Origin of the sequence: Microlunatus flavus, from assembly GCF_900110855.1 — a bacterium.
GTDB classification, from domain to species: domain Bacteria; phylum Actinomycetota; class Actinomycetes; order Propionibacteriales; family Propionibacteriaceae; genus Microlunatus; species Microlunatus flavus.
In genome coordinates this window covers 1-57,086 of record NZ_FOFA01000010.1, presented here as the reverse complement: position 1 = coordinate 57,086, position 57,086 = coordinate 1, and the positions used below count along the sequence as shown (strand labels likewise).

Below are 57,086 nucleotides of genomic sequence, written 5' to 3'. Positions count from 1 at the left end.
GCGCGGCGGGCGTGCTCGTCGGGTTCGGCGGGGGAGCGGCGGACACCACGCGCTCGGTCCTCGGCGTCGCGGTGCCCATGGCGTCGGCCACCTCCGACGTCGCGGCGGCGCGCCGCGACTACCTCGACGAGTCCGGCGGCCGCTACGTCCACGTCATCGCCGACGGCTCGGTCGGCCGGTCCGGCGACATCGCCAAGGCCATCGCCTGCGGCGCGGACGCGGTCATGGTCGGCTCGCCGCTGGCCAAGGCCGTGGAGGCTCCGGGTCGCGGGTTCCACTGGGGACCGGAGGCGTGGCACGCGACCCTGCCGCGCGGCGAGCGGGCGCACTACGGCACCGTCGGCACGCTCGAGGAGATCGTGCTGGGCCCCTCGACCGTCTCCGACGGCACCATGAACCTCGTCGGCGGGCTCCGCAAGGCCATGGCCACGACCGGCTACTCCGACGTCAAGGAGTTCCAGCGGGTCGAGGTCGTGCTGGGCTGACCCGCCCCACCCGGGCCTCCGAGGCGTCGGAGAACGTTCGCGGCCAATTCGCCGGACACTCCTCCACGACCCGTACTTATCACCTAGGTTTCGTCGCCAGTGCCCCTACGACGACCGATGGAGAGCTCCGTGTCCCGAGCAGCACGAGGGTGGGTGGCCGGACTCGCCGCGCTGGCCGTCGGCGTGACCGTGGTGACGGTCCCGACCTCCACGCAGGCCGCGCCCCCGCCGGCCCGCCCCGCGAAGGTCGACCGGTCCCTCGGCGGGGGCCTCGGGCAGCTCCTCGCGCAGCAGCAGGGCTCGACGCAGGGACGGGCTCAGCGCCGGGCCGCCGGCGCTCGCGCCGACCAGGCCGGGCTCGCCATCCGCGACGCGGACGGGCGGGTGCTCGTCGACCTCACGCCGCAGGCCGGGACCGACCGGGCGGCGTTCCGCCGTGCCGCGGAGCGGGCCGGGCTCGACGTGCGCGCGACCGACCCCGACCGCGGGACGCTGGAGGGCTTCGTGGCCCTCGACGCGGTGCCGGCGCTCAAGGCCCTGCCCGGGCGCGGGTCCCTGTCGGCGGCGGTCAGGCCGGCGACCCGCGTCGGCAGCGCGACCTCCCAGGGCGTCGCGCTGCAGCGCGTGAGCCAGGTGAACAAGCGCGGGCTGGACGGCGCCGGCGTGACCATCGGCGCCCTCTCGGACTCCTACGACGAGGCGACCGGGACCGCCGACGGCGCCCTGCTGGCGGTCCACGCCGCGCAGGACGTCGCGAGCGGCGACCTGCCCGGGCCCGGCAACCCGGCCAACCCCACGCCGGTCGCCGTCCTCGAGGACTACCGCCCGGGCGCCACCGACGAGGGACGGGCCATGCTCCAGATCGCCCACGACGTCGCCCCCGCCGCCAGGCTGTGCTTCGCCACCGCGTCCACCGGTCCCCTCGGGTTCGCGCAGAACATCCGTCGCCTGGCCGACCCGGCCGACGCCTGCGGCGCCGACGTGATCGTCGACGACGTCACCTACTTCGACGAGCCGATGTTCTCCGACGGGCCGATCTCCGACGCCATCGACGACGTCGCCGCCGCGGGTGTGCACTACTTCACCTCCGCCGGCAACGAGGGCGTCGACCAGGCCTGGGCGTCCAAGGTCAAGCTCGTCTCGACCGAGAAGGCCCTCGCCACCAGCAACATCAAGCTCGACGGCGTCGACCCCGCGCTCTACAGCGGCGGCTTCCAGGACCTGCGCAACGGCGCCGGCGTCGACGTGGCCCAGACCGTCGCGATCGGCGCCGGCGGCGGCCTGCTGAACCTGCAGTGGGACGACCCCGTCGACCTCGACGGCCCGACGCTCGGCGACCCCTACCTCACCGACGAGGGCATCATCACCGCGGAGGACCCTACGGAGACGTTCTCGTTCACCGCGACGCCCGACCAGCTCGGCACGCCCGTGCAGATCCGCACCGACGGGATCCCCAGCGGCAACACCGATCTCGTCCTGTCGGTGACGGCACCGGACGGCACCGACCTCGGCACGGTCGACACCGGCTCCTCGCCCGAGGTGCTCGGGACCGTGCTGGACCAGGCGGGGACGTACACGGTCACGGTGAGCGGCTTCGCCGACGAGACCGGCGACTTCACCGTCGACGTCCGGCCGGTCCTGGCCCCCTCGGCCGTCACGACCGACTTCAACGTCCTGCTCTTCGACGCCGACGGCACCTTCCTCACCGAGATCGCCGACGACAACGCGCTCACCGGCCGCCCGCAGGAGCTCGCGAACCTCGCCGGCGCCCCCGAGGTGCAGCTGGTGGTGGCCCGGGCGGGCACGGGGAAGCCGGGCGCGACGCGCCTGCGCACCGTCCTGTACGGCGCGGTCGGCTTCGCCGAGCACTCCGATCCGCTGGCCCCCGCCACCTACGGCCACGCCGCAGCCCGCGGAGCGACCGGCGTCGCGGCGTACGACCCGTTCCGGCCGTTCCTGCCCGAGGGCTTCACCTCGCCCGGCGGCTCGCTGCGCGTCCTGTTCGACTCCGCGGGCCGTCGGCTCCCGAAGTCCCAGCAGACCCGCCGCACGCCCCAGGTGGCCAGCGCCGACGGCGGCAACACGACGTTCTTCTACGCCGACTCCGCGCTCGACCCCGACGACCAGCCGAACTTCTTCGGCACCAGCGCCGCCGCGCCGCACGCCGCCGGGATCGCCGCGCTGGCCGTGCAGCGGGCCCGCTCGCGCGACCGGTCGCTGAGCCCGGCGAAGCTGCGCTCGCAGCTCGAGGACTCCACCTTCGCCCACGACCTGGACCCGACGCTCGCCAAGGGCAAGGTCGACGGCGTCACCCTCACCGCGGAGGGCGCGCAGTCGGGGGAGAGCGAGCTGCTCCCGGGCTCGATGACCGACCCCGACTTCTTCACCCTGCGCAACGGCAGCGGCAAGACGGTGCGCTCGGTGACGCTCGACGGGCGCACCGCCAGCCCGACCGCGCCGGGCGAGGCGGGCTCGTCCACCTCCGCCGGGATCGTCTTCGACCCCCGCCCGTACGACCCGGGGCAGCCGCGGCGCGAGGTCGGCTTCCCCTTCACGGTGGGCGGCACGGACGGCGGCCTCGACGCGTCGGGCGTGAGCGCCTCGTACTCCCGCCCGAACGGCACCGGGCAGTTCGGCCGGATGACGCTCACCTTCGCCAAGGGGCTGAAGAAGGGCCAGACGCTGCGGTTCGGCGTCGACCGCGACCTCGCGGTGTCGGGCTACGGCGGTTCCAACGAGGGCAACGGCGCCGACGAGCTCGGCGGCGGCGTGCTCCTGCCCTCGGGCAAGACGCGCTCCTCCGGGCTCTCGCTCACGGTGCGGCGCACCAGCGGGAGGTCGACGACCGGCCAGCTGCGCAACAAGCTCGGCTCGGGCTGGAGCCCGGTCGACGGCTACGGGCTGGTCGACGCCGAGGAGGCGGTCCTCGGGCGCTGAGCCGCACGTCGACGGTTCGACCCGCGAGCGGGCGCGGGGGTGCCGACCGCCGTCCTCACTAGGATGACGGCCATGGCTGCTGCTCCTCTCGGGGTCGAACCGGACGTCGCGGACGAGCTGGCCCGCCTGCGGCACAGCATCGACAACATGGACGCGGCCCTGGTCCACCTGCTCGCCGAACGGTTCGCCGTCACGCAGCAGGTCGGGGTCCTCAAGGCCGCCCACGGGCTGCCGCCGGCCGACCCCGCGCGCGAGGCGCAGCAGATCGCGCGGCTGCGGGCCCTCGCGGTCGACGCCCGCCTCGACCCGGAGTTCGCGGAGAAGGTCCTGGCCTTCATCGTCGCCGAGGTCGTCCGCCACCACGAAGCGGTGCTGCGGGACACGACCGTCTGATGGTCCGTCGGTGCACCGGGGCGGTCGTCCCGCACCCTCCTAGACTGGCCAGTCGCCCGACCGAAGGACGCCCATGACGAGCACCGAGACCCTCGAGCCGACCCCGCTGCAGCAGGCCGGGGACCACGACCTGGTCGTGGTGATCGACTTCGGCGCGCAGTACGCGCAGCTGATCGCCCGGCGGGTGCGCGAGGCGCGCGTGTTCTCCGAGATCATGCCGCACACCGCGACCGTCGAGCAGGTGATGGCGAAGCGGCCGAAGGCGATCATCCTGTCCGGCGGCCCGCAGTCGGTGTACGCGCCCGGCGCCCCGCAGGTCGACGCCGGGCTGTTCGAGGCGGGCGTGCCGGCGTTCGGCATCTGCTACGGCTTCCAGGCCATGGCCTCCGCGCTCGGCGGGGACGTCGCGCGGACCGGGCTGAGCGAGTTCGGCCGGACCAAGGCCCGCGTCGACGTGCCCGGCACCCTGCTGCAGGGCCTGCCCGACGAGCTCGCCGTCTGGATGAGCCACGGCGACTCGGTCGAGGCCGCGCCGCCCGGGTTCGCGGCGCTGGCCGGCACCGCGGGAGCGCCGATCGCCGCCTTCGAGGACACCGACCGCGGCCTGGCCGGGGTGCAGTGGCACCCCGAGGTGCTGCACACCCAGGCCGGGCAGAAGGTGCTCGAGCACTTCCTCTTCGACCTCGCCGGCTGCCGCCCCGACTGGACGCCGGCGAGCATCGTCGACGACGCGGTCAGTGCGATCCGCGACCAGGTCGGCGACAAGCAGGTCGTCTGCGGGCTCTCCGGCGGCGTCGACTCCGCCGTCGCCGCCGCGCTCGTGCAGCGCGCGGTCGGCGACCAGCTCACCTGCGTGTTCGTCGACCACGGGCTGCTGCGCGCGGGCGAGGCCGAGCAGGTCGAGCGCGACTACGTCGAGGCGACCGGGGTCGACCTCGTCGTCGTCGACGTCGCCGAGCAGTTCCTCGACGCGCTCGCCGGGGTCACCGACCCCGAGACCAAGCGCAAGATCATCGGGCGCGAGTTCATCCGGACGTTCGAGGTGGCCGCCCGCGGGGTCGTCGAGCGGGCCGCGGCGCAGGGCGGGGACGGGGGAGAGGTCGAGTTCCTCGTGCAGGGGACGCTCTACCCCGACGTCGTCGAGTCCGGCGGCGGCGAGGGTGCGGCCAACATCAAGAGCCACCACAACGTGGGTGGCCTGCCCGACGACCTGCAGTTCGCCCTCGTCGAGCCGCTGCGGACGCTGTTCAAGGACGAGGTGCGTGCGGTCGGTCTCGAGCTCGGGCTGCCGCCGGAGATCGTGTGGCGCCAGCCGTTCCCGGGTCCCGGCCTCGGCATCCGCATCATCGGCGAGGTCACCCGCGACCGCCTGGAGATCCTGCGGGCCGCGGACGCCGTCGCCCGCGCCGAGCTGACCGCCGCCGGCCTCGACCGCGACGTGTGGCAGTTCCCGGTCGTGCTGCTCGCCGACGTCCGTTCCGTGGGCGTCCAGGGCGACGGTCGCACGTACGGCCACCCCGTCGTCCTGCGCCCGGTCAGCAGCGAGGACGCGATGACCGCGGACTGGAGCCGGCTGCCGTACGAGGTCCTCGAGACCATCAGCACCCGCATCACCAACGAGGTCCGCGAGGTCAACCGCGTGGTCCTCGACATCACCAGCAAGCCGCCGGGCACGATCGAGTGGGAGTAGGAGGTTCGCTGCGCCCCTCGTAGGGCGCAGGACGGCAGCGACGCTCCCTGAGCCCGTCGAAGGGCCCGGAACGGGTCGGCGTTGCTCGAGCCGGAGGACGCCGACCTCTTCGAGGCCCTTCGACAGGCTCAGGGAGCGTTCCTCGGAGCCTTCGACAGGCTCAGGGAGCGTTCCTCAGAGCCTGGTCAGGCGGTCGTGGCCGCCTCTGCGTACCCCGCGTCAGCACGGCGGGCGCGGACGAGCAGCAGGGTGCCGAGGCCCATGAGGAGGCCGGCGAGCAGCAGCGCGTACGGGCCGCCGAGCCAGCGGATGACCGCGGCCGCCGCGAGCGCGCCGAGGCCCATGGTGACGACGGCGCCCACCCGGCGGAACCACGCCGCCCCGGCCCCGCCGGCGAGCCGGCTGTCGGCGGCCAGGTTGACCATCGTCATCGTGACGACGACGGTGGAGAGGTCGCGGATCGCCGTGTGCCGCACGGCCGCGGCCTGGGCGCCGAGCAGCAGCGCCAGCAGGCCGGTGATCACGATCATCACGGTCGTGCCGAGCCGTCCGACCCCGAGCCACACCCCGGCCAGCGCGAACATCCCCACCACGACCACGAGCTGCACGACCAGCGAGGAGCGGGGGAGCCGTACGGGTCCGCCCGCGTCACGCCGGGTCAGCCGCGACCCGAGCGCGGCGCCCAGCAGGAACGTCAGCAGCGCGACCAGGTTGTTGACGACCGGGATGTCGTCGACGCCGGTGAGGCCGAAGCCGACGAACAGGACGTTCCCGGTCATGTTGCCCGTGAACACCCGGTCCAGCGCCAGGTAGCTGACGCCGTCCACCGCCCCCGTCGCCGCCGTCAGCACGAGCAGCGCGAGCCCGTACTCGCGCTCCGCCCAGGTCTGTGCGCTCGCCGCCATGCCCGTCCACCCGCCTCGAGTCCTGCGTCCGGCGCCGGACGTTACCGGTCGGCGGGCGCTCCGCGGAGGTCGCTCGCCGCCGCGGACGATTCCCAAGGAAACCGTGAGAGCCCTTCCCCTGGCTGGGTATGACGTGGTTGGTTTCGTTGAACGATCGCCCCCACGTCGACCCGAGGAGCCCGCCCTGCCGAGCCACCGAGGCACCTCCGCGACCCCGCGCCGACGGCGCCGCGCACCCCTGCTTGCGCTCGTCGCGGCCGTCCTGCTGCTGCCCGGGTGCTACGACGTCCAGCTGTCCGGACCCGCGCCCGAACGACCGGACCAGCCTTCCGACCCCCTGGGCGACCGCGCCGTCCGGGCGGGCGGCGACCTGGTCATGGGCCTGTCGGCCGAGCCGGACAAGCTCGACCCGACGACGTCCTCCTCGCTCTACACGCGCTACGTGATGAACACGATCTGCGAGAAGCTCTACGACATCGACGCCTCGGGAACGGTCGTGCCGCAGCTGGCCAGCGCCCTGCCCACCATCACCGACGGCGGGCGCACCGTGACCATCCCGGTGCGCGACGGCGTGAAGTTCGCCGACGGCACCGACCTCGACGCGGAGGCCGTGCGCACGACGTTCGAGCGGAACCTCACCCTCAAGACCTCCGCCCGCAAGAGCGAGCTCGGCCCGATCAGCTCGGTGGAGGCGAAGGACGCCCGCACCGTGGTCGTGCGGTACGAGACGCCGTTCGCCCCGCTGACCGCGGCGCTCGCCGACCGCGCCGGCATGATCATGTCGCCCAAGGCGCTCGACGCGCTCGGCGACAAGTTCAGCGAGCACCCGACCTGCGTCGGGCCCTTCAGCTTCGTCGCGCGGGTGCCGCAGACCTCGATCACCGTCCGGCGCGACCCGCTCTACTACGCCGCCGACCAGGTGCACCTCGACACCGTGACCTACCGGATCATGGCCGACGCCAACATCCGCGCGGCCAACCTGCGCTCGGGCGACATCCAGGTCGCCGACAGCATCTCCACCCAGGACGTCGACGCCCTGGTCAAGGAGCGCGACGTCGGCGTCCTGCAGACGAGCTCGCTGGGCTACCAGGCGATGACGATCAACCTCGGCAACACCGACGGCGCCGGCGAACCGCCGAAGCAGATCGACACCCCGCTGGCCAGGGACCCGCGCGTGCGCCTGGCGCTGGCCTACGCCGTCGACCGCGACGCGCTCGTCAACTCGGTCTTCAACAACTGGTACTCACCCGCCTGCTCGCCGATCCCGCCGACGTCGCCGTACGCCAGCCCCGCGGGCGAGGCCTGCGTGCCGCACGACCCGGCCAAGGCCCGCGAGCTGCTCCAGCAGGCCGGCGTCCAGATCCCCTTCCCGATCACGGTGAAGACGTCGAACACCGCCGAGTCGCTGCGGTTCGCGGCGGCGCTGCAGGCCGCCCTCGAGCCGGGCGGCTTCGCGCTGCAGATCGAGCCCGTGGAGTACTCCACGCTGCTCGACCAGCAGAGCGCGGGCGACTTCGACGCGATCCTGCTCGGCTGGTCGGGCCGCATCGACCCGCACGGCAACATGAACAGCTTCCTCGTCAGCGGGGGCGGCAACAACTACGCCGGCTACAGCAACCAGACGGTCGACGACACGATGGCCGAGGCCGCCAGGTCGACCGACACCGCGGAGCGCGCCGAGCTCTACGGCAAGGTGATGACCCAGGTCCGCGAGGACAACCCGATCATCTACCTCTACCGGGTGCGCAACCTCGCCGCGTACACGCGCGACACCGGCGGCGTCGAGATCTTCCCCGACGGCGTCGTCCGGCTCAGCCGCGCCGCGTTCCTCCAGGAGGGCTGAACCGTTCCCGCCATGGCGCGCTACCTGCTCAACAAGCTCTGGCAGGCGGCCATCACGCTGCTGCTGTCCGCGCTCGTCGTCTTCGTCGGCGTCCGGCTGCTGCCCGGCGACCCGGCACTGGCGCTGGCCGGCGAGGAGGCCGACCCGGCCACCCTCGCCCAGGTCCGCACCGACCTCGGCCTCGACCAGCCGGTGATCGTGCAGTTCTGGCGCTTCCTCAGCAACCTGGCGCACGGGGACCTCGGCACGTCGATCCGCACCGGGACCCCGGTGACGGACCTCATCGCCGCGACGCTGCCGGTCACGCTGTGGCTCGCCCTGTACGCGACGGTGCTCGCGGTGGTCATCGGTGTCGCCGGCGGTGCCCTGGCGGCGGTCTACCGCGGCCGCTGGCCGGAGTGGGTGGCCAACGGCTTCTCCCTCGCCGGGCTGAGCGTGCCGCACTTCTGGCTCGGCCTGCTCGCGATCCTCTACCTGTCGGTCTCGCTCGGGCTGTTCCCCGCGTCGGGCTACGTGCCCGTCACCGAGAACCCGCTGCGCGCCCTCTACTACCTGACGCTGCCCGCGGTCATCCTCGGCACGGCGCTGGCGGCGGTGGTCATGCGCCAGACGCGCTCGTCGATGCTGGAGACGCTGTCGACCGACTACGTCCGCACCGCGCGGGCCAAGGGGCTGCCCCGGGCGAGGGTGCTGCGCGACTACGCGCTGCGGAACTCGCTGATCGTCGTCGTGACGATCATCGGCCTGCAGCTCGGCGGCCTGATCTCCGGCGCGGTGGTGACCGAGCGCATCTTCGGCCTGCCCGGCTTCGGCAAGCTCACGCTCGACTCGGTGTTCACGCGCGACTACCCGGTGATCCAGGCGGTCGTCATCATCGTCACGGCCGCGTACATCGTGATCAACCTCGCGGTGGACGTCCTCTACTCGGTGATCAACCCACGCATCCGCGTGGGAGGGGAGGCGTAGTGGCGATCCAGGTGGTGCCCGCCGAGGCGCTGGGCGCGTCGAGCACACCGGGCGAGGGTGCGGGCGGTGGCGACGACCTCGGCAGCGGCCGGGGTCGCGCGCTGCGCAGCCTGCTGCGCAACCCGCTCGGGCTGGTGGGCGCCGGGCTGCTGCTCGTCGTCGTGCTCGTCGCGCTCCTCGCCCCGCTCATCGCGCCCTACCCGCCGACGCAGGTGCACTTCGACACCCCGTTCCAGCGGCTGGGGACGAAGGGCTTCTGGCTGGGCACCGACGACCTGGGCCGCGACCTCATGTCGCGCGTCTTCTACGGCACCCGCGCCTCCCTGGAGGTGGGCGTCCTCTCGGTCGCGCTCGCCGTGGTCGTCGGGGTGCCGCTCGGGCTGGTCTCGGGCTGGTGGCGCCTCCTCGACACCTTCGTCTCGCGCCTGACCGACCTGCTGCTGGCGTTCCCCTTCCTGATCCTGGCCGTCGGCCTGGCCGCCGTCCGCGGGCCGAGCCTCACCAACGCCGCGCTCGCGCTGGGCATCGCGCAGGTGCCGACCATGATCAGGGTGGTGCGCGCGGAGACGCTGCGCTGGCGCGGCGCGGACTTCGTGACGTCGGCGCGGGCCATGGACGCCGGCAGCGGCTGGATCCTCGGGCGGCACATCCTGCCCAACGCCGCGTCCGCGGTGATCGTCCAGGCCACGGTGATCATGCCCGTCGCGATCATCGGCGAGGCGACGCTGTCCTTCCTCGGCCTCGGCATCCGCCCGCCCGCGCCCAGCCTGGGCATCATGCTCTCCGACGCGCAGCAGTACATCTTCCGGGCGCCCGCCGCCGCGGTCATCCCCGGCGTGACCATCGCGGTCATCTGCCTGGGCTTCAACTTCTTCGGCGACGCGCTCCGCGACGCCCTCGACCCGACGACCTCGAGCCGATGACGACCAGGAGTTCCCCCGTGTTCCCGAACCCGCCCGCGCCGCTCACCCGCCCCGACCTCCGCGGGTCGTTCGGCATGTGCGCCACCACGCACTGGCTGGCCAGCGCCACCGGCCAGGCCGTCCTCGAGCGTGGCGGCAACGCGTTCGACGCCGCGGTCGCCGCCGGCTTCGTCCTGCACCTGGTCGAGCCGCACCTGAACGGTCCCGGCGGCGACCTCTGCGGCCTCGTGGCGGTGAGCGGCGACGGTGCGGCGAAGGTGCTCGTCGGCCAGGGACCCGCGCCGGCCGCGGCGAGCGTCGCGCGCTACCGCGCCGAGGGCCTCGACCTGGTGCCCGGCGCCGGTGGTCTGGCCGCCGCGGTGCCCGGCGCGGTCGACGCGTGGCTGCTGCTGCTGCGCGACCACGGCACCTTCGAGCTCGCCGACGTCTGGTCCTTCGTCCTCGACTACGCCGAGCACGGCTACCCGTTGGTCGACCGCGTCGCCGCGACCGTCGCCTCCGTGCGCGAGCTCTTCGAGCGGCACTGGACGACCTCGGCCGACTTCTGGCTCGTCGACGGGAAGCCGCGCAGCGGCACGGCGACCAACCCGGCGTACGCGGCCGTGCTCCGCGGCCTGCTCGACGCGGGGGCCGGCGCGGCTACCCGCGAGGAGCGCATCGACGCCGTCCGCGAGGCGTGGGCGACGGGCGTCGTGCCGCAGGCCGCCACCGCCCTGCTCGGGCGTCCGCACCGGCACAGCGACGGCGGCGACCACGCGGCCGTGATCACGCCGGCCGACTTCGCCGTCCACCGGGCGACCTGGGAGCCGGCGACCACGGCGACGTTCCGCGGCTGGACCGTGGCCAAGACCGGGGCCTGGGGCTCGGGGCCTGTGCTGCTCCAGGCCCTGAAGGTCCTCGAGGGCTACGCCGACGAGGAGCTCGACCCGCAGACCGACCTCGGCGCCCACCACCTCGTCGAGGCGCTCAAGCTCGCGCTCGCCGATCGCGACGCCTGGTACGGCGACCCCGACCCGGACGGCCACCAGCCGCCGGTGCCGCTCGAGCTCCTGCTCTCCGACGCGTACGCGGCGGACCGGCGCGCGCTGGTCGGCCAGGAGGCGTCCGCCGAGCCGCAGCCCGGCAGCGTCCCCGGCCGCGAGCCGTACCGCGCGCCGCTGCGCGAGGAGTCGCCCGACCCCGCCGCCGAGGGGGTCGGCGAGCCGACCGTGTCCCGCGCCGGCGAGAGCAGCGGTGTCGTCCGGGGCGACACCTGCCACGTCGACGTCGTCGACCGCTGGGGCAACCTCGTCTCGGTCACCCCGAGCGGCGGGTGGCTGCAGTCGTCGCCGCACGTGCCCGAGCTCGGCTTCTGCCTCGGCACCCGGCTGCAGATGACCTGGCTCGACGAGGAGTCGCCGTCGGCGCTGCGCCCCGGCCGGCGCCCGCGCACCACGCTCAGCCCCACCCTGCTGCTGCGCGACGGGGTGGGCGTCTCCGCGCTGGGCACCCCCGGCGGCGACCAGCAGGACCAGTGGCAGCTGGCCTACCTGCTGCGCGTGCTCGTCGGCGGCTGGTCGCCGCAGCAGGCGATCGACGCGCCGACGCTGCACACGACGGCGATGGCGGGCTCGTTCTGGCCCCGGACCTGGACGCCGCGCGGCGTGGTGGCCGAGGACCGGCTGCCGGCGGCCGTGCTCGAGGGGCTCGCCGCCCGCGGCCACGCGGTGGACGTCGTCGGCGGCTGGACGCTGGGCCGGCTGTCGTCGGTGACCCGCGACCCGACGACGGGCGTCCTCTTCGCGGCGGCGAACCCGCGCGGCGAGCAGGGCTACGCGGTGGGCCGCTGATGAGCGCGCGGGCCGAGGCGACCGGGTCGACGCAGGCCGTCACCCCGGTGCTCGAGGTGCGCGACCTGGAGGTCGCCTACACCACCGAGGGCCACGAGCGCACCGTGCTGCACGGCATCTCGTTCTCGATCGCGCCCGGCGAGCGCCTGGCCGTCGTGGGCGAGTCGGGCTCGGGCAAGTCGACGACCGCGGCCGCGCTGCTCGGTCTGCTGCCCGGCTCGGGCCGGGTCACGGGCGGGTCCATCACCTTCAAGGGCGAGGACATCACCCGGCCGGGCCGGGAGCGGCTGCTCCGGCTCCGCGGCCGCGAGGTCGGGCTCGTCCCGCAGGACCCGATGTCCAACCTCAACCCGGTGCTCCGCGTCGGCCGCCAGATCAGCGAGACGCTCGCGGCGCACGGCGTGGCCACCGGCAAGGCGGCGACGCAGCGGGCCGTCGAGCTCATGGAGGAGGCCGGCATCCCCGACGCCGCCCGCCGTGCGCGGCAGTACCCGCACGAGTTCTCCGGCGGCATGCGCCAGCGGGTGCTCATCGCGATCGGGCTGGCCTGCGCCCCCGAGCTGCTCGTCGCCGACGAGCCCACCTCCGCGCTCGACGTGACCGTCCAGCGCCAGATCCTCGACCACCTGGAGACGCTCCGGGCCGCGCGGAGCACGTCGCTGATGCTCATCACCCACGACCTGGGCCTGGCCGCCGACCGCGCGGACACGGTCGTCGTCATGTCGGCCGGCGAGATCGTCGAGGCCGGACCCACCGAGCAGATCCTCCGACGCCCGCAGCACCCGTACACCCAGCGGCTCGTGGAGGCCGCCCCGTCGGTCTCCAGCGCCCGGGCCCGCGTGTCCGTGCGTCAGGGCGAGGCCCCGGCCGGGGTGCAAGCCAGTGGGGAGCGGGCTTCGGACACGCTGCTCGAGGCGGTCGGGCTGACCAAGCGGTACCGGCTGCGCGGACAGCGGGGCCAGGAGGTCGTCGCGGTCGACGACGTGTCGTTCCGGGTCGGCCGGGGCCGGACCACGGCCGTCGTCGGCGAGTCGGGCTCGGGCAAGACCACGCTCTCCCAGCTCGTCCTCGGGCTGGTGGCGCCGACGGCCGGCGAGGTCCGCATCGAGGGCGAGGTCGTCGAGACCGCCCGCGGGGCCCGGCGCCGGGCGATCCGGCGGGCGATGCAGCCGGTGTTCCAGGACCCGTACGCGTCCCTGGACCCCACGTACTCGATCGAGCACATCGTGGACGAGCCGCTCCGGGTGGCCCGGATCGGCGACCGCGCGTCCCGCCGCCGGCGCGTGGCCGAGCTGCTCGACCAGGTCGCGCTGCCGGGCTCGCTGGCCCAGCGCCGGCCCAACGAGCTGTCCGGCGGCCAGCGGCAGCGCGTGGCGATCGCCCGCGCGCTGGCCCTCGAACCGCGCCTCGTCGTCTGCGACGAGGCGGTGTCGGCGCTGGACGTGCTGGTGCAGGAGCAGACCCTCGACCTGCTGGCCGACCTGCAGGACCGGCTGGGCCTGACCTACCTGTTCATCACCCACGACCTGGCCGTGGTCCGCCAGCTCGCCGACGACGTCCTCGTCATGCAGGGCGGCACCGTGGTCGAGGAGGGCGCGGTGGAGCAGGTGTACGCGGAGCCGCGGACCGCGTACACGCGCGACCTGCTCGACGCGATCCCCGGGGCGGAGTTCTTCGCCGAGCAGGCGCGCTGACCGAGCGCGACGAGAGGTAGGTCGCCGCGCCCCCGAGCCGTCTCGGGCGCGGCAACCCACCGCTCGGGCCGGCGCTGGACGATCAGGACCCGGAACGTTCCGTCAGAAGGTGTCGCCCTCGCGACGAGGCGGGTCCGCCGGGGCCGGAGGCGTGGTCGGCTGCTGCGCCCACGGCGGGCCGCCGGCGCCCCAGACCGGGTCGCTGCCCGGCACCTGGCCGGCCGGACGCGCGGGGGCGACGTCCTCCTCGGGCATGAGGAACAGGGCCACGAGGTAGAGCACCACCGGCACGCCCGTGAAGAGGGTGATGACGACGGTGAGGATGCGGACCAGCGTCGGGTCCATGTTCAGGTACTGCGCGACGCCGCCGCAGACGCCGCCGATGTAGCGGTCGGTGCGGCTGCGGCGCAGCTGCTTGGGCCCGTAGGTGGGCTGGGACATGAGGTTCCTCTCCTAGGAGCGACGGGACAGGGCGAGGCCGACGACGCCGACCACGACGAGCACGAGGGGGACGACGACCTTGACCAGGCCCCAGGTGAGGGGCGCGACGAGCGCGTCACCGAGGACGGCCAGGGCCAGGCAGGCGAAGCAGACGCCCGTGACGAGCGCGACGACGTCGAAGCGGCTCACGAGGCCACCTCGATCGCGCCGGTGTCGACGGCGAGGTCGAGCGTGAGGGTGTGCTGACCGGCGGCCGCGGGCACGAGCACTCTCTCGGCGGACGTCTCGCCGCCGTCAGCGAGCCGCTGACCGTACGCGGTGACGCTCCCGGTGTCGGTGTGGAAGCGCAGGGTCACCCCGGTCCCCGGCGGGGTGCGCACGGTGATGCGGCCGGTGTCGACCCGCGCGCGGTAGGTGGCGTCCGTGGCGAGGGTCAGGTCGCGGAGGTCGACCTCGAGGCTGCCGACGTCGACGCGGTCGCCGCCGGCGGGGAAGGCGGCGGCGGTGCTGTAGCTGACGGGGTGGGCCATCATCCGGCTGGCCTCCTGCGCCGGCCGGGCCAGCGACGGGCCGAGCAGCCCGGACGCGACCACCGAGGCGAGCGCGAGCGCGAGCCCGGCCGGGAGCAGCCCGCGGGCCCGGCCGAAGCGGGTGGCGGCGACCAGTCCGAGGGCCACGACGAGCAGACCGGCGGCGGCGTACACGGCGGCGCTGACGGCGGCGCCGGCCGCGTCGGCGATCCCGAGGCCGAGCCAGGTGAGGCCGAGGGCGACGACGGTGACGAGCCGCAGGCGCCGGGCGGCGAGGCTGGCGCCAGGACGGACGAGGGGGACCGGCGCAGGTTCGGTGTAGAGGCCGACGGGGTCCGGCTCGGCCAGGAACGCCGCACGGGCCGCCGCCTCGGGGTCCGGGGCGACCGTGGGGTAGGGCGGTGCTGCGGGGGCGTAGGGCTGCGGCGCGGGGGCTGCCGCGGGACGGGTGCCGGGGATCGGGTCCCAGGTCGCGGCGCCCGCCTCCCCGGGGGCGGGCGTCCAGACGCCGAGTCGGACCTGGGCCACGCGCTGCTGCCAGGCGGTGGCGGCCTGGGTGAACGGGGTCGGCGGGCCGGAGAACGTGGGCGGGGGAGCGATGGCGTACGGCGGCGGCGGCGTCTGTCCGGCCGGGCCGGCGCCCGGGTCCGTCCACGCCTGCTGACGGGCGCGGCGGGTGCGCGGCCGGCGGAACCCGAACCACCACACCGCCGCGAGGACCAGGGCGGGTGCCACCCCAAAGGGGCTGACCGCGCCGAAGACGGCGAACGACACGATGCAGGCGAGCACGACGAGGGTGATCCACAGCTCGCGGGGCCAGCGGGCGGCGGCGCCGCCGAGCAGGTCGTCGACGGCGGCCCGGTCGGTGCCGGCCACGGGCAGCAGGAGCCAGCCGGCGAGGTAGAGGATGACGCCGATCCCCCCGGTCAGCGCGAGCAGGACGGCGGCCACCCGGACGAGCACGGGGTCGACGCCCCAGCGACCGGCGAGGCCGGCGCAGACGCCGCCGAGCTTGGCGTCGTCGGCGGCGCGCTGGAAGACCCAGGGGGAGGACATGCCTCCATCGTGACGGTCGGGAGGTTCCGAGGGCATCGGGGACGACCCCCGTCCGTCCCGCAGACCCGACCCGGGGACGCCGGGTGCGCGCCCTGCTCCGGGTCGAGGTCCGGGACCGCTCGGGGACGTCCCTGCTGGCTGCGCCTGCGCCGGGGTGGGACCCTGGAGTGGTCATGACCACACTCGAGCCCGGCCGACCCCCGCAGGCCGCCGGTGCCGACGTCGCCCGTCCGGCCCCCGGCCCGGGCGCCCCGGCCCGGCCCGCCGACGCGGGCGGCTCCCCGCGCCTGCCGCTCCCCGCCGCTGCGCCCACCGGCGGCCCCGGCGCCGCGGGCGCCCCCGCCGTCGAACCGCGCCGGCGCGCCGTACGGGTCAGCGAGGGCGCCGTGCTCGGCGGCGTCTGCACCGGGCTCGCGCAGTACTTCGGCTGGCCCGTGCTCGTGGTCCGCATCGTCTTCGTCGGGCTGGCGATCGCCCAGCTGTTCGGTGTGCTGGCGTACGGGGCCCTGTGGCTGCTGATGCCTGCGGCCAGCACCGTCGACGCCCCGGGGCTCGAGGCCGCGACCCGGACGGGCATGCGGACGGACGGCCGGCCACGCCGACGTTCCGTGGACTGGGGCGCCGTCCTGGCGCTCGCCGCGCTGGGCACCGGGCTGCTGTGGCTGGTGCAGACCAGCGGGCTCGGGGTCTCGCAGCGGCTCTTCTGGCCGGTCGCGTTCGCCTGCGTGGGGGCGGCGCTGGTCTGGCGGCAGGCGGACTCGTCGGCGCAGCAGCGCTGGCGCGCCGAGGCCGGCGGCCGGGTCTGGCTGGCGCCCTTCGTGGCGCGCGGCGGCTGGCCCGCGCTGGTGCGGGTGATCGTCGGGCTCGGCCTCGTCGGCGCGTCGTTCGGCCTGGTCGTGGCCCAGTACAACGCGTTCGCGCAGCTGCCGCAGGTCCTGGCCATGACGCTGCTGGCCCTGGCCGGCATCGCCGTCGTCATCGCCCCGTGGCTGCACCGTTCGAGGACGGCGCTCAACGAGGCCCGCGCCGAGAAGGTCCGTGCCGACGCCCGCGCCGACATGGCCGCCCACCTGCACGACTCCGTGCTGCAGACCCTGGCGATGATCCAGAAGCAGTCCGACGACCCGCGCGCGGTCGCGCAGCTCGCCCGCCGCCAGGAGCGGGAGCTGCGCGGCTGGCTCTACGCCGACGACGTGCCCGAGGCGAGCCTCAAGGCCGCCCTCGTCGCGGCCGCGGCGGAGGTCGAGGACGAGCGCGGCATCCCCGTCGAGCTCGTCGTCGTCGGCGACTGCGACACCTCCGACGCCGTGCAGGCGCTCGTGCGGGCCGCGCGCGAGGCCATGGTCAACGCCGCCAAGCACTCCGGCGCCGACAAGATCGACGTGTACGCGGAGGTGACCGACACGCTCGTGGAGGTCTTCGTCCGTGACCGCGGCCGGGGCTTCGACGTCGACTCCGTCGCCGACGACCGCCACGGCGTCCGCGGCAGCATCCTGAACCGCATGGACCGGCACGGTGGCCGGGCCAGCATCCGTTCCCAGCCCGGGGACGGCACCGAGGTACGTTTGGAGGTCACCCGATGACGACCGCCTCGCCGGCGAGCCCGCAGCCCGACCGTCTGGGCGCCGCGCCCGCCGCGTCGCCCGCCGGCCCCGCCGAACCGGCGACCCACCCGCTGCGCGTGGTGGTCGTCGACGACCACGCGATGTTCCGCACGGGGGTCAAGGCCGAGATCGGCCGGTCGCTCGCCGTGGTCGGCGAGGCGGAGGACGTCGACCGGGCCGTCCGGGTCGTGCTCGAGCAGCGCCCGGACGTCGTGCTCCTGGACGTCCACCTCCCGGGCGGCGGCGGCGTGGAGGTGCTGCGCCGCGTCCACGAGCGCGAGCCGGAGCAGCGCTTCCTGGCGCTGTCGGTCTCCGACGCGGCCGAGGACGTCATCGGGGTCATCCGGGGCGGCGCGCGCGGCTACGTCACCAAGTCGATCAGCGGGCCCGAGCTCGTCGACGCGGTCCGCCGCGTGGCGGAGGGCGACGCGGTCTTCTCCCCGCGGCTCGCCGGCTTCGTCCTCGACGCCTTCTCCGGCGCCATCGACGTGGCGAGCGTCGACGAGGACCTCGACCGGCTGTCGGTCCGCGAGCGCGAGGTGATGCGCCTCATCGCGCGCGGCTACGCGTACAAGGAGGTGGCCAAGGAGCTGTTCATCTCGATCAAGACCGTTGAGACCCACGTCAGCAGCGTGCTGCGCAAGCTCCAGCTCTCCAACCGCCACCAGCTCACCCGCTGGGCCACCGACCGCCGTTTGGTCTGAGGCCCGCCGGCCTCACCTGGCGAAACGCTGGCTCCCGGCACCCGGATCGACGTTCCGGAGGTCGGGAGTCAGCGTTTCGTGGGGGCGCTACCGCGAGATCAGCGCGCGAGCGCGGCGGAGCGAGCACCGGATGCGGTGCGAGCGGGAGAAAGCAGAACCCCGGCCGGTCCGAGGACCAGCCGGGGTCGTGTGCTGCGGACGAGCGTCAGGCGCGAGCGCCGCGAGCGCGCACGCGGACGTAGATGAGCAGCACGATGATCGCGCCGATGACCGAGCCGATGATGCCGGACGTGTCCAGGGCGATGCGGCCGTGGAAGATCAGGTTGGCCAGGAAGCCACCGACGAACGACCCGATGATCCCGAGCAGGATGGTCATCGGGATCGAGATGTTCTGGCGGCCGGGGACGATGAGCCGGGCCAGGGCGCCGGCGATGAGGCCGACGACGATGAGGGTGATGATGAAGCCGAGCATGTGGTTCTCCTTGCTGGTGGGGCGCCCGGTGGGGTCGGCGTCTGCCGTTCGGGCGCGGTTATCGCAGATCAACGTTAGTGCCTCGACCCCCGTGCAGCGGTGTGCTGAGGGGCGCGTCCGCGTCGGAACCAGGGGAGATCAGGTCTTTCCCGTAGGGTCGCGCCCATGGACGTGGTGCACCACCTGCTGGTGCTGCTCCACCTGGTGGCCTTCGCCGCGCTCCTCGGAGGGGCGCTCGTCCAGCTGCGCAGCGCCGAGCCCGAGATCAACGCCGCCATGCTGCACGGCGCCTGGGTCGCGCTGGTGAGCGGTGTGGCCCTGTGGGTCCTCGCCGACACCTTCGACGTCCGCCTCTCGCTTGCCGCGATGGTGGTCAAGACCCTCATGTCGGCCTTCGTGACGCTGCTGGTCGTGCTCAACCGGCGCTTCTTCTCCATCCCGCGGGGCCTGCTGCGCCTCATCACGCTGCTCGTGCTGGCCGACGCCGCCGTGGCGGTCCTGTGGTGAGGTGCTGCTGGCGTCGAGGCCCTGGGCCGGGGCGGGCGCGCGGGTTGACGGCCCGCGAGAGGATGGGTGCCGTGCCGAGCCGTCCGTGTCCCTGCCAGGTGCGCCCGTGAGGCTCTCCGCCCGTGTCGACTACGCGTTGCGTGCCCTCAGCGAGCTCGCCGCCGCCGACGCGCCGCGCACCGTGGACCAGCTCTCGGCCGCGCAGCACATCCCGAACAAGTACCTGGAGAGCATCCTCGGCGAGCTCCGCCGCGACGGGCTGCTGCGGAGCCAGCGCGGGCCCGAGGGCGGCTACCGGCTCGCCCGCCCGGCCGACGCCATCAGCATCGCGGACGTGATCCGCGCCCTCGACGGCGAGCTCGCGAACGTCCGTGGCAGCCGGCCGGAGAACCTCGAGTACACCGGGGCGGCCGAGTCGCTCCAGCAGGTCTGGATCGCGCTGCGCGCCTCTGAGCGCCAGATCCTCGAGGGCGTGTCCCTCGCCCATGTCGCCGGACGCGAGATGCCGGCCATGGTCGTCGACCTGGTCGCGAACCCGGCCGCCTGGAGCTGACCGCACCCCCCCCGGCGAACCGCTGAGAGACGACGGCGTCCGGGCCCGATCGGCTGTCGGGAGTCAGCGGTTCGTCGGGTCTGGGTCACCAACCTCCGGCTACAGGAGGGGCCGGAACGGCGAAAGCACCGCCTCGCTCACCTTGGCGAGCGGGTGGCGGGCGCGCCAGACCTCCCAGGTGAGCTCGACGGTGTTGCTGGAGTCGACCTCGAAGATCGTCTCCATCTGGCGGGCGACGGCCTCGTTGTAGATCTCGGCGTTGATCTCGTAGTTGCCGTGCAGGCTCAGCCGGTCGAGGTTCGCCGTGCCGATGGTCGACCACTGGCCGTCGACGGTCGCGGTCTTCGCGTGCACCATCGCGTTCTGGTACAGGAACAGCCGGACGCCGCCGCGCAGCAGGACGCCGTAGAAGCCGCGCGAGACCCAGTCGGCCACGATGTGGTTCGACTCGGCCGGCACGATGATCCGCACGTCGACGCCGCGGCGGGCGGCCCGGACGAGCGCCCGGACCATGTCGGCGTCGGGGATCAGGTAGGCGTGGGTCAGGTAGATGTGGTGCGACGCCCGGTCGAACGCCTCGAGGTACATCGCGCGGATGGGGTAGACGAGGTTGCGCGGGACGTTGCGGTGCACCCGCAGGTCGGCGTGCCAGCTGTGCCCGCCCAGGTCCGGCAGCGACGCGCGGCGCCGGGAGGCGTACAGGTTCCAGTAGTCGATGAAGGCGTTCTGCAGCTCCCACACGGCGTCGCCGGTCAGGCGGGCGTGGGTGTCGCGCCAGTCGGTGGCGTAGAGGCTGCCGACGTTGTAGCCGCCGACGAACCCGACGGCGTCGTCGACCACGAGGATCTTGCGGTGGTCGCGGCCCGAGTTGCGCAGCGGCCGGAACGGCGAGGCGATGAGCGGGTGGCGGCGGACCGCGACGTTGCTGGGCAGCTTGTAGAAGCTGGGGCGCACGACGAGGTTGGCGAAGTGGTCGTACGCCACGTAGACCTTGACCCCACGGTCGGCGGCCGCGACGAGGGCGTCCTTGAAGGCCTGGCCGACGGTGTCGCCCTTCCAGATGAAGGACTCGAAGAACACCCGCGAGCGCGCCTGCCCGATGGCGTCGAGCATGTCGCGGTAGAGGTCCTCCCCGTAGGTGTAGAGGGTGACCTCGGAGCTGCCCGCGGTCACCGAGCGCGGTGGCACGCGGGGGAAGTGGACGGGCGGGCGGCCGCGCTTGCGGTACTGGTCGATGGCGACGAGCGTGAGCATCGTCGCGCCCTGCACCGCCGCGACGCCGAGCGCCACGCGACGCACCACGGAACCCACCGTGGTACGTCGGAACCGCATGGCTTCAGGGTACGCAGCGTGCGACTTTCGTCGGGGCTCACGTCTAGGGTTGTCCCGTCATGAGCACTCCCTCCGCCGTCCGGTCCGCCCTCGTGAAGGACGGGGCCAAGGCGTTCGCCGGCAGCGGGCAGGCGCCGTCGGCGCGGCACCGACCGGGTGCGGACGAGCTGCTCGCGGGCCTCAACCCCCCGCAGCGCCAGGCGGTCCTGCACGAGGGCGGCCCGGTGCTGGTCGTCGCGGGGGCGGGGTCGGGCAAGACGCGGGTGCTGACCCGGCGGATCGCCTACCTCGTGGGGGAGCGGCGGGCGCACCCCGGCTCGGTCCTGGCCATCACGTTCACCAACAAGGCCGCGGCGGAGATGCGCGGGCGGGTCATGGACCTGGTGGGCAACCGGGCCAAGCTGATGTGGGTCTCGACGTTCCACTCCGCCTGCGTCCGGATCCTGCGCTCCGAGATCGGACGGTTCGGGATCTCACGGACCTTCTCCATCTACGACGACGCCGACAGCAAGCGGCTCATGCAGCTCGTCGCCAACGACCTCGACCTGGACGCCAAGCAGTTCCCGGTCCGGGCGATCATGACCTGGGTCTCGAACAACAAGAACGAGCTCGTCGACCACGAGACGGCGACGAGCCGGGCCGAGACACCGCTCGACATCATCCACGCGAGCGCGTACGCGGAGTACCAGCGGCGCCTGACCGCGGCGAACGCGCTCGACTTCGACGACCTGATCATGACGACGGTGCACCTGATCCAGGCCTTCCCCGACCTCCGGGAGACGCTGCGGCGACGGTTCCGGCACGTGCTCGTCGACGAGTACCAGGACACCAACCACGCGCAGTACGTCCTCGTGCGCGAGCTCTGCGGCGAGGACGACCCCGACGACCCCGCTGCGGCCGGCGGGGCCGACGGGCTGGCGATCGAGCCGCCCGAGCTGATGGTGGTCGGTGACTCCGACCAGTCGATCTACGCCTTCCGCGGCGCCACGATCCGCAACATCAACGACTTCGAGACCGACTTCCCGGGCGCGTCGGTGATCATGCTCGAGCAGAACTACCGCTCGACGCAGACGATCCTCTCCGCGGCGAACGCGGTCATCCGGCTCAACTCGGGGCGCAAGCCCAAGAACCTGTGGTCCGACTCCGGCGACGGCGCCCTCATCGAGGGCTACGTCGCCGACACCGAGCACGACGAGGCGCAGTTCGTGGCCGGGGAGGTCGCGCGGCTGCGTGACGCGGGAGAGGCCCGGCTCGGCGACGCGGCCGTCTTCTACCGCACGAACGCGCAGTCGCGGACGTTCGAGGAGGTGTTCATCCGCTCCGGCCTGGCCTACAAGGTCGTCGGCGGCACGCGCTTCTACGAGCGCCGCGAGGTGCGCGACGCGATCGCCTACCTCCGCGCGATCAGCAACCGCAGCGACGACGTCTCCGTGCGCCGGATCCTCAACGTGCCCAAGCGCGGCATCGGCGACCGGGCCGAGGGGGCCGTGTCGGAGCTGGCGGCGCGCGAGCGCATCAGCTTCGGCGAGGCGCTGCGGCGTGTGGAAGACGTGCCCGGCCTGGCGACGCGCTCGGCCAACCATATCCGGGCCTTCGCCAGCTTCCTCGACCAGCACGAGGCGATGGTGGCCGAGGGTGCGCCCGCGGACCAGGTGCTGACCAGCGTGCTCGAGCACTCCGGGCTGCTCGCGGCCCTGCAGGACTCGCCCGACCCGCAGGACCAGAGCCGGCTGGAGAACCTCGTCGAGCTGGTGAACGTCGCCCGCGAGTTCGTCGACGGCGTGGCCGCGCTCGCCGCGGGCGAGCTCGACGAGCTGGAGGCGCTGGAGGCCGCGGAGCTCGCCGGGCTCCCGCCGGCGCCGGGCGAGACGACCGAGGCGTCGGACGCGGTCCCGGCCGAGGACACCGAGGTCCTCGACCCCGAGGCCGACCTCGCCGCCGGCGCGGCCGAGCCGGACGCCTCGCTCGGGGCCTTCCTGGAGCGGGTCGCGCTCGTCGCCGACAGCGACCAGATCCCCTCCGACGACGGCGGCCGCAGCCAGGGCGTCGTGACCCTGATGACGCTCCACACGGCCAAGGGCCTGGAGTTCGACCAGGTGTTCCTGACCGGGCTGGAGGAGGGCGTGTTCCCGCACCAGCGGGCCCTCCAGGACGCGGACGAGCAGGCCGAGGAGCGCCGGCTGGCGTACGTCGGCATCACCCGCGCCCGCAAGCGGCTCTACGTCTCGCGCGCGATCACGCGGGCGGCGTGGGGGAGCCCGCAGCACAACCCGCCGAGCCGGTTCCTCGACGAGATCCCCGGCCACCTCGTGCACTGGCGCCGCACGGAGCGGGCGGTGACGAGCTGGCGCAACACGTCGGCGACGGCGGCCCGGCGCGACGACGGGGCCTGGCGCGACCGGACGGCGTACGCGTCGCCCAAGCCGAAGGTCCGGGTGATCCCGGTCGTCGAGGCGGGGGACCGGGTGCTGCACGCGACCTTCGGGATGGGCAAGGTGCTCAGCACGTCGGGCAGCGGCGACGACGTCAAGGCCGACGTCGACTTCGGCTCGAGCGGGGTCAAGCGGCTGGCGCTCAAGTTCGCGCCGCTCGAGAAGCTCTGAGCCTCGCTCCTGCGGAGGCCCACCCGGGGTCCGGACGTGACGAGAGTCAACGACTGCCTGCTCGGGGGTTCAGGTAGTCGCTGACTCTCGACGACGTCATCGTCGCGCGGTCGTGGCGTTGAACCGTAGCGCCGGGACGCCTCGCAGCGGTCAGCGCTGCTGGACGATGACGGGGGCCTTGCCGCTGTCGGGCCAGCACCCCAGGCCGCCGACGGGGATCGCCTGGCCCTTCTCGATCATCTCCCGTTGCTGGTCCAGGCACTTGCTGACCAGCACGTTCGGGTCCTTGGACACGCTGTCGGCGATGGTCTGGTTGGCCTTCGCCTCGGCGGCGGCCGTCTGCTCGCGCTGCTGGGCGATGCGGGTGTTCCCGATCTCCTGCTGCAGCTGGTTGATCCGCTGCTGGGTCGCGTCGTCGTAGTCGACCTTCGGGATGATGACCGACTCGATGTCGATGCGGTCCCCGATCCGGGCGACGAGGCGGGCCTTGACCGCGTCGGCCACCTGGTCGTTGCTGATCTTGGGAGCGGTGGGGTCGCCGCTCGCCGCCTTGGCCTGCGTCAACGGGTCGTACCCGCTGAACGCGAAGTTCAGCGCGGCGGCCAGCTCCTGGTTGACCAGGCCCGGGCCGATGTTGTCGAAGCCGCGGTACTCCGCGTAGAGCTCGCCGGCCGCCTCGGGCTTGATCTTCCAGCGCAGGGCGTTCTGCACGAAGCCGGTGGCCTGGTTGCCGAGCCGGATCTCGGTGCGCTGGTCGCCGAGGTGGTCGTCGATCTGGGTGCTGCCGTCCATCTGCACGACCCGGCTCCACGGCGACTTCCAGTGCAGGCCGGGTGAGAACTCGTGCACCGGCTTGCCGAAGGACACCTGCACGCCGACCGACTTGGCCTGGACCTGGGTCACGCTCGAGGCCAGCACCATGATCACGCCGAGGGCGGCCGTGGCGATGCCGACCAGGCGCCCGGTACGCCGGTTGCCGCCGATGCAGACCACGAGGACGGCGAGGCCCGCGACGAACAGCACGACCGCCGACAGGAACAACCCGGACACGCTCCACCTCCGTGGCTGCGGCCCCGGAGCGGTGGCCGCGTGCGCACTGTACGGCCGCACCGGTCCGCGCGGGCCGAAACCGCATAGCCGGCCTCAGCGCTCGGCGCCGCGGTCCCGGACGCACGACGCCCCGCCCCTCACGAGGAGGGACGGGGCGGGACGTTCGTGTCGACCGGCAGGCGCCTCTCGGCGAGTGGCCGCTCGGAGCGGCGAAGGGTGAGGCCCGGGGCCGTGGACCGGCCGACGCACTCCTCAACAGGGTTCCGACCGCCGTTGTTCCCGTCAGTCGGAGGCTCCTGCTGCGACCTACGGGTTGAGCCCGTGCGCCTTCAGCCAGCCGAGGGGGTTCACGGCGCGGTAGACGTCGCCCGGCGTGATCCCCGCGGGGTAGATCTCGAAGTGGACGTGCGGGCCGAACGTGCGACCGGTCATGCCGACCGCGCCGACGGTCTGGCAGCCCGAGACCTGCTGGCCGACGGAGACCGAGACCGTGGACATGTGGGCCATCAGGCTCTGCGTGCCGTCCGGGTACTTGATCGCGACGTAGTTGCCGGCCCAACCGCTGGCCGGACCGCGGCCCGCGTTGGTGACGACGCCGGACGCCGGAGCGCGCAGCGTGGTGCCGATCGGGGCGGCGAAGTCGAAGCCGGTGTGGTAGCGCGCCCAGCTGCCGACCTGGCCGAACGTCGCGGCGATGCGGTAGTGCGCGGCGGGCTCGCAGGTCTTGCCGTTCCCCGCGCCCTGGTTGGCGTCGGCGGCCGGCTGGTCGTCCTTGGCGGTGCTGGTGCCGTTCTTCTTGTCGTCGGCGATCCGGCGGGCCTGCTCCTGCGCGGCGTCGGAGGTCTCGGCCAGCTCCTTCTCGCGCTGGTCGACCTTCTTGCCGGCGGCGGCGGCGCTGATCTTGTCGTCGGTCTTGGCCAGCTCCTCGGCGCGCTGGTCGGCGATGCTCTTGACCTTGGCCGGGTCCAGCGGGGCGCGGTTGCTGGACCGGCTCGTGAGCGCGCTGTCCCGGGCGGCGGTGCCGGGGCCCGCGACGGCCGCTGTGCCCGCCGTCTGGTCGTGCGCGGCGCCGGTGTCCTGCGCGTTGCCGGTGAGGGCGAACGACCCTGCGACCCCGAGACCGAGCACCGAGACCGCCATGGCGGCGACCCCGTGCTGGAGCCAGCCTCGCTTGTTCACACGGACGTCGTCGATGAGCGCACGTCTGGCCTGGTGGCGCTGCGTCGGGGACGTACTCGGCACTGATCACCTCGTGCAGCGGGCATGACCGACCCAACCTGGACGGTCGTCCTGCCGCGGTTCGTGGGGGTTCGCGGACGGAAAAGGGCCCGTCGCCACCAGGGGGGTGTGGCGAGCGGGCTCCTGAACCATAACGGAACCGTAACGAGAGGCCAAACTTTCGCAGACCAGCACCTGAAGAGGTCTCATCGGCCTGGCGTGACCGTGACCCCCACGGGTACGGGCGGGCGGCCCTGCCCGGGCGGTCGACCGACGACCGACCGTTCCGCCGGACGCGGGATCAGCGCGTCTGCAGGCCGATGCTGCGCAGGAACGGCGCGGGGTCGACCGCCTTGTAGACGTCGCCGTAGCGCACGCCGACCGGGTAGAGCTCGAAGTGCAGGTGGGCGCCGAACGCCCGCCCGGTCTGGCCGACGTAGCCGAGCACCTGGCCCGTCTGGACCGTCTGCCCGGTGGTCACCGCCAGGCGGGACATGTGGGAGTACATCGTCGTGCGCCCGTCCGCGTGCCGCACGGCCACGTGGGTGCCCGACCAGTCGCCCGAGCTGCCCGCGAAGACGACGGTGCCGCCGAGGACGGAGTGGATGGGCGTGCCGTACGCGGCGCGGAAGTCGAGGCCCGTGTGGTAGGTCGCCCACGACCCCGTCGCGCCGAACTTGGACCCGACGACCCCGCTGGCGATCGGGAGCACCCCGTGGGTGCCCGCCGGGAGCGTGCCCGAGGTCGCGGTCACCGGGGTGAGCGCCTGGCCCGACAGCGTGGGGTCGACGTTCGGGTCGGGGGCGGTGCCGGTGACGACCCCGGCGTCGACCGCCGCCTGGCGGGCGGCGATCGCGGCCTCGAGGCGCTGCTGGGCGATCTTGGCCGCCTCGGCGGACACGGCGGCCTGGGCGGCGGTCAGCTGCTGCTGGCGCGCGGTGCCCGCCTCGCTGAGCGAGGCGCGCGCGATGCTCGTGGCGTTGCGGGCCAGGGCGTCGCCGCGCTGCGCCGCGACCTCGGCCAGCAGGGCGGACTGCAAGGCGGCGCTGCGCCGTGCCGCGGTGCCCGGGTCGGCGGCCTCCGCCTGGACGCGGGCCGGTCGGGCGGCGGTGGTGTCGGCGCGGCTGGTGAGCGAGAGGGAGCTCGCGGCGAGGAGGCCGGCGACCGCGATGAGCAGCGCGAGGATCGTGTTGGTGGCCAGGGTGCGCGACTCGCTCCAGCCGTGCGCGGACGCACGGTGCAGCACGGCGGTGGAGGACACGGCGCTCTCCTGGATCTCGATGGCGTCGCCGGGGGAGTCGACGCCGGTCGGCGGGCGAGTCCCGGTCCCGGGGGCGCGTCGCTCCGACCCCAGAATTCTAGGCGCGCGAGGGCCGTCGCGCGGGTTCCGTGACCGAATCGGGACCGGTGTGTTCACCCCGCTCGGACGCCCTTGACAGCAGGGCGGCGATCTCGTGCGCCAGGGCGCGGTCGTGGGGCATGGAGAGGTGCCCCACGCCGCGGACGTCGACGTTCGTCGCGTCGAGGTCGGGGTGGTCGACGCGGGCGTTGCGCGCGGGCACGACGAGGTGGTCGATGTCGCTCGCGTACGCGACGAACCGGGTCCGGCAGCCGGGCGCCGGCTCGGCCAGGGCGCGCACGACCGCGCTCCCGGGCTCCAGCTGGCGGGCCATCGGCAGCAGCGGGACCAGGCGGCCCAGGCGGGCCACCTCCGTGCCGCCGTGCGGCGTGCCCAGGGTGACGAGGGTGTTGACGACGTCGTCGCCGCCCTGCCGCTGGACGAACCAGCGGGCCAGCAGCCCGCCCAGGCTGTGCCCGACCACGTGGACCCGCTCGTGACCGGTGTCGCGGGCCAGCCGGCGCACCACGTCGCCGAGGGCGGTCGCGGCTCGCGCGACGTCGGAGATCAGCAGCCCGTAGTCGTGCGCGGCCACGGTGGCGAACCCCCGGGCCCGCAGCAGGTGGTCGAGCCGGGCGAAGATCGCGTGGTTGTCGACGATGCCGTGCACGAGCAGGATCGGCGTGGTCGCGGCGGCCGGGTCCAGGTGGAGCAGGCCGCGCTGGCCGGGGTCCGCCGCGCTGCCGCGGCGGCGCGACGTCCGGGCCGCCGACCCGGGCAGCGCCCCCAGCGGGTAGGTGACCAGGTGGGCCGCGGCCCAGCCGACCTCGCGGGCCAGCCCGGGCGCCGCGCCCAGCACCGGGCGTACGGCGGGCAGCAGCCGCCCGGCCGCGCGCACCGGGGTGGGAGCCGCGAACACCACCGCCCCAACCTACCGGCGCCGCGGCCCGGGCGGGTGCTGACTAGGCTGAACGTCATGGTGGCGGGGCCGACGCAGACGGGTCCGGGGTCCGCCGTGCCCCGGCGGGTGGTCGTCGCCAAGCCCGGGCTCGACGGCCACGACCGGGGCGCCAAGATCGTGGCCCGCGCGCTCCGCGACGCCGGCATGGAGGTCATCTACACCGGCCTGCACCAGACCCCCGAGCAGATCGTGGCGACCGCGCTCGCCGAGGACGCCGACGCCATCGGGCTGTCGGTCCTGTCCGGGGCGCACCTGACCCTGTTCGCCCGCGTGCTCGACCTGCTCGCCGCGGAGGACGCGTCCGACATCGTCGTGTTCGGCGGTGGGATCATCCCGGAGGCCGACCGGTCCCAGCTCCTCGAGCGCGGCGTGGCGGGCGTCTTCGGCCCCGGCACGAGCATGGCCGCGATCGTGGAGTGGGTGCGCGAGCACGTCCCCGAGCGCGAGGTGGGGTAGGGCCCTCCGCCCCGGCCGGGTCCATGGGCCGGTCGGCCGTCCAGGACCACGCACTAGGCTCGTCCACCGACCACGACCAGCAGCGAAGGCGGGCGGCCCGGGACGGGCCCCGCCTCAGGAGGACCACGGATGGACCTGTTCGAGTACCAGGCGCGCGACATCTTCGAGGCCCACGGGGTCCCGGTGCTGCGCGGCATCACCGCCACCACCCCGGAGCAGGCGGTCGAGGCGGCGCGTCAGCTCGGCACCCCCGTCGTGGTCGTCAAGGCGCAGGTGAAGACGGGCGGCCGCGGCAAGGCCGGCGGCGTCAAGCTCGCGCGCAGCCCGGAGGAGGCCGGCGAGCGCGCCGCCGAGATCCTGGGGATGGACATCAAGGGCCTGACCGTCGAGACCGTCATGGTCACCGAGGGCGCCGACATCGGCGAGGAGTACTACTTCTCGCTGCTCCTCGACCGGGCCAACCGCCGCTACCTCGCCATGGCGTCCAAGGAGGGCGGCATGGAGATCGAGCAGCTCGCCGTCGAGCGCCCGGAGGCCCTGGCGCGGATCCCCGTCGACCCGCAGGTCGGCATCGACGACGCGAAGGCCGACGAGATCGTGCGCGCGGCCGGCTTCGACGCCGACGTCGCCCCCAAGGTCGCCGCGGTGCTCAAGCAGCTCGGCACGGTCTACGAGGCCGAGGACGCGACCCTGGTCGAGGTCAACCCGCTCATCAAGACGGGTTCCGGCGACATCGTCGCCCTCGACGGCAAGGTGTCGCTCGACGAGAACGCGGCCTTCCGCCACCTCGACCACGCCGCGCTGGCCGACACCTCCGCGGAGGACCCGCTGGAGGCGGCGGCCAAGGCCAAGGGCCTCAACTACGTCAAGCTCGACGGCTCGGTCGGGATCATCGGCAACGGCGCGGGGCTCGTGATGAGCACGCTCGACGTCGTCGCGTACGCGGGCGAGGGACTGCCCGGCACGCCCAAGCCCGCGAACTTCCTCGACATCGGCGGCGGCGCGAGCGCCGAGGTCATGGCCAACGGCCTCGAGATCATCCTCGGCGACGCCCAGGTGAAGAGCGTCTTCGTCAACGTCTTCGGCGGCATCACCGCCTGCGACGCGGTGGCCAACGGCATCGTGCAGGCCTTCTCGCTGCTCGAGGGCCGCGGCGAGCCCGTCACCAAGCCCGTCGTCGTGCGCCTCGACGGCAACAACGCCGAGCTCGGCCGCCAGATCCTCACCGACGCGGCCCTGCCGGGCCTCGAGCAGGTCGACACCATGGACGGCGCCGCCGCCCGGGCCGCCGAGCTCGCGGCCGCCTGAGCCCCGCGGACGAGAACCAGAGAGCACTAGGAGCACACGTAGATGTCGATCTTCCTCAACGCGGACAGCAAGGTCATCGTGCAGGGCATGACCGGCTCGGAGGGCCGCAAGCACACCGCGCGCATGCTCGCCTCGGGCACGAACATCGTCGGCGGCGTGACGCCGGGCAAGGGCGGCCAGAGCGTCGACTTCGACGGCCGGTCGATCCCGGTCTTCGGCTCGGTCGGCGAGGCCGTCGAGCAGACCGGCGCCGACGTCACCGTGATCTTCGTCCCGGCGAAGTTCACCAAGGGCGCGGTCGTCGAGGCCATCGAGGCCGAGATCCCGCTGGCCGTGGTCATCACCGAGGGCGTCCCGGTCAAGGACAGCGCCGAGTTCTTCGCGCTGTCGCAGGGTTCCGAGACCCGCCTCATCGGCCCGAACTGCCCCGGGCTCATCTCGCCCGGGCAGTCCAACGCCGGCATCATCCCCGCCGACATCACGCCCCCCGGGCGCATCGGCCTGGTCAGCAAGTCGGGCACGCTGACCTACCAGATGATGTACGAGCTGCGCGACATCGGCTTCTCCTCCGCCGTCGGCATCGGCGGCGACCCGGTCATCGGGACGACGCACATCGACGCGCTGGCCGCGTTCCAGGCCGACCCGGACACCGACGCGATCGTCATGATCGGCGAGATCGGCGGCGACGCCGAGGAACGGGCGGCGGAGTTCATCAAGGCCAACGTCACCAAGCCGGTCGTCGGCTACGTCGCCGGCTTCACGGCGCCGGAGGGCAAGACGATGGGCCACGCCGGCGCGATCGTGTCCGGCGGCGCCGGCACCGCGGCGGGCAAGAAGGAGGCCCTCGAGGCCGCCGGCGTCCGCGTCGGCAAGACCCCGAGCGAGACCGCCCAGCTGATGCGCGAGGTCATCCAGGGTCTCTGAGCCCACCGGGGCCCTGCACGGCGGGCCCCTCAGCACCACGAACCGCTGACTCCCGACATCCCGGACGCCGATCCGGGGGTCGGGAGTCAGCGGTTCGTGCGTCGGGGGCGGGGCAGGGGTGCGGGGGCGGGGGAGCAGCAGCAGGGGCCCTCAGGGGAATCAGACGGTGTCGACGAGCGCGGCGGCCTCGGTGACCGCGCGGTGGAGGGCGTCGGGGTCCCGGCCGACCAGCGCGAAGACGCCGTGCGCCCGCTCGGCGAACCGTTCCGGCGCGGTCGCCAGCCGGCCGGCCTGGTCGACCAGGCCCTTCTCGTTGACGACCCAGCGGCCGGCGCGGGCGTGCACGGCGTGCGCGCACAGCCCGACCACCCGGAACAGCACCCCCGCCACGTACGCGGCGTCGCCCCGGCCCGCGGACTTCCCGACGGCGCCGAGCAGGAAGCGCGCCTCGTCGAGCCGGTCCAGGACGGCGGCGCGGAGCGCGTCGGGGTAGACCCGCAGCTCGGCCTGCAGCGTCGTGATCTCCCCGGTGGGGTCGGCCAGGACGCGCGCCAGGGCGAGCTCGCCGGCGTACGCCACCGTGCTGACGCCGAGCGGGTGCCCGACCTGGAAGGCGAAGTCGAGCCGGCCGGCGTGCGCGTCGGCCGACGAGCGGGCGACGCGGTCGAGGTCGCGGTAGAGCCAGTCGACCGGGGTCTGCTCGACGCTCAGCCACGCGCCGCCGTCGACCCACGGACCCCAGGCCCCGGGTTCGGTGACGGAGTCGCCCGGGCTGCCGGCGTCGCCCGGCCGCGCGTCCGCCTCCTGCTCGGCGAGGTCGCGCAGCGCGCCGACGCCGAGCGGCGGGCGGTACAGCAGGCCGAGGTCCACGTCGGAGCCGGCCTGCTCGTCGCCGCGGGCGCGGCTGCCGCCCAGGACCACGCCGACGACGCCGGGCACGGCGACCAGGCGCTCGGCGTGCGCGGCCAGCCGCTCCTCGCTCAGCACGGCAGCATCCTCCCGCACGGCGGGCCCGGCATCCCGGCGGAGGTCGGGGGCAGAAGACCTCCTGTGCCTCTTCTGCCCACGCCCCCGTCCACCGTCGACGGCGCGAGCCTGGGCGACGTCGAGGCCTGGGTCGCGCAGCACCTCGGCGACCTGACGCTCGAGGGGCCGGACGGCGTACGCGCGGGCGGGTTCGACGGCGGGCAGACCGCAGCCGACGCCGCGCTGGTCGGCCTCGACGTCGAGGGCTACGCGAACCGGCGCAGCACGGTCCTGCCGGAGGAGCGCCGGGGCGCCAGCCGGCTGTCGCCGTACATCCGCCACGGGCTGCTGCCGCTGCCGGACGTCTGGGCCGCCGTCCAGGGCGCGCCGTCGTTCGACCGCAAGCGCTACCGCGACGAGCTGCTGTGGCAGGAGTACGCCCGTCACGTGTACGCGCGGCTCGGGCGACGGTTCCGTGACTCGGTGCGCAACCAGTCCCCGACCGAGGGCCGCGAGACGTGGCACCGGCCGGCCTGGGACTCGGAGATGGCCTGCATGGACTTCGTCACCGACGAGCTCCACGAGCAGGGCTGGGTCGTCAACCAGACCCGCATGTGGCTCGCGTCCCAGTGGGCGGTCCGGGCCGGGCGCGACTGGCGGGAGGGCGAGCAGGAGATGTTCGTCCACCTGCTCGACGGCTCCCGCGCAGCCAACGGCCTGGGGTGGCAGTGGACGGTCGGGACCGGCAGCGGCAAGCCGTACGGGTTCAGCCGCTGGCAGGTGCAGAAGCGGGCGCCGCAGCTGTGCCGGCGCTGCCCGCTGCGCGACGCCTGCCCGATCGAGGACTGGCCGGAGGCGCGCCTGCGCCCGGTCGCCGACCGGGCCGACCTCAGCCGCGGCCCGATCCCGGCGGGTCCTGAGCAGGTCGAGGGCGGTGGCGCAGACGCGGTGTGGCTGACGGCGGAGTCCCTCGGCGACGCCGACCCGGCGCTGGCCGCCGACGGGTCCCGGCCGGCGGTGTTCGTCTTCGACGAGCCGCTGCTGGCCCGGCTGCGCCTCTCGGGCAAGCGGCTGGTGTTCCTGGCGCAGACCCTCGGCGAGCTGGCGGGGCGCCGCGAGCTGGAGGTGCGCCGCGGCGACGTCGTCGCCGAGCTCGTCGGCCGCAGCCTCGCCACGACCTGGACCTACGTGCCCGGCTGGCGGCGGCGCGCCGCCCGGCTGGAGCCCGTCGAGGTCCACCCCTGGCCGTGGCTCGTACGGCCCCGGCCGGCCGGGATCGGCAGCTACAGCGCCTGGCGCCGCGACCTCAAGGTCTGAGGGCGCGCCGGGCTGGGGCGTACGCGTACTGGCCCAGGCGGTCGGGCCGCCCGATGCTCGAGACGTGACGGGGTGGACGAGGGCCCGGGTGCTGCGCGAACGGCTGCGGTCTGTCGGTGGCGCGCTCCTCGGCCTCGGCCTCGCGGTCTACCTCTACTCCTGCTACCACGTCCTCGAGGCCGGGGGCTGACCGCGTCCAGCGAGCTGGGCTCGTGCGCCGAGGCCGCGACCGGACGCTGGAGCACGTCGTACCGGATCAACGAGCAGCTGGTGCTCGAGCACGGGTTCCTGCCGCCCACCGCGACCTGCCGGTGGTCCGGCGGGAGCACGGCGCTGCTCGTGGCCCCGACCTGGACGTGGACGGGGGTCGTCCTCGTCGGCCTCGGCGCCCTCGCCTTCGTCGTCGTCGGCCTGACCCGGCCGCGCAGGCGTCCGGCGCGGCGCCTCGCGCGTAGCCACGGCGGACGTCAGCCCCGCGCGACGGCGGTGCGGCACCGCCGCGGCGAGCGTCAGCTCTGCTGGGTCATCCGCTGCACCGCGCGGACGGCGACGACGTTCCAGTCGTCGGAGTCCACGTCGAGGCCCTTCTGCGGGTTCAGGAACACGAAGGCGACCTTGGTGCCCGAGGCGGCGACGCCGACGCGGAACCGGGTCGTGGTGCTGCCCGCCTTCTGCTCGACCTCGGTCGTCCAGCCCTCGACCTTGGCGCCGTCGGTGGCGACGCCGGTGACCTTGGTGGGGGAGTCGACGCTGGCCGTCAGCTTGCGCTCCTTGCAGCTCGCCCAGTCGCTCTTGACCTTGTCGACGAGCTTGGACGCGCCGGCCTCGTCCCGGGCCGTCAGGACGATCTCGTTCAGCCCGAAGATCCCGGGCACGTCCTGCAGCAGGTAGACCCGCGAGCTCCGGTCGGCGGCGGCCGTGGTCGACCAGTTGACCGACTCGCACTGGGAGCCGGTGAAGTCCTCGCTCGGCGGCTCGACCGGCGTGCCGACCCAGGGAGCGGTGCTCGAGCCGGCGGGCGGCAGGTCGCCGGTCGCCAGGAACCCGGGCTCGTCGCCCCCCACCGGCGGCGGGGCGTCGGTGGTGGCCGGGGTGGTGGGGCAGGTGCCGCCGGCGGCGGAGCACTGCGCACCGACGACCGAGGCGAGGCTGGCCGTCACGTTGTTGACGTTGAGCGCGGTCTTGCCGGGGGTGGAGGCGTCCAGGACGTCGACGGCGCGCCCCGTACGGCTCACGACGACCCAGTGCTGCGTCGTCTTGCCGTCGGCGGTGGAGTGCACGGCCACGGCCGCCGACTCGTCGCCGACGCCCGTGACGCCGCGGCCGGTGAAGATCCAGTCGCCGGGCACCGAGCAGGTGCCGAGCGCCCGGGCGGTGACGGCGAAGGCCTGCGTCGCGTCCGCCGGCGTCTGGTAGGCCTGGGCGACGTGCAGCGCGCTGCGCGCCTCGTTGCCGTCCGACGTGAGCGTGCGCGAGATCGTCTGCTGCGGGGTGGGCGCGCCCTCGAGCGGGTCGCTGCCCAGGCAGGCCGGGCCGGAGCCGGCCGGGACCGGGCCGCGGGTCGTGGCGCCGACGGTCCAGGTGCGCTTCGGGTCGGTCGGGCGGGCACCTTCGGGCGTCAGCATCGAGGCGTCGTCGAGCAGGGCCGCGGCGCTGGGCGTACCGGCAGCCGAGCTGCTGGCGCTGCTCGCACCGGGGTCGCCGGTCGCGCCCGGCTCGCCGCCCACGCCGAGGACGGCGCGGCCGACGACCAGCCCGACCACGATCACCGCGACGACGGCGGCGGCCAGCAGCGCCATGCGGCCGCGGCGGCCCAGCCGGCGCGGGCCGTCGTCCAGGTCGTCGAGGTCGTCCGGGTCGTGACCGACCGTGCTCGTGGCGTCGCGGCCGGTGGTGGCGGGGAGGAGCGTCGTCGCGTCCTCGTCGTCCGGCCGGGCCCGCGGGGTGAAGTTCAGGCGGCTGGGACGGCGTGCGGGCGGGAGGTCGGAGCCGTCGCCGGCGTCCGAGGCGTGCGGGTCGTCCGACCCGGCCGGTGCGTCCGTCGCGCCGGCGGCGGAGGCGCCCGTGACGGTCGACGGCTCCGCGGCCGGGGTCCGGACGGTCGCGGCGTCCGCGTCCGCGGCGTCCTCGCGGAAGATGGGGCGGGCCTCGTCCTCGGTGAAACGGCCCGCGCGGTCCGCGTCGGGCGCGGTGCCGGGAGCCGAGCCCGGGGTGGGCGTCGAGCCGGAGGTGGGGCTCGAGCCAGGGGTGGAGCCGCCGGCGCCCGAGGTGGCCGGCGCGTCGTCCGAGCCGGGGCTCGAGGCTCGTCGGGGGCTGTACGGGGATCGGTCGTCGGCCATGGGGGGGAACGTGCTCCTCGTGGCGTGTCGCGGGCACACCGCGTCGCCACGTGTCGTCGGTGCTGAGCCCGGGCGTCGGTCCACCTCAGGCGAGGACCACCAAACTTTACCCCTGGTCGCGCGTGTCTCGACCCGGTCGCCGTACGCCGGTGGGAAACGATGGGTCGGACATGGCTTCTTCCACCCCTCAGCTCACCTCGCCCCGACGCCCGGACGCGGCCGAACGGCGCAGGCTCGTCCTGCAGGCCTCCGAGGCCGTCACGGAGACCGAGCGCGTCGAGGTCGACCCGGTCAGCTGGCCGGTCGCCGCCGTGGTCGGGGGCCTCGCGACCGCCGCCGTGGGGTGGCTCGTGGTCACCGGGCTGGTGGTGTGCGGGTGGCTCATGGGTGACGACGCCGAGCTGTCGTCGGCCCTGGAGCTCGGCACCCGGCTCTGGCTGCTCGCCTGCGGCGTGCCCGTGCCCGTCGCCGGCCTCGACGTCAGCCTCGTGCCCTGGGGCGTGACCGTGCTGAGCGCGGCGCTGCTGTGGCGCTTCGGCGGTTACGCGGTGCGCCGTGTCACCGACCGGTCGAGCGGCCCGCTGGCGGTGGCGCTGGTCGTCACGACCGCCCACACCCTGCCCGTGCTGGCGACCGCGGTGTTCCTGGGCGAGCCGTGGCGCGCGCCGGGCCGCTGGGCCGCGGTGGTGCTCGTGCTGCTGGTCGCGGCGTGGGGCGGGGCCGCCCGCCGCTCCGGGCGGGCGATCGGTTCGTCGTGGCCGGCCCCGCTGCGCGGCCTGCCCCGCGCGGTCGCCGCGGCCCAGGGGGTGCTCCTGCTCGCCGGCGCCGCGGTGCTGGCCCTCGCGCTCGTCGCCGGGTGGGACCGTGTCGTCGCGCTCGGCAGCGCCCTGCAGGCGGGCTCCTTCGGCACCGCGCTGCTCGTCGTCGTCCAGCTGGCGCTGCTGCCCAACGCCCTCGTCTGGTCCGGCTCGTACGCGCTCGGCGCCGGCTTCAGCCTGGGCAGCGGTTCCGTCGTCGCCCCGGCGGCGACCTCGCTCGGCGTGCTGCCGGGGCTGCCCCTGCTGGGCGCGCTGCCGGCCGCCGGGCCGGGCAGCACGCTGCAGCTGTGGTGGCTGGTGTCGGGCGCCGTCGCCGGGGCCGTCGCCGCCCTGCTGGCGCTGCGTGGCGCCCCCGTCCGCCGCGTCGACGCGACGACGCTGCTCGGCGGGCTCGCCGGCGTCGCCGCCGCCCTCGTCTTCACCGGCCTGGCCTGGACCACCAGCGGCGACCTCGGGTCGCTCCGCCTGACCGGGCTGGGCCCGCGGCTGCTCCCGCTGCTCGTGATGAGCAGCACCACGCTGGGGCTGTCGGGCATGCTGACCGGCGCCGTCGTCGGGGTCGTGCGGCACCTGCGCGGTCCCGCCCCGGACGACGCGGACGCCCTCGGGCCGGAGGCGCCGGACGGCGAGGCGACCGAGGTGATCGGTGACGCCGAGGCGACCGAGGTGCTCGAGGCCCGGTGAGCGCGGGGGCCGACGGCCCCGCTCGGTAGGGTGGCGGCCGTGCCTGCGCCCGAGCCCGACCTGCGTGGCGCCGAGCCGGGCAGCCGCCGGCCCGCGCGCCTGGTCGTCCTCCTCTCCGGCACCGGGACGCTGCTCCAGGCGCTCCTCGACGCCTCCGCCGACCCCGCGTACGGCGCCCGCGTGGTCGCCGTCGGCTCGGACCGCCCCGGCGTCGCCGGACTGGACCGGGCCGCTGCCGCCGGGGTCGAGACGTTCGTGCACCCGCTCGCCGACCGTTCCGGGCGGGCGGCCTGGGACGCCGCGCTCGCCGAGCGGGTGGCCGCGTACGAGCCGGACCTCGTGATCAGCGCCGGCTTCATGAAGCTGCTGGGCGAGGACTTCCTGGCCCGGTTCGGCGGCCGCACGATCAACACCCACCCCGCCCTCCTGCCCGCCTTCCCCGGCATGCACGGCCCGCGCGACGCGCTGGCCTACGGGGTGCGGTTCACGGGGGCGACCGTCTTCCTCGTCGACGCCGGCGTCGACACCGGGGTCGTGCTCGACCAGGCCGTCGTGCCCGTCGAGGACGACGACACCGTCGAGACGCTCCACGAACGCATCAAGACCGCCGAGCGCGACCTGCTGGTCGCCACCACCCACGCGCTGGTCACCCGCCTCTGGCGCGTGGTCGGCAGGAAGGTCCACTGGGACCAGTGACCGAAGCAACCGCAGCCACCACCGCACCCGGGCGCGTCGCCGTCCGGCGCGCCCTCGTTTCCGTCTACGACAAGACCGGCCTGGTCGACCTGGCCCGCGCCCTGGTCGAGCACGGCGTCGAGATCGTCTCCACCGGCTCGACGGCCAAGACCGTCGCCGCCGCCGGGCTCCCCGTGACGGCGGTGGAGGACGTGACGGGCTTCCCCGAGTGCCTCGACGGGCGGGTCAAGACGCTGCACCCGAAGGTGCACGCCGGCCTGCTGGCCGACCTCCGGCTCGACACCCACCGCGCCCAGCTCGAGGAGCTCGGCATCGCACCGTTCCAGCTGCTGGTGAGCAACCTCTACCCGTTCACCCAGACGGTCGCCTCGGGCGCGACGCCCGAGGAGTGCATCGAGCAGATCGACATCGGCGGGCCCGCGATGGTCCGGGCCAGCGCCAAGAACCACGCGAACGTCGCGGTGCTCACCTCCCCGGACCAGTACGGCGACATCCTCGCGGCGCTCGACGAGGGCGGCACCACCCTCGCGCAGCGCCAGCGCCTCGCGGCGGCGGCGTTCGTGCACACGGCGACGTACGACGTCGCGGTGGCCAGCTGGATGGGCAGCGTGCTCACCGACTCCAGCGGGGGCGACACTCCTTCGACAGGCTCAGGACACCGCTTCCCGGCCTGGCTCGGGGCGACGTGGGACAAGGCGACCGGGCTGCGCTACGGCGAGAACCCGCACCAGGCCGCCGCGCTCTACCGCTCGCCGGGCTCCGAGGGCTCCCTGGCCGGCGCCGAGCAGCTGCACGGCAAGGAGATGTCCTACAACAACTACGTCGACGCCGACGCGGCACGACGGGCCGCGTACGACTTCAGCGCGCCGGCCGTGGCGATCATCAAGCACGCCAACCCGTGCGGCATCGCCGTCGGCGCGGACGTGGCCGAGGCGCACCGCAAGGCGCACGCCTGCGACCCGGTGTCGGCCTTCGGCGGCGTCATCGCCACGAACACCGAGGTCAGCGTGGAGATGGCCCAGCAGGTCGCCGAGGTGTTCACGGAGGTGATCCTGGCGCCCTCGTACGCCGACGGTGCGGTCGAGGTGCTGCAGGCCAAGAAGAACATCCGCATCCTCGTCGTGGCCCCGCTGCCGGCGCAGGGGACCGAGTTCCGTCGCATCGACGGCGGCCTGCTGCTGCAGCAGCGCGACACGGTCGACGCCGCGCACGACGGCCGGGAGGGCTGGACGCTCGCCTGCGGCGAGCCGGCCGACGACGCGACCCTGGCCGACCTCGAGTTCGCGTGGAAGGCCTGCCGCTCGGTCAAGTCGAACGCGATCCTGCTCGCCTCCGGCGGCGCGTCCGTCGGCATCGGCATGGGGCAGGTCAACCGGGTCGACTCCAGCCGCCTCGCCGTCAGCCGGGCGGGGGAGCGCGCCGCCGGCTCGGTGGCCGCGTCCGACGCCTTCTTCCCCTTTCCCGACGGGCTGGAGATCCTGCTCGAGGCCGGGGTCCGGGCCGTCGTGCAGCCGGGCGGCTCGGTCCGCGACGACGCGGTGGTCGAGGCCGCCCGCCAGGCCGGCGCGACGCTCTACCTCACCGGCGCCCGCCACTTCTTCCACTGAGCCCGCTCACCCAGCCCCTCGACCACGGGAGCAGAACCATGACCGCAGAGATCCTCGACGGCAAGGCGCTGGCCGCCACCATCAAGGCCGAGCTCAAGGAGCGGGTCGCCGCCCTCGCCGAGCAGGGCATCGTGCCCGGGCTCGGCACCGTCCTGGTCGGCGACGACCCGGGTTCGCACTCCTACGTCCGCGGCAAGCACCGCGACTGCGCGCAGGTCGGCATCGCCTCGATCGAGGTCGAGCTGCCCGCCTCCACCAGCGCGGCGGAGCTGGAGAGCCGCATCCGCGAGCTGAACGACGACCCGGCGTGCACGGGCTTCATCGTCCAGCTGCCGCTGCCCGGCGCGCTCGACGACGCCTGGGCCCTCGAGCTGGTCGACCCGGGCAAGGACGCCGACGGCCTCCACCCGGTCAACCTCGGCCGCCTCGTCCTCGGCGAGCCCGCGCCGCTGCCGTGCACGCCGCGCGGCATCGTCGAGCTGCTGCGCCGCAACGGCATCGAGCTCGCCGGGGCCGAGGTCTGCGTCGTGGGCCGCGGGACCACGGTCGGCCGCCCGCTCGGGCTGCTGCTGACCCGCAAGAGCGAGAACGCCACCGTGACGCTGTGCCACACCGGCACGGTCGACCTGGCCGCGCACACGCGCCGCGCGGACATCGTCGTCGCCGCGGCCGGCCGCCCCGGCCTGCTCACGGCCGAGATGGTCAAGCCGGGCGCGGTCTGCGTCGACGTCGGCATCACGCGGACCGACGCCGGCCTGCAGGGCGACGTCGACGCGAGCGTCCACGAGGTCGCCTCGTGGGTCGCGCCGGTCCCCGGTGGTGTCGGGCCGATGACGCGGGCGATGCTGCTGACCAACGTCGTCGAGCGCGCCGAGGCGCTGGCGTCCACCCGGGCGTGAGCGCCCCGGGCGCGCGTCCGCGCGACCCGGCGGGCGGAGGTTCCGTCCGCCCCCGGCGTCAGTGGCCGCTGCTGCTCGTCGCCGCGCTCGTCCTCGGCGGGGTCGTCGCCGCGCTGCTGGGGCCCGACACCTGGCGCGCGGGCTGCTTCGTGGTCGGGGGCGCGCTCGTGCTGGGCGCGTTCCTGCGGCTGGTGCTGAGCACCCGCCGGGCCGGCCTGCTGCGCGTGCGCAGCAAGGCCTTCGACGTCGGCGTCATGCTCCTCGGCGGCGGCGCGATCCTCGTCCTGAGCGTGGTCGTGCCCGCCGGCCGTTAGGGCCGACGGGCAGGAGACGTCGCCGTCCGGCCGCGCCGGAGACGTGCGTCAGTAGTTCTGCAGGCCGACGATGCCGAGGATGAGGACGACGAAGACCAGGTAGCCGACGACGGCGGTGCCGTAGACCGCCACCGCCACGATGCCGAGGATCCGCCCCACGACGACGCTCTGCCGGTTGAGGTACACCGCCGGGTTCGCGTTGATCTCGCGCAGGGTGCGGTTGCCGATGGTGATCGCGAAGATCCCTGTGAACGGGCAGATCACGAGGGAGAGGATGCCCAGCACCAGGACCGTCGTCCCTGACGGGTGGTCCCGCGGGACGGGGTAGCCGCCCGGGTACCAGGCGCCGCCCGACGGCCCGTAGGGACCGGGAGGGGGGACGGACACGCTCAGCTGTTCATGATCGAGCCGTAGATCCCCGTCGCCAGGAAGATGACGAGGAGGAGCGCCGCGAGACCGAGCCCCACGATGGACAGGATCTTGCCCACCCGGATCTGCTGGGCCCCGGTGTACGCGGTCGGGTTGGCGTCGACCTCCCGCTGGGCCCCGACGGCGAGCACGACCCCGATGATGCCGGTGATCAGGCCGATCCCGCAGAACCAGGAGAAGACCACGCTGACGATGCCGAGCACCAGCACGGCGATCGCCCGGGGGTGCGGCTGCGGCGCCGCGCCGTAGCCGCCCTGGTAGCCGCCGTAGGCGGGCTGCCCGTAGGGCGCCGGCTGGCCGTACGGGGTGGGCTGGCCGTAGGGGGCGGGCTGGCCGTACGCGCCCGCGTCACCCGGCTGGCCGTAGCCGGTCTGCTGCCCGTACTCGCCCGCCTGCTGGTAGCCCTGCTGGGAGCCGTACTGGTCGGGCTGCGAACCGTACTGGTCGGGCTGCGAACCGTACTGGTCGGGCTGCTGCCCGCCCTGCTGGTCGGGCTGGGAACCGTAGGGGTCGGCCTGCTGGCCGTACTCGCCCGCCTGTCCGTAAGCGTTCGGCTGGCCGTAGCCGCCCTGCTCGCCGTAGCCACTGTGCTCGCCGTAGCCCGCGGACTCCTGCGACCCCGAGCCGGAGGCGTGGTCCGAGCCGTACGAGGACGGGTCGACCGCCGAGGAGCCGGAGGACGACGGCGTCGGGTCGCTCGAGGACGGCGGCTCGTACGGGGAGGACTGGCCGCTGCTCGGCTCGCTGCTGGGCTGGTTCGGCTCGCTCATGGCCGACATCATGGCGCATCGGCGGGTCGGGCGCCGCGAGGTGGGCGCACGACCCGCTGCTCATGCGGTCAGGGCACGAGCCCCAGCGAACGCACCGCCTCGCGCTCCTCGACGAGCTCGGCGACGGAGGCGTCGATCTTGGCGCGGGAGAAGTCGTTGACCTCCAGGCCCGGGACGATCGACCAGGCGCCGCCGCTGGTCGTGCAGGCGAACGAGCTGACGATGCCCTCGGCCACGCCGTACGAGCCGTCGGACGGCACGGCCATGGAGACCCAGTCGCCCTCGCGGGTGCCGAGCACCCAGTCGTGCATGTGGTCGATGGTGGCCTTGGCGGCGCTGGCCGCCGAGCTCGCGCCGCGGGCCTCGATGATGGCGGCGCCGCGCTTCTGGACGGTGGGCAGGAAGTCGCTCTCCAGCCACGCCTGGTCGTCGACGACCTCGGCGGCGCTGCGGCCGCCGATGCGGGCGTTGAAGATGTCGGGGTACTGCGTGGCGGAGTGGTTGCCCCAGATCGTCACCTGGCTGACCTCGCTGACGGCCACGCCGGCCTTGATCGCGAGCTGGCCGGCGGCCCGGTTGTGGTCGAGCCGGGTGAGCGCGTTGAAGCGCTCGGCGGGGATGTCCGGGGCGTTGCTCAGGGCGATGAGGGCGTTGGTGTTCGCCGGGTTGCCGGTGACGAGGACCTTGACGTCGTCTGCGGCGTGGTCGTTGAGCGCGCGGCCCTGCGGCTTGAAGATGGCGCCGTTGGCCTCCAACAGGTCGCCGCGCTCCATGCCCTTGCTCCGCGGGCGGGCACCCACGAGGAACGCGAGGTTGACGCCGTCGAAGACCACGTTCGGGTCGTCGCCGGTCACCACGGAGTCGAGCAACGGGTAGGCGCAGTCGTCGAGCTCCATGACCACGCCGTCGAGCGCCTTGAGCGCGGGCGTGATCTCCAGCAGCCGCAGCTGCACCGGCTGGTCGGGGCCGAGCAGCTCGCCGCTCGCGATCCGGAACAGCAGGCTGTAGCAGATCTGCCCGGCGGCTCCGGTCACGGCGACCTTGACGGGCTGCTTCGCGGTCGCGGCGGCGGTGGTGCTCAAGGGTTCTCCTCGTTTCGTCAGCGGTCTGGCTCGTGGGTCCGAGGACCGACGCTAGTCCGTACGGTGGTGCGGTGGTGGTCCGGGTCGGGATGGGCGCGGTGCCGGCGCTGGTGCGCGAGCGGCTCGCCGGGCTGGCCGGGACCCGGTGGGTCGGCATCGACGGCAAGGGGGCGTCGGGCAAGACGACGCTGGCCGAGCGGGTGGCGGCCGCCGTCCCGGGGGCGGTCGTCGTGCATGTCGACGACTTCGCGCGGCCGTCGGTCGAGACGTGGGAGCGGGAACGTTTCGTCGGGCAGGTGCTGCAGCCGCTGCTGGCCGGGCGGCCGGGCCGCTACGAGCGCTGGGACTGGGGCACCGACGCCTCGCTCGGCTGGGCGACGGTCCCGGTCGGGGTGCCCGTCGTGGTCGAGGGCGTCTCCAGCACCGACGTCCGGCTCGGGGTCCCGTGGGACGTCACGCTGTGGGTGGACGTGCCGCGCGAGGTCCGGCTCGCCCGCGCCCTGGCCCGCGACGGCGAGGGCATGCGCGAGCAGTGGGTCGGGCGCTGGATGCCCGCGGAGGACGCGTACGAGGCCGCGCAGCGTCCGCAGCAGCGCGTGGACGCGATCGTGGTCGCGGAATTCTGACCGTTCGTCGAACAAGCCGGAGCGGGCTGAGCGGGGGCGGCGCCGCCCGACCCCGACGAGAGGTCGGAATCGCGCGGCGCCGCCCTGGACCGATCAGGCCAGGGTGGCGAGCACCTGGTTGAGCGTGGCCGAGGGGCGCATGACCTCGTCGGCCTTGGCGTCGTCGGGCCGGTAGTAGCCGCCGATGTCCGCCGGGTGGCCCTGCACGCCGAGGAGCTCGTCGACGATCGTCTGCTCGTCGTCCGCGAGCCGCGTGGCCAGCTCGCCGAACGTCGCGGCGAGCTCGGCGTCCTGGGACTGCGCCGCGAGCTCCTGCGCCCAGTAGAGCGCCAGGTAGAAGTGGCTGCCGCGGTTGTCGATCGTCCCGAGCCGGCGGCCGGGGGAGCGGTTCTCGTTGAGGAACGTCCCCGTCGCCCGGTCGAGGGTGTCGGCCAGCACCTGCGCCCGCGGGTTGCCCGTCGACTGCGCGAGGTGCTCCAGGCTCACGGCCAGCGCGAGGAACTCGCCGAGGCTGTCCCAGCGCAGGTAGTTCTCCTTGACGAGCTGCTGCACGTGCTTGGGCGCGGAACCGCCGGCGCCGGTCTCGAAGAGCCCGCCCCCGTTGATGAGCGGCACGACCGAGAGCATCTTGGCCGACGTCCCGAGCTCGAGGATCGGGAAGAGGTCGGTCAGGTAGTCGCGCAGCACGTTCCCGGTCACCGAGATGGTGTCCTCGCCGCGGCGGATCCGCTCGAGCGAGAAGGCCGTCGCCTCCACCGGCGTCTTGACCGAGATGTCCAGGCCGTCCGTGTCGTGCTCGGGCAGGTAGCGCTCGACGAGGCTGATCAGGTTCGCGTCGTGGGCGCGGCTCGCGTCCAGCCAGAAGACGGCGGGGCTGCCGGTGGCGCGGGCACGCGAGACGGCGAGCTTGACCCAGTCGCGGATGGCCACGTCCTTGGTCTGGCACATGCGCCACACGTCGCCGGCCTCGACCCGGGTCTGGAGGACCGCGGAACCGTCCTCGCCGACCACGCGGACCGTGCCCGGGCGGTCGACCTCGAAGGTCTTGTCGTGGCTGCCGTACTCCTCGGCCGCCTGCGCCATCAGCCCGACGTTGGGCACCGAGCCCATCGTGGTGGGGTCGTACGCGCCGTGCGCGCGGCAGTCGTCGAGGACGACCTGGTAGATGCCGGCGTACGAGGAGTCCGGGATCACCGCGAGGGTGTCGGCCTCGGCGCCGTCGGGGCCCCACATGTGGCCGCCGATGCGGATCATCGCCGGCATCGAGGCGTCGACGATCACGTCGCTGGGGACGTGCAGGTTGGTGATGCCGCGGTCGGAGTCGACCATGGCCAGCGGCGGACCGGCGGCCAGCCCGGCGTCGATCGCCGCGCGGATCTCGTCGCCCTGCTCGAGGGAGCCGAGCCCGGAGAGGATCGCGCCGAGGCCGTTGTTCCCGTTGAGCCCGGCCGGCAGCAGGACGTCGCCGTAGCGCTCGAACACCTCGGGCAGGAACGCCCGCACCACGTGGCCGAAGATGATCGGGTCCGAGACCTTCATCATCGTGGCCTTGAGGTGCACGGAGAAGAGGACGCCCTCCGCCCGGGCGCGGGCGATCTGGTCGGCCAGGAACGCGTCCAGCGCGGCGACGTGCATCGCGGTCGCGTCGACGACCTCGCCGTCCCGGACGGCGACCGCGTCCTTGAGGACGGTGGTCTCGCCGTCGTCGCCGACGAGCTCGATGCGCAGGGTCTGCGCCTTCTCCACGATCGCCGAGGTCTCACTCGAGCGGAAGTCGTCGGCGCTCATGTGCGCGACGTTCGTCTTGCTGTCCGACGACCACGCGCCCATCGAGTGCGGGTGGGTGCGGGCGTACTGCTTCACCGAGGCGGGCGCCCGGCGGTCGCTGTTGCCCTCGCGCAGGACCGGGTTGACCGCGCTGCCCATCGCCTTGCCGTACCGCGCCCGGACGTCGCGCTCCTCTTCGGTCGAGGGGGAGTCGGGGTAGTCGGGCAGCGCGAAGCCCTGGGACTGCAGCTCGGCGACGGCCGCCTTGAGCTGGGGGACCGAGGCGGAGATGTTCGGGAGCTTGATGATGTTCGCCTGCGGCGTCTTCGCCAGCTCGCCGAGCTCGCTCAGGGAGTCGGGCACCTGCTGGTCGGCCGGCAGGAGGTCGGCGAACTGCGCGAGGATCCGCCCCGCCAGGGAGATGTCCCGGGTCTCCACCTCCACGCCCGCCTGGCCCGTGTAGGCCTGGATGATCGGCAGGAAGGAGTAGGTCGCCAGCATCGGCGCCTCGTCGGTGTGGGTGTAGATGATCGTCGAGTCGCTCACCTGAGGAACCTACCGCGAGAGCCTGTCGGGCCTCCTGCGCGCCCGTGCCGTCGAGCCGGCCGCCCCGGAACGCGCCTGTTGCCCGACCCTCGCCGGTCCGGGCGCCGGTGCCTGGAGGAGGAGAGCGGGGCGACACGCTTTCCGTCGCCCCGGTCGACGACGAAGGCAGCGGGTCAGAGCCCGGACCGCGTCCGAGCGGAGCGAGGACAGATCATGCAGGCGGCTCGTCCTCGCCGGACTCCTCGGCCTCGTCGGCCTCCTCCTTGGTGTGGTGCACGGCGCCCGGGGAGTGGTCCGGCGGGCCGTAGACCGTGAAGAGGACGAGCGGGTTCGGACCCGTGTTCACGAAGTTGTGCAGCGCCCCGGCGGGTACGCAGACGAGGTCGCCGTCGGCGACCGCCTGGGTCTCGCCGTCGATGCGGGCCTCGCCGACCCCGCTCAGGAAGATCAGGATCTGGTCGTTGTCGGGGTGGGTCTCCTCGCCGATCTCGCCGCCCGGCGGGATGGTCATGCTGACCAGCTGGCTGTGCGCCCCGGTCCACAGCACGCGCCGGAAGTCGGCGCTCTCCTCGGCGACGGTCGCGATCCTCAAGTGCTCCATGGCCCCCAGCATGGTCGAGCCCGCCCGACCGAGGTCGGGCGGGCTCGCCGCTTGCTCTCGAGGCGACCACTGGTCACTCCCCGCCGCGAGCGAGTGGTCGCTCGAGGACGAGCGGAGCAGGCGGCGGGAACGCCGAGCGGGGCACGACGAAGGTGTCGTGCCCCGCGGGGAGTGCTTCGGGCCCGGAGTGCTCCGGGCGGTTCTCACAAGGTTGCGGCGCGGCCGATCTGGACGACCTTCCAACCGGCACCGCGCCAGGTGGAGGCGTCCAGCTTGAGGCGGGCGTCGATCATGACCTTGGACTTGACCAGCGGCGAGTACTTCTCCGGGTCGAGCTGACGGAACTCGGGCCACTCGGTCAGGTGCAGCACGACCTCGGCCCCGAGCATGGCCTGCTCGACGCTGGCGACCTGGGTAAAGCCCTCGCGGGGAGGGAGCCGGGCCTCGGGGTCGTAGATCCGGACGTCCGCGCCGTGCGCGTGGAGCCGGTCGGCGACCGTGAGGGCCGGGGAGTTGCGGGTGTCGTCGGTGCCCGGCTTGAAGGCGGCGCCGAGGACGGCGATGCGCTTGCCGGTGACGTCGCCGCCGGCCTGCTCGATGGCCAGGTCGGCGATCTCGCTGCGCTGGCCGTCGTTGATGGCCTCGACCGCGTGGATGAACTCGGAGAGGACGTTCACGCCCAGCTCGTCGGCGCGGTACGCGAGCGCGGCGATGTCCTTCGGCAGGCAGCCGCCGCCGAAGCCGAGGCCGGCGTTGAGGAACTCGCGCCCGATGCGCTTGTCGAAGCCGATGGCGTCGGCGAGCAGGGTGACGTCGCCGCCCGCGGCCTGGCACATCTGCGCCATGGCGTTGATGAAGCTGATCTTGGTCGCCAGGAACGAGTTGGCAGCCACCTTGATGAGCTCGGCGGTGGCGATGTCGCAGCGCACGACCGGCGTGCGGTCGCTGATCGGCAGCGCGTAGATCTCGGCGAGCACGTCCAGCGCGTGCTGGGAGTGCGTGCCGAAGACGAGCCGGTCGGGGTGCAGGGTGTCCTCGACGGCGTACGCCTCGCGCAGGAACTCGGGGTTCCACGCGACCTCGATCGCGTCGCCGGCCGGGGCCAGCTCGCGGATGCGCTTCTCGAGCTCGAGGGCCGTGCCGACCGGGACGGTCGACTTGCCGACCACCAGGCAGGGCTTGGTCAGCAGCGGCGCGAGGCTCTCGATCGCGGAGTAGAGCTGGCCGAGGTCGGCGGCCCCGCTCTTCTGCGACGGGGTGCCGAGGGCGAGGAAGTGGACGTCGGCCCAGTCGGCGATCTCGGAGTAGTCGGTGGTGAAGCGCAGCCGACCGGTGGAGGTGTGCTTCTCCAGCAGCGGCTCGAGCCCGACCTCGAAGATGTGGGACTGGCCCGCGTTGAGGATCTTGACCTTGTCCTCATCGATGTCGATACCGACCACCTGGTGGCCGAACTCCGCCATGCCGGCGGCGTGCGTGGCTCCCAGGTAGCTGGTGCCGATGACGCTGACGTTGAGGGTCATGGCTGAATCTTGGCATGCTTCGTACGCCGGAGGGTATTTCTTCATACCCGCCCGCGTGGGTGAATCATGTCACGCCCCTGAAGTGGCGCCCGGGGGACCCCCGTGGTAACGACCCCGGGCGTCCCTGTGTTAACGGCTCCGATGGGCCACCATGGACGTGCCCCAGCCACCCTGACAGGAGCACCTGAAAGCCCGTGACCAGACGCCCGGACCGTCGAGCGCCCTCGAGCTGCACCCCCGTGCACACCACCCCCGTGCACACCATTCCGTTGCACACCAACCGCGTGAGCACCGCCCACCTGAGCACCACCCGATGAACCCCACCCTGCAGGACGTCCTGCTCGTCCTCCTGCTGATCCTCGTCGGCGGCGTCTTCGTCGCGGCCGAGATGTCGCTGGTCTCGCTGCGCGACAGCCAGGTCAAGCAGATGGCCCACCACGGCCGGCGCGGCCAGGCCGTGGCGCGCCTCAACGGCAACCCCAACCGCTTCCTCTCCGCGGTCCAGATCGGTGTCACCCTCACCGGCTTCCTCAGCGCGGCCTTCGGTGGCGCGACGCTGGAGGAGTCGGTATCGCCGCTGCTCGTGCGCTGGTTCGGCCTCGAGCCGAGCGTCTCCCGCACGGTCTCGCTGATCGTCATCACGATCCTCATCTCGTACGTCTCCATCGTCGTCGGCGAGCTCACCGCCAAGCGGCTGGCGCTGCAGCGGACCGAGGCGTTCGCGCTCGCTCTCGCGCCGTCGGTCGACTTCATCGCCAAGGTGCTGCGCCCGGTCATCTGGCTGCTGGGCGCCTCGACGAACGTCCTCGTCAAGCTCCTCGGCGGCGACCCCGGTGCGGGCCGCGAGGAGGTCAGCGACGAGGAGATCCGCGCGCTGGTCAGCGGCTCGACCACGCTGGGCGCCGAGGAGCGCCGGATCGTGGACGACGTCTTCGACGCCGGCGATCGCAGCCTGCGCGAGGTGATGCTGCCCCGTACGGAGGTCGACTTCCTGCCCGGCGCGATGCCGGCGCACAAGGCCGTCCGCGAGCTCGCCCGGTCGCCGCACTCGCGCTACCCGGTGACGGGGGAGTCGGCCGACGACATCCTCGGCTTCGTCCACGTGCGCGACCTGCTCGACCCCGACGTCAGCAGCAGCGGCACGCGGCTGTCCGACATCGTGCGTCCGGTCGTGCGGATGCCCGACACCGTGCGCGTCCTGCACGCGCTGTCCGAGATGCGCCGCGACCGCTCGCACCTCGCGATCGTCGTCGACGAGTACGGCGGCACGGCCGGCATCGTCACGATGGAGGACCTCGTCGAGGAGCTCGTCGGCGACATCAGCGACGAGTACGACGTGGTCCAGCCCGAGCGTCCCGGCCTGCGCGGCGACCTCAGCCTCGACGGCCTGACGACGGTCGAGGAGTTCGCCGAGGAGACGGGCTTCGGGCTCGAGGACGGCCCGTACGACACCCTCGCCGGCTTCTTCATGGCCCGGCTCGGGCAGCTGCCCGCGGTGGGCGACACCGTGGTGGCCGACGGGCGCCCGCTCGACGACGACGAGGCCGAGACGGTCCGTATCGAGCTGCGGGTGACCGAGCTCGACGGCCGGCGCGCGGCACGGTTCGCAGCGCACCGGGTGGACGGCGGCGAGTTCAGCCCGGTCCCGGACTGAGCCTGCCGACGGGCGGCAGCGGTGCCCTAGGCTGTGGCTCGTGAGCTCGCTCTCGCTGGTCCTGCCGCCCCCGGGCGCCTAGGCGCGCCCCGCACGGGCACCGGTGCGCCGGTGCCGGTCTCGTCGTGCGCGCCCGCCCAGGCCCACCGACGGAACCCACCCGAGAGCCGACGTCCGTGCCCACCACCCGCCACCGGTCCACCCGGAACCTGTCCGCCCCCACCTCCGCCCGGCCCGCGCCGCGCCCGACCTCCGCGCGCGTCGGCCTGCTCCAGATCACGCTCGCCGCCGTCCTCTGGGGGACCGCCGGCGTCGTCGCGTCCCTGGTCCACCGCTCGACGGGCCTCGGCCCGCTGGAGATCAGCTTCTGGCGCCTCGCCGTCTCCTCGGCCACGATGCTGCTGGTCGCGGCCCCACGCCTGCGCAGCGTGGTCGCCGCCGCCCGGCGCGACCCCGGACCGCTGGCGGCCGCCGGGGCGGCGCTGGCGGCGTACCAGGCGCTCTACTTCCTGTCCGTGACCACGGCCGGCGTCAACGTCGCCACCATGGTGAGCCTCGGCACGGCGCCCGTCGTGGCCGCCGTGTGGGAGGCGTTCCGGCGCCGCCGGGCGCCCGGCCGGCTCTCCTGCCTCGTCCTGGTGGTCGCCGTCGTCGGCCTGGTGCTCGTCGCCGGCGGGCACGGCGGACCCGGGGGTCCGCACCAGACGCTGGGCGTGCTGGCGGCGGTCGCCTCCGGCACGATCTACGGCGTCAGCACGATCCTCGGCCGCCACCTCGCCCAGCACACGCCCGCCGTGGCCATGACGACCCTCACCTCGGTGGTGGGCGCCGTCTGCCTCGCGCCCTTCGCCCTGCTCGCCGCTCCCGCCGTCGTCCCCGCCGACGCGCCCCTGGGGGTCGGCGTCGCCTGGGCGGGGATCGTGGGGATGGGCGCGCTGGCGACGGCGGTGGCGTACGTGCTGTTCAACCGCGGGCTGCGGGGCACCCCGAGCAGCGTCGCCGCGGTGCTGACGCTGGTCGAGCCGCTGACCGCCGCCGTGCTGGCCGTGACCGTCCTCGCCGAACCGTTCGGGGTCGGCACCGCGGCCGGGGCCGGGCTGCTCCTCGGCGCGGTGGCCGTGCTCTACCTGGCGCCGGGCACGCGTGGCCTCGAGACCGCCGGTGGCGCGCCGGCGGGCGCCGCGCCGGTCGGTCCCGTCCCCGACGAGGAGCCGGACGGCGACGCGGGCGACGGCCCGGACCGAGGGGTCAGAGCTCGATCGTCGGGCTGAGCACGGTGCGCCCACCGGGATGGAGGGCGAACTTCGCCAGCCCTTTGGGCACCGCCTCGAGCACGAACCGTCCGTCCTCGTCGGCGTCCACGCTCAGGGTCGAGCCCGCGACCACGAGCTCGACCCGCATCGCCGCGCCCGGAGCGATCCACCCGTCGACCCGTACGGTCCCGTCCGGCGCGTCGGTCAGCGTGACCATCGCGTCGAGGGTCTCGGTGCTGAACGTCACCGTCCGTACGGTCTCGGTCTCCCCGGCGCGCGAACCCGCGGTGGCGAGGTCGACCTGCGTCAGCGTCGCGACCTCCGTCTCCAGCGCGTCGAGGGTCAGCGCGAACTCGATCCGCGCGGCCAGCCCCTCCGGCACGGGGTCGCGCGCCTCCCACAGGACGCGGACCGCCTCGAGCAGCGCGAGGTCGTCGTCGTCCAGCGGCCCGCCGGCCAGCGCGGTCTCGTCCGGCCCCGGCCCGTCGTCGCCGGGTCCCTGCGGGCGCGCGTTCACGCCGACCCCCACTGCGGGTCGGCGGCGAGAGCGAGGCGGAGCTTGGCCAGGCAGCGCCCACGCGTGGGGCCGATGCTGCCCACGGGCATGCCCAGGGCGCGCGCGATCTGGGCGTAGTCGGGCTTCGCCGCGAAGGCGATCACGCGCAGCAGCGCCCGGCACCGTTCCGGGAGCTCGGCGACGTGGCGCCACAGCACGTCGTCGGACTCGGCGTCGGCGACCTGCTCCGCCACGGGAGTGCTGCCGTCGCCCTGCTGCGCACGGGTCGTCTCCACGTCCTCGGGCCGCGCCCGGTCCTGGACGCGCGAGACGCGCCACGCCTCGCGCTTGGTCGACACGACGAGCCACTGCAGGACCGCGTTCGGCTCGACGATGGTGTCGGCGTGCCGCACGAGGCTGAGCCAGACGGTCTGGAGGACGTCCTCCGCGGCGGCCGTGTCGAGCCGGGTCCCCCGGACGGTGTGCCACAGGACCGGTGCGAGCGCCCGGACGAGGTCGCTCATCGCCGCCTCGTCACCACCCCGGTACGCGGCGAAGAGCCTCCCGGCGCGCACCGACAGGCTGTCCTCGACCGCACCCCCCGCGCCGCCGTCCATCACCGCGCCCACGCGTCCATGGCACCCTCCGGGCTCGCGGCTCACGGGCTCCTCGAGTCCCGCGGCTCCGACCTGTGCGCATTCATACCGCAGAAGAGGGTGGGGGGCGAGTGGTGATACGCGAGTCTTCTGTCCTCGCTCCGCTCGGACGCAGATCGGGCTCTGATCCGATGCCTTCCTCGTCGCCGGTGACGACGAAAAGCGTGTCGTCACCCGCTCCTCGTCCAGGCACCGGCGCCCGATCTGGCTCTGGTCGGGATGCACCTGCCGCACGTGCGCGAGCACCCCCGTCCCGAGCCTCTCGGAGTGCGGAGCCACGACCCTGAGCTTGCGGGAGGGCCGTCTCGTACGAAAGTGGTCAGGCGCGGGCGCTCGCTCGCGGCGTGTCGCGACCGGGAGTGACCACTTCCTGCGGAGGGGAGCGGCAAGCGCTCTCACCCGAGGCGTTCGTCCTTGTAGCACCAGCGCCAGTCCTCGCCGGGCTCGAAGGAGCGCATGACGGGGTGGTGGGTGCCGTGGAAGTGCTTGTCGGCGTGGCGGCCGACAGAGCTGTCGCAGCAGCCCACGTTGCCGCAGGTCAGGCAGATGCGGAGGTGGACGGGCGTGGTGCCCTCGCGGACGCAGTCGAGGCAGCGGCCGTCGCCGTCCGCCGCGATCTCGCACGGAGCCGCGGCGAGGTGGTCGCAGGGGCCGACCGGGTCGACGGGCGTACGCACGTCGGCGTCGGCCTCGCTGATCCGGTCCGAACGGTCGCCGGCGATGGTCAGCATCGACTCCTCGATGTCGAAGGAGTCGAGGACCTCCTCGACGACCTCGTGGTCGACGGTGCCGTTGGAACGGACCTTGAGCACGGCGTCGCGCTGCACCTGCAGGGTCTCCAGGCGCAGGCGCCGGTACGTCTCGGCGGGGGTCTCGCCGTTGCTGTGGTCGCCGAGGCGCTCCCACAGTCGTTCGGGGCCGGACGAGATGCGGTCGCGCACGCGCTCGACGGCGTCCGGGTTGTCGTCGCCCCCGCTCAGGTCGTCCAGGGCGCGCAGGGCCGCGGTGGTGGACGTGGTCAGCACGGTCGCGGCCTGCAGCGCGTCCGAGCGGGCGTCCGGTCCGCGCAGCTTGAGCACGCGGACCAGCGGGGGCAGGGTCAGGCCCTGCAGCAGCAGCGTCCCGAAGGTCACGACCATGGCCGCGAAGATCAGCACCTCGCGCAGCTCGACCGTCTCCGGGATGAGCAGCACCGTGGCCAGCGTGACCACTCCTCGCAGCCCGGCCCAGCCGACCACGAGGGTCGCCTGCCACGGGACCTCGACCTGCTCGCCCTCGTCGCGGTGCCGCCGGAACAGCGAGATGCGCATGAGGAAGACCCACACCATCCGCAGCACGATCACGGTGAGGAAGACGGCGACGCAGAAGAGCGCGATCCGCCCGCCCGACAGCGGTGCGTCGGCCAGGGCGGCGACGATCCGCCGGGCCTGCAGCCCGATGAGCAGGAAGACGGTGTTCTCCAGGAGGAACTGGATCGTGCCCCAGTTGATCCGCTCGTTGAGCCGGCTCTGGCCGGTCTGGATCACCTGGCTCTTGTGGCCCAGCAGGAGCCCGGCGGTGACGACGGCGATCACGCCGGAGCCGTGCAGGTCGTGGTAGCCGATCTCCTCGGCGGGCAGGTAGGCCGCGAACGGCACCATGAACGAGATGGCGGTGTCGTAGACCGCGTTGCGGACCTTGCGGCGGACGACGACGGCCAGCAGCCCCACGCCCAGGCCCACGGCGACCCCGCCCAGCAGCGCGATGAGGAAGCCGACGCCGGCGTCGAAGGCGGAGAACTGGCCCAGGGCGAGAGCGGCGAGGGCGACCCTGAGGCAGGTGATGGCCGTGGCGTCGTTGACGAGCGACTCGCCCTCGAGGATGGTCACGACGCGCCGCGGCAGCCCGATCCGTCGGGCGATGGAGGTGGCCGCCACGGCGTCGGGCGGGGCGACGACGGCCCCGAGCGCCAGGGCGAGCGCGAAGCCGATCGGCAGCAGCGCCCAGGCGACGAGCGCGACCCCGAGCGCGGTGATGAGGACGAGCAGGACCGACAGGTACGCGATCGGACGCAGGTTGTGCCGGAAGTCCAGGATCGAGGTCCGGATGGCCGCGGAGTAGAGCAGCGGTGGCAGGAAGCCGAGGAGCACGACCTCGCTGGTCAGGACCGGTTCGTCGATGAACGGGACGTACGACACCCCGACCCCGACGACGAGCAGCAGCAGCGGCGCCGAGACCTTGATCTTGTCGGCGAGACCGCTGACGGCGATCACCACCGCCGCGATGCCCAGGATCTCCAGCGCGATCTCCACGGCGCACATGCTGTCAGCCCGGGCAAGCCCTCCCCGCGCCCCGGACGGGGTTTGGGACCATGCAGGGGTGAGCGGACAGACGGAGTCGGGCACGCCGTTCGAGGACGTCTACGGGCCCGGCGACCCGGCCGGCTTCGACCCGGCCACGTCGCTCGGCGAGCCCGGGGCGTACCCCTTCACCCGCGGCGTGCACCCCGGCATGTACACGACGCGGCCCTGGACGACGCGGCAGTACGCGGGCTTCGGCACGGCCGCGGAGTCGAACGCCCGCTACCTGGAGCTGATCGCCCACGGCAGCGCCGGGCTGTCGGTCGCCTTCGACCTGCCGACCCAGATGGGCATGGACTCCGACGCCCCGCTGGCGGCCGGCGAGGTCGGCAAGGTGGGCGTCGCCATCGACTCTGTGGTGGACATGCGGGTGCTGTTCGCCGGCATCGACCTGGCGCAGGTCTCCACCTCGATGACGATCAACGCGCCCGCCGCGGTCCTGCTGCTGCTCTACCAGCTGGTCGCGGAGGAGAACGGGATCGACCCCGCCCTGCTCGCCGGCACGATCCAGAACGACGTGCTGAAGGAGTACATCGCCCGCGGGACGTACATCTACCCGCCGCAGGCCTCGTTGCGCCTGGTGGGGGACACGTTCGCCTACTGCGCGCAGGCCCTGCCGCGCTGGAACACGATCTCGATCTCCGGCTACCACATGGCCGAGGCGGGGGCGACGCCCGCGCAGGAGATCGCCTTCACGCTCGCGAACGGGATCGCCTACGTCGAGGCGGCGCTCGCCGCCGGGCTGGACGTCGACCAGTTCGCGCCGCGGCTGTCCTTCTTCTTCGTCGCCCGCACCACGCTGCTGGAGGAGGTGGCGAAGTTCCGGGCGGCCCGGCGGATCTGGGCGCGCGTGATGCGCGAGCGTTTCGGCGCCAAGAACCCCAAGTCGCAGATGCTGCGCTTCCACACCCAGACGGCGGGCGTGCAGCTCACCGCGCAGCAGCCCGAGGTCAACCTCGTCCGGGTGACCGTCCAGGCGCTCGCCGCCGTCCTCGGCGGGACCCAGTCGCTGCACACGAACTCCTACGACGAGGCCCTCGCGCTCCCGACGCAGAAGTCGGCCCGGCTCGCCGTCCGCACCCAGCAGGTGCTCGCCCACGAGACCGACCTGACGAAGACGGTCGACCCGTTCGCCGGTTCGTACGTGGTCGAGTCGCTGACCGACGACGTCGAGGCGGCCGCGGTCGCGCTGATGGACGCGGTCGACGCCCTCGGCGGTGCCGTCGCCGGGATCGAGCAGGGCTTCCAGAAGGGCGAGATCGAGCGGTCCGCGTACGAGGTCGCCCGCGAGATCGACGCGGGCGAGCGGGTGGTGGTCGGGGTGAACCGCTTCGCCCTCGACGAGGAGGAGCCGTACGAGCCGCTCCGCGTCGACCCGGCCCTGGAGGCCGCGCAGGCCGCCCGCGTCGCGCGGGTGCGCGAGGGCCGCGACGACGCGCGCGTGACCGCGGCGCTCGAGCAGCTCCGCTCGGCGGCGCGGGGGACGGACAACGTCCTGCCCCCGATGAAGCGGGCCCTCGCCCTGCGCGCCACGGTCGGCGAGGTCTGCGACGCCCTCCGCGACGTCTGGGGCGTCTACCGCCCGAGCGAGCGGTTCTGAGGGGAGAACGCTCCCCGAGCTCGTCGAAGGGGGCGCGAAGAACGCTCCCTGAGCCTGTCGAAGGGCCCCGAAGGGGTTGGTGTTCTTCTTGTGGCAGGAAGGACGCCGACCTCGTCGAGCCCAGATTCACGGGGTGGTCGCAACACCGGTCTGGTCTTTGAGTATGGCGGCGAGGACCTCGGTCGGTGTGAGGAAGCCGTGTCGTTTGCGGGGCCGGTTGTTGAGCAGCTCGACGGCGTGTTGGAGCTCGGTGTCGGTGACGGTGGCGATGTCTCGTCCTTTGGGGACGTATTCGCGCAGCAAGCCGTTGGTGCTCTCGTTGGAGCCGCGCTGCCAGGGGGCGTGGGGGTCGGCGAAGTAGACCTGGATACCGGTCGCGGCACTGAACTCGGCGTGGCGGGCCATCTCCGAGCCGCGGTCCCAGGTCAGCGACGCCATCGGCCACCCGGTCCGGTTCACGGCCTCGCTGAGCCCGGCCAGGGTCGCTTCGGCGGTGTGGCGCTCGGGCAGCAAGAACGCGGTCAAGAACCCGCTGGTCCGCTCGACCAGCGTGCCGATCGCGGCGGTGGTCCCGGCCGGGCCGCAGACCAGGTCGCCCTCGTGGTGGCCCGGCACGAGCCGGCCCTCGACCTCCTCGGGCCGCTCGTGGATCGAGACCGCGCCCACGATCTGGCCCGGTCGGTTGCGCGGAGTGCGGGTCTGACGGGTCCGGCGTTGGGAACGGCCGCTGCGGAGGTGGGCGCGGAGCTCGCGGCGCAGCTCGCCTCGGGGAAGGACGTAGATGGCGCGATAGATCGCCTCGTGGCTGATCCGCATCTGCTCATCATCACCGAACTCCACGCGTAGCCGCCCGCTGATCTGCTCGGGCGACAAGCCGAGGTCCAAGCGGGTCTGGACCCAGACTCGTAGCCGGGCGTCACGGGCCAGCTTCGAGGCCCGGGCCCGATTCCGGGCCCGGACCGCGGCCTGGTGGCAGGCCTCGGGCTGGTAGCCCGGCGTGCGTCCGCTCGGGCGCCCCGGCGCCGCCGCGGGTCGTGCGGGGCGGCGCAGCTCTCGACTGATCGTCGAGGCTGAGCGGCACAGCCGGCGCCCGATCTCTCGCACCCCGAGCCCGCTGTCGTGAAGCCGGGCGATCTCGTAGCGCTCGTCACGGCTGAGGTAGCGCTGGACCTGGCACGGTTCGAACTCCACCCCGCCAACCTCGGCGCGCCAACGCCCGATCGCCCGGGCCGACACGCCCGTGACCGACGCGGTCTGCTTCTGCGACCAGCCTCGAGCCAGCAACGCGAACACTCGCTGACGGACCCCCACTCCGAACGTCAACATCCACCTCCACCAATAGAGGCGTTGCAACGATCACGAGAACCCAACGAGGCCCTTCGAC

The 57,086-nt window shown here is 73.9% G+C and carries 50 protein-coding genes (1 of these 50 running past the window's edge); 28 read left to right on the top strand and 22 right to left on the bottom strand.

All coding sequences use genetic code 11. From position 1 onward, the window contains the following. The 4 genes from BMY04_RS19250 to guaA form a co-directional block, all read left to right on the top strand. Positions 1-485 carry the 3' portion of a GuaB3 family IMP dehydrogenase-related protein gene (locus tag BMY04_RS19250; protein ID WP_198410303.1) on the top strand. The gene continues 619 nt to the left of window position 1, outside the view, so 485 of the gene's 1,104 nt are visible here — the last part of the coding sequence; its start codon lies off the left edge, out of view; the stop codon is at positions 483-485. A gap of 153 nt (positions 486-638) precedes the next feature. Beyond that, a complete protein-coding gene (locus BMY04_RS19245; RefSeq protein WP_091185329.1) occupies positions 639-3,422 on the top strand; it encodes a S8 family serine peptidase in 2,784 nt (927 codons plus the stop codon). Between the two features lie 72 nt (positions 3,423-3,494). Beyond that, positions 3,495-3,815 (top strand): chorismate mutase, encoded by a 321-nt coding sequence (locus BMY04_RS19240; RefSeq protein WP_198410284.1) that lies wholly within the window; start codon positions 3,495-3,497, stop codon positions 3,813-3,815. A gap of 73 nt (positions 3,816-3,888) precedes the next feature. Beyond that, on the top strand, positions 3,889-5,505 hold the full coding sequence (guaA, locus tag BMY04_RS19235; protein WP_091185323.1) for a glutamine-hydrolyzing GMP synthase: 1,617 nt from the start codon (positions 3,889-3,891) through the stop codon (positions 5,503-5,505). A gap of 185 nt (positions 5,506-5,690) precedes the next feature. Here the strand turns inward: guaA and BMY04_RS19230 are convergent, their stop codons facing one another. Beyond that, positions 5,691-6,410 (bottom strand): YoaK family protein, encoded by a 720-nt coding sequence (locus BMY04_RS19230; protein ID WP_091185319.1) that lies wholly within the window; start codon positions 6,408-6,410, stop codon positions 5,691-5,693. A 133-nt stretch (positions 6,411-6,543) separates the two neighbouring features. Here BMY04_RS19230 and BMY04_RS19225 point away from each other — a divergent pair, with 133 nt between their 5' ends. The 5 genes from BMY04_RS19225 to BMY04_RS19205 are packed head-to-tail and all read left to right on the top strand — an operon-like array spanning position 6,544 to position 13,665. Next, positions 6,544-8,253, top strand: a complete 1,710-nt coding sequence (locus BMY04_RS19225; protein WP_198410283.1) for an ABC transporter substrate-binding protein — start codon at positions 6,544-6,546, stop codon at positions 8,251-8,253. 12 nt (positions 8,254-8,265) lie between these two features. Next, positions 8,266-9,219 carry an ABC transporter permease gene (locus BMY04_RS19220; RefSeq protein WP_091185312.1) on the top strand — a complete coding sequence of 318 codons (954 nt, stop codon included), beginning with the start codon at positions 8,266-8,268 and terminating at the stop codon, positions 9,217-9,219. Further along, positions 9,219-10,142 carry an ABC transporter permease gene (locus BMY04_RS19215; protein WP_232506513.1) on the top strand — a complete coding sequence of 308 codons (924 nt, stop codon included), beginning with the start codon at positions 9,219-9,221 and terminating at the stop codon, positions 10,140-10,142. Before BMY04_RS19220 ends, BMY04_RS19215 begins: the two co-directional genes overlap by 1 nt. A gap of 17 nt (positions 10,143-10,159) precedes the next feature. After that, complete coding sequence (locus BMY04_RS19210) at positions 10,160-11,971, top strand: gamma-glutamyltransferase family protein (protein WP_332452341.1); 1,812 nt, start codon at positions 10,160-10,162, stop codon at positions 11,969-11,971. Then, positions 11,971-13,665 carry a dipeptide ABC transporter ATP-binding protein gene (locus BMY04_RS19205; RefSeq protein WP_091185305.1) on the top strand — a complete coding sequence of 565 codons (1,695 nt, stop codon included), beginning with the start codon at positions 11,971-11,973 and terminating at the stop codon, positions 13,663-13,665. Before BMY04_RS19210 ends, BMY04_RS19205 begins: the two co-directional genes overlap by 1 nt. A gap of 102 nt (positions 13,666-13,767) precedes the next feature. On the opposite strand, the gene BMY04_RS19200 is transcribed toward BMY04_RS19205, so the two are convergent. The 3 genes from BMY04_RS19200 to BMY04_RS23580 are packed head-to-tail and all read right to left on the bottom strand — an operon-like array spanning position 13,768 to position 15,692. Next, a complete protein-coding gene (locus tag BMY04_RS19200) occupies positions 13,768-14,106 on the bottom strand; it encodes a PspC domain-containing protein (RefSeq protein ID WP_091185301.1) in 339 nt (112 codons plus the stop codon). Between the two features lie 12 nt (positions 14,107-14,118). After that, positions 14,119-14,295: a hypothetical protein gene (locus BMY04_RS22930; RefSeq protein ID WP_170854230.1), complete on the bottom strand. Its 177-nt coding sequence runs from the start codon at positions 14,293-14,295 to the stop codon at positions 14,119-14,121. Next, positions 14,292-15,692, bottom strand: a complete 1,401-nt coding sequence (locus BMY04_RS23580; RefSeq protein ID WP_170854229.1) for a PspC domain-containing protein — start codon at positions 15,690-15,692, stop codon at positions 14,292-14,294. Before BMY04_RS23580 ends, BMY04_RS22930 begins: the two co-directional genes overlap by 4 nt. A 173-nt stretch (positions 15,693-15,865) precedes the next feature. On the opposite strand from BMY04_RS23580, the gene BMY04_RS19190 reads away from it, so the two are divergent. Together BMY04_RS19190 and BMY04_RS19185 are read left to right on the top strand one after the other, a co-directional pair. Further along, positions 15,866-17,275, top strand: a complete 1,410-nt coding sequence (locus BMY04_RS19190) for an ATP-binding protein (protein ID WP_139210004.1) — start codon at positions 15,866-15,868, stop codon at positions 17,273-17,275. Then, positions 17,272-18,000 (top strand): response regulator, encoded by a 729-nt coding sequence (locus BMY04_RS19185; protein WP_091185296.1) that lies wholly within the window; start codon positions 17,272-17,274, stop codon positions 17,998-18,000. Before BMY04_RS19190 ends, BMY04_RS19185 begins: the two co-directional genes overlap by 4 nt. A gap of 205 nt (positions 18,001-18,205) precedes the next feature. Here the strand turns inward: BMY04_RS19185 and BMY04_RS19180 are convergent, their stop codons facing one another. Beyond that, the gene (locus BMY04_RS19180; protein WP_091185293.1) at positions 18,206-18,472 is read right to left on the bottom strand and encodes a GlsB/YeaQ/YmgE family stress response membrane protein; all 267 of its coding nucleotides are present in this window, start codon (positions 18,470-18,472) and stop codon (positions 18,206-18,208) included. 165 nt (positions 18,473-18,637) lie between these two features. Between BMY04_RS19180 and BMY04_RS19175 the strand changes: the two genes are divergently transcribed. Both BMY04_RS19175 and BMY04_RS19170 read left to right on the top strand, forming a co-directional pair. Beyond that, a complete protein-coding gene (locus BMY04_RS19175) occupies positions 18,638-18,979 on the top strand; it encodes a hypothetical protein (protein WP_091185290.1) in 342 nt (113 codons plus the stop codon). 106 nt (positions 18,980-19,085) lie between these two features. Further along, on the top strand, positions 19,086-19,532 hold the full coding sequence (locus BMY04_RS19170) for an RrF2 family transcriptional regulator (protein ID WP_091185287.1): 447 nt from the start codon (positions 19,086-19,088) through the stop codon (positions 19,530-19,532). 99 nt (positions 19,533-19,631) lie between these two features. Here the strand turns inward: BMY04_RS19170 and BMY04_RS19165 are convergent, their stop codons facing one another. Beyond that, on the bottom strand, positions 19,632-20,864 hold the full coding sequence (locus tag BMY04_RS19165; protein WP_091185285.1) for a phospholipase D-like domain-containing protein: 1,233 nt from the start codon (positions 20,862-20,864) through the stop codon (positions 19,632-19,634). 92 nt (positions 20,865-20,956) lie between these two features. On the opposite strand from BMY04_RS19165, the gene BMY04_RS19160 reads away from it, so the two are divergent. Next, on the top strand, positions 20,957-23,467 hold the full coding sequence (locus tag BMY04_RS19160) for a UvrD-helicase domain-containing protein (RefSeq protein ID WP_232506533.1): 2,511 nt from the start codon (positions 20,957-20,959) through the stop codon (positions 23,465-23,467). 150 nt (positions 23,468-23,617) lie between these two features. Here BMY04_RS19160 and BMY04_RS19155 read toward each other — a convergent pair whose 3' ends face one another. The 4 genes from BMY04_RS19155 to BMY04_RS19140 form a co-directional block, all read right to left on the bottom strand. Further along, a complete protein-coding gene (locus BMY04_RS19155) occupies positions 23,618-24,517 on the bottom strand; it encodes an SPFH domain-containing protein (protein WP_139210002.1) in 900 nt (299 codons plus the stop codon). Between the two features lie 306 nt (positions 24,518-24,823). Continuing rightward, complete coding sequence (locus tag BMY04_RS19150) at positions 24,824-25,696, bottom strand: M23 family metallopeptidase (RefSeq protein ID WP_091185273.1); 873 nt, start codon at positions 25,694-25,696, stop codon at positions 24,824-24,826. Between the two features lie 340 nt (positions 25,697-26,036). Next, positions 26,037-26,996: a M23 family metallopeptidase gene (locus BMY04_RS19145; RefSeq protein ID WP_091185269.1), complete on the bottom strand. Its 960-nt coding sequence runs from the start codon at positions 26,994-26,996 to the stop codon at positions 26,037-26,039. 97 nt (positions 26,997-27,093) lie between these two features. Then, entirely contained in the window at positions 27,094-27,996 is a 903-nt protein-coding gene (locus BMY04_RS19140) for an esterase/lipase family protein (RefSeq protein WP_232506512.1), read from the bottom strand. A gap of 54 nt (positions 27,997-28,050) precedes the next feature. On the opposite strand from BMY04_RS19140, the gene BMY04_RS19135 reads away from it, so the two are divergent. The 3 genes from BMY04_RS19135 to sucD all read left to right on the top strand — a co-directional run bounded on the left by BMY04_RS19135 (position 28,051) and on the right by sucD (position 30,723). Then, positions 28,051-28,491: a cobalamin B12-binding domain-containing protein gene (locus BMY04_RS19135; protein ID WP_091185265.1), complete on the top strand. Its 441-nt coding sequence runs from the start codon at positions 28,051-28,053 to the stop codon at positions 28,489-28,491. Between the two features lie 129 nt (positions 28,492-28,620). Continuing rightward, positions 28,621-29,799: an ADP-forming succinate--CoA ligase subunit beta gene (gene sucC / locus BMY04_RS19130; protein WP_091185262.1), complete on the top strand. Its 1,179-nt coding sequence runs from the start codon at positions 28,621-28,623 to the stop codon at positions 29,797-29,799. 42 nt (positions 29,800-29,841) lie between these two features. After that, positions 29,842-30,723, top strand: coding sequence for a succinate--CoA ligase subunit alpha (gene sucD / locus BMY04_RS19125; protein WP_091185258.1), 882 nt, complete (start codon positions 29,842-29,844; stop codon positions 30,721-30,723). 159 nt (positions 30,724-30,882) lie between these two features. Here sucD and BMY04_RS19120 read toward each other — a convergent pair whose 3' ends face one another. Next, a complete protein-coding gene (locus BMY04_RS19120; protein ID WP_091185255.1) occupies positions 30,883-31,710 on the bottom strand; it encodes a nucleotidyltransferase domain-containing protein in 828 nt (275 codons plus the stop codon). 63 nt (positions 31,711-31,773) lie between these two features. On the opposite strand from BMY04_RS19120, the gene BMY04_RS19115 reads away from it, so the two are divergent. Continuing rightward, complete coding sequence (locus tag BMY04_RS19115) at positions 31,774-33,006, top strand: FAD-binding domain-containing protein (RefSeq protein WP_091185252.1); 1,233 nt, start codon at positions 31,774-31,776, stop codon at positions 33,004-33,006. A gap of 64 nt (positions 33,007-33,070) precedes the next feature. After that, positions 33,071-33,196: a hypothetical protein gene (locus BMY04_RS23575; RefSeq protein WP_269766237.1), complete on the top strand. Its 126-nt coding sequence runs from the start codon at positions 33,071-33,073 to the stop codon at positions 33,194-33,196. A gap of 319 nt (positions 33,197-33,515) precedes the next feature. Here BMY04_RS23575 and BMY04_RS19110 read toward each other — a convergent pair whose 3' ends face one another. Further along, positions 33,516-35,345: a hypothetical protein gene (locus BMY04_RS19110; protein WP_091185248.1), complete on the bottom strand. Its 1,830-nt coding sequence runs from the start codon at positions 35,343-35,345 to the stop codon at positions 33,516-33,518. Between the two features lie 170 nt (positions 35,346-35,515). Between BMY04_RS19110 and BMY04_RS19105 the strand changes: the two genes are divergently transcribed. The 5 genes from BMY04_RS19105 to BMY04_RS22925 are packed head-to-tail and all read left to right on the top strand — an operon-like array spanning position 35,516 to position 40,363. After that, positions 35,516-36,847 carry a cell division protein PerM gene (locus tag BMY04_RS19105; RefSeq protein ID WP_091185243.1) on the top strand — a complete coding sequence of 444 codons (1,332 nt, stop codon included), beginning with the start codon at positions 35,516-35,518 and terminating at the stop codon, positions 36,845-36,847. A 39-nt stretch (positions 36,848-36,886) separates the two neighbouring features. Further along, positions 36,887-37,543 carry a phosphoribosylglycinamide formyltransferase gene (gene purN / locus BMY04_RS19100; protein WP_232506511.1) on the top strand — a complete coding sequence of 219 codons (657 nt, stop codon included), beginning with the start codon at positions 36,887-36,889 and terminating at the stop codon, positions 37,541-37,543. Beyond that, positions 37,540-39,150 carry a bifunctional phosphoribosylaminoimidazolecarboxamide formyltransferase/IMP cyclohydrolase gene (gene purH / locus BMY04_RS19095; RefSeq protein WP_091185236.1) on the top strand — a complete coding sequence of 537 codons (1,611 nt, stop codon included), beginning with the start codon at positions 37,540-37,542 and terminating at the stop codon, positions 39,148-39,150. Before purN ends, purH begins: the two co-directional genes overlap by 4 nt. Before the next feature lie 38 nt (positions 39,151-39,188). Beyond that, positions 39,189-40,049: a bifunctional methylenetetrahydrofolate dehydrogenase/methenyltetrahydrofolate cyclohydrolase gene (locus BMY04_RS19090; RefSeq protein WP_091185232.1), complete on the top strand. Its 861-nt coding sequence runs from the start codon at positions 39,189-39,191 to the stop codon at positions 40,047-40,049. After that, the gene (locus BMY04_RS22925; protein ID WP_198410282.1) at positions 40,046-40,363 is read left to right on the top strand and encodes a DUF3017 domain-containing protein; all 318 of its coding nucleotides are present in this window, start codon (positions 40,046-40,048) and stop codon (positions 40,361-40,363) included. Before BMY04_RS19090 ends, BMY04_RS22925 begins: the two co-directional genes overlap by 4 nt. A 48-nt stretch (positions 40,364-40,411) precedes the next feature. On the opposite strand, the gene BMY04_RS19080 is transcribed toward BMY04_RS22925, so the two are convergent. From BMY04_RS19080 to BMY04_RS19070, 3 genes are all read right to left on the bottom strand, one after another. After that, positions 40,412-40,750, bottom strand: coding sequence for a hypothetical protein (locus tag BMY04_RS19080; protein ID WP_091185225.1), 339 nt, complete (start codon positions 40,748-40,750; stop codon positions 40,412-40,414). Between the two features lie 2 nt (positions 40,751-40,752). Further along, complete coding sequence (locus BMY04_RS19075; protein ID WP_139210000.1) at positions 40,753-41,562, bottom strand: CCC motif membrane protein; 810 nt, start codon at positions 41,560-41,562, stop codon at positions 40,753-40,755. Between the two features lie 68 nt (positions 41,563-41,630). Next, complete coding sequence (locus BMY04_RS19070) at positions 41,631-42,644, bottom strand: malate dehydrogenase (RefSeq protein WP_091185218.1); 1,014 nt, start codon at positions 42,642-42,644, stop codon at positions 41,631-41,633. A gap of 71 nt (positions 42,645-42,715) precedes the next feature. Between BMY04_RS19070 and BMY04_RS19065 the strand changes: the two genes are divergently transcribed. Continuing rightward, positions 42,716-43,270 (top strand): nucleoside/nucleotide kinase family protein, encoded by a 555-nt coding sequence (locus tag BMY04_RS19065; RefSeq protein ID WP_091185214.1) that lies wholly within the window; start codon positions 42,716-42,718, stop codon positions 43,268-43,270. Between the two features lie 93 nt (positions 43,271-43,363). On the opposite strand, the gene BMY04_RS19060 is transcribed toward BMY04_RS19065, so the two are convergent. The 3 genes from BMY04_RS19060 to BMY04_RS19050 all read right to left on the bottom strand — a co-directional run bounded on the left by BMY04_RS19060 (position 43,364) and on the right by BMY04_RS19050 (position 47,704). Continuing rightward, complete coding sequence (locus BMY04_RS19060; RefSeq protein WP_091185211.1) at positions 43,364-45,583, bottom strand: NADP-dependent isocitrate dehydrogenase; 2,220 nt, start codon at positions 45,581-45,583, stop codon at positions 43,364-43,366. Between the two features lie 211 nt (positions 45,584-45,794). Then, entirely contained in the window at positions 45,795-46,184 is a 390-nt protein-coding gene (locus BMY04_RS19055; RefSeq protein WP_091185208.1) for a cupin domain-containing protein, read from the bottom strand. A 203-nt stretch (positions 46,185-46,387) separates the two neighbouring features. Further along, the gene (locus BMY04_RS19050) at positions 46,388-47,704 is read right to left on the bottom strand and encodes a UDP-glucose dehydrogenase family protein (protein ID WP_091185204.1); all 1,317 of its coding nucleotides are present in this window, start codon (positions 47,702-47,704) and stop codon (positions 46,388-46,390) included. 313 nt (positions 47,705-48,017) lie between these two features. Here BMY04_RS19050 and BMY04_RS19045 point away from each other — a divergent pair, with 313 nt between their 5' ends. After that, entirely contained in the window at positions 48,018-49,358 is a 1,341-nt protein-coding gene (locus tag BMY04_RS19045; protein ID WP_091185201.1) for a hemolysin family protein, read from the top strand. A gap of 176 nt (positions 49,359-49,534) precedes the next feature. Further along, positions 49,535-50,629, top strand: a complete 1,095-nt coding sequence (locus tag BMY04_RS19040; RefSeq protein ID WP_170854228.1) for a DMT family transporter — start codon at positions 49,535-49,537, stop codon at positions 50,627-50,629. Here the strand turns inward: BMY04_RS19040 and BMY04_RS19035 are convergent. From BMY04_RS19035 to BMY04_RS19025, 3 genes are all read right to left on the bottom strand, one after another. Then, positions 50,607-51,128, bottom strand: coding sequence for a hypothetical protein (locus BMY04_RS19035; RefSeq protein WP_139209998.1), 522 nt, complete (start codon positions 51,126-51,128; stop codon positions 50,607-50,609). The genes BMY04_RS19040 and BMY04_RS19035 overlap by 23 nt on opposite strands. Beyond that, positions 51,125-51,736, bottom strand: a complete 612-nt coding sequence (locus BMY04_RS19030) for an RNA polymerase sigma factor (protein ID WP_232506510.1) — start codon at positions 51,734-51,736, stop codon at positions 51,125-51,127. The genes BMY04_RS19035 and BMY04_RS19030 overlap by 4 nt, the downstream gene beginning before the upstream one ends. A gap of 422 nt (positions 51,737-52,158) precedes the next feature. Then, the gene (locus BMY04_RS19025) at positions 52,159-54,063 is read right to left on the bottom strand and encodes a Na+/H+ antiporter (protein ID WP_198410280.1); all 1,905 of its coding nucleotides are present in this window, start codon (positions 54,061-54,063) and stop codon (positions 52,159-52,161) included. A gap of 58 nt (positions 54,064-54,121) precedes the next feature. On the opposite strand from BMY04_RS19025, the gene BMY04_RS19020 reads away from it, so the two are divergent. Further along, positions 54,122-55,702, top strand: a complete 1,581-nt coding sequence (locus tag BMY04_RS19020) for an acyl-CoA mutase large subunit family protein (protein ID WP_091185191.1) — start codon at positions 54,122-54,124, stop codon at positions 55,700-55,702. Between the two features lie 126 nt (positions 55,703-55,828). Here the strand turns inward: BMY04_RS19020 and BMY04_RS19015 are convergent, their stop codons facing one another. Then, complete coding sequence (locus tag BMY04_RS19015) at positions 55,829-56,893, bottom strand: IS30 family transposase (RefSeq protein ID WP_232506509.1); 1,065 nt, start codon at positions 56,891-56,893, stop codon at positions 55,829-55,831. Positions 56,894-57,086 lie beyond the last annotated feature (193 nt).

Coding starts and splice junctions, on each gene's coding strand:
- BMY04_RS19180 (WP_091185293.1), bottom strand. CDS start 18,472: ATGCTCGGCTTCATCATCACCCTCATCGTCGTCGGCCTCATCGCCGGC.
- BMY04_RS23580 (WP_170854229.1), bottom strand. CDS start 15,692: ATGTCCTCCCCCTGGGTCTTCCAGCGCGCCGCCGACGACGCCAAGCTC.
- BMY04_RS19090 (WP_091185232.1), top strand. CDS start 39,189: ATGACCGCAGAGATCCTCGACGGCAAGGCGCTGGCCGCCACCATCAAG.
- BMY04_RS19110 (WP_091185248.1), bottom strand. CDS start 35,345: ATGGCCGACGACCGATCCCCGTACAGCCCCCGACGAGCCTCGAGCCCC.
- sucC (WP_091185262.1), top strand. CDS start 28,621: ATGGACCTGTTCGAGTACCAGGCGCGCGACATCTTCGAGGCCCACGGG.
- BMY04_RS19205 (WP_091185305.1), top strand. CDS start 11,971: ATGAGCGCGCGGGCCGAGGCGACCGGGTCGACGCAGGCCGTCACCCCG.
- BMY04_RS19135 (WP_091185265.1), top strand. CDS start 28,051: ATGGTGGCGGGGCCGACGCAGACGGGTCCGGGGTCCGCCGTGCCCCGG.
- BMY04_RS19230 (WP_091185319.1), bottom strand. CDS start 6,410: ATGGCGGCGAGCGCACAGACCTGGGCGGAGCGCGAGTACGGGCTCGCG.
- BMY04_RS19105 (WP_091185243.1), top strand. CDS start 35,516: ATGGCTTCTTCCACCCCTCAGCTCACCTCGCCCCGACGCCCGGACGCG.
- BMY04_RS19220 (WP_091185312.1), top strand. CDS start 8,266: ATGGCGCGCTACCTGCTCAACAAGCTCTGGCAGGCGGCCATCACGCTG.
- BMY04_RS19185 (WP_091185296.1), top strand. CDS start 17,272: ATGACGACCGCCTCGCCGGCGAGCCCGCAGCCCGACCGTCTGGGCGCC.
- BMY04_RS19025 (WP_198410280.1), bottom strand. CDS start 54,063: ATGTGCGCCGTGGAGATCGCGCTGGAGATCCTGGGCATCGCGGCGGTG.
- BMY04_RS19055 (WP_091185208.1), bottom strand. CDS start 46,184: ATGGAGCACTTGAGGATCGCGACCGTCGCCGAGGAGAGCGCCGACTTC.
- BMY04_RS19175 (WP_091185290.1), top strand. CDS start 18,638: ATGGACGTGGTGCACCACCTGCTGGTGCTGCTCCACCTGGTGGCCTTC.
- BMY04_RS19075 (WP_139210000.1), bottom strand. CDS start 41,562: ATGAGCGAGCCGAACCAGCCCAGCAGCGAGCCGAGCAGCGGCCAGTCC.
- sucD (WP_091185258.1), top strand. CDS start 29,842: ATGTCGATCTTCCTCAACGCGGACAGCAAGGTCATCGTGCAGGGCATG.
- guaA (WP_091185323.1), top strand. CDS start 3,889: ATGACGAGCACCGAGACCCTCGAGCCGACCCCGCTGCAGCAGGCCGGG.
- BMY04_RS19200 (WP_091185301.1), bottom strand. CDS start 14,106: ATGTCCCAGCCCACCTACGGGCCCAAGCAGCTGCGCCGCAGCCGCACC.
- BMY04_RS19045 (WP_091185201.1), top strand. CDS start 48,018: ATGAACCCCACCCTGCAGGACGTCCTGCTCGTCCTCCTGCTGATCCTC.
- BMY04_RS19050 (WP_091185204.1), bottom strand. CDS start 47,704: ATGACCCTCAACGTCAGCGTCATCGGCACCAGCTACCTGGGAGCCACG.
- BMY04_RS19240 (WP_198410284.1), top strand. CDS start 3,495: ATGGCTGCTGCTCCTCTCGGGGTCGAACCGGACGTCGCGGACGAGCTG.
- BMY04_RS19165 (WP_091185285.1), bottom strand. CDS start 20,864: ATGCGGTTCCGACGTACCACGGTGGGTTCCGTGGTGCGTCGCGTGGCG.
- BMY04_RS19190 (WP_139210004.1), top strand. CDS start 15,866: ATGACCACACTCGAGCCCGGCCGACCCCCGCAGGCCGCCGGTGCCGAC.